This window comes from Leuconostoc lactis KCTC 3528 = DSM 20202, from assembly GCF_014651235.1.
Lineage (GTDB): Bacteria > Bacillota > Bacilli > Lactobacillales > Lactobacillaceae > Leuconostoc > Leuconostoc lactis.
In genome coordinates this window covers 1-57,671 of the sequence record NZ_BMWM01000002.1, presented here as the reverse complement: position 1 = coordinate 57,671, position 57,671 = coordinate 1, and the positions used below count along the sequence as shown (strand labels likewise).

Below are 57,671 nucleotides of genomic sequence, written 5' to 3'. Positions count from 1 at the left end.
AGGACATAAAACCATTGCCGGCTTTTACGTGTGGCTTTTCCGGTCAACACCCATGATTGTGCAATTGTTTATTGTGTTTTATGGTCTCCCCAGCGCGCATGTGACACTCTTTGCCAACGCTTGGCTATCAGCAATTACCGTTTTCTCCCTTAATACAGGGGCCTATGCTTCGGAAAGTGTCCGTGCCGCGATTTCGTCGGTCCCGCGCGTCCAAATTGAAGCGGCTGAATCATTAGGGATGAATCGCTGGCAAGTCTTTGCGGATGTCATTTTGCCACAAGCGGCGCGGATCTCAATCCCGCCGTTAAGCAATGCTTTAATTGGTTTGTTAAAAGATACCTCACTCGCCAGCGTAATTACCATTGTGGAAATGTTTTACCTCAGTCAACAAATTGCTGCTGAAAATTATCAAATTTTGACTATGTACATTTTAGCTGCATTTGTTTACGCTGTCTTCACCACCATTTTATCGCTTGCCCAACATCAGTTAGAACGCTATACCTCGAGGTTTGCTCAATGATTACTGTCAAAAATTTAGTCCAACAATATGGCGACCGCCGCGCCTTAGATCAAGTATCCACAACTTTTCCCGCTGAACAAACAACCGTCATTCTTGGCCCATCCGGCTCGGGTAAATCAACGTTACTGCGCACTTTGAATCTATTAGCGCAACCAACGTCTGGTACTTTAACCATTGACGAACAGACGCTTGATTTGAGTCAGCCACTAACCGCACCAAAATTATTAGCCGTTCGGCAGCATTTTGGCATGGTTTTCCAGGAAAAAGCTTTGTTTACTCACTTAACGGTACTTAAAAACCTCACCCAAGGGCCGATTAAAGTCAAGGGTATCCCAGCCGATCAAGCGACTGCGCAAGCCACCAATCTGTTGACCCAATTTGATATGGCCGACCTCGCTCCTCGCTATCCGTATCAACTATCTGGTGGGCAACAACAACGCGTCGCCATTCTCCGTGCCTTGGCCATGCAGCCCGATTATCTGCTCCTTGACGAACCGACCAGTGCGTTGGACCCTGAGTTAGAAGCCCAAGTCTTACGTGTCTTACGCGATCTTGCTAATCAAAAGAAATCCATGGTGATTGTCACCCATAATTTAGCATTTGCACAAGCCGTTGCCGATAAAATCATTTTCATGGAAGATGGTAAAATAGGTTATGATGGCCCATCAGCCGGTTTTTTCCAAGCACAAGATCCGCGGATTCAACGCTTCTTAAACGCCATGACTTTTTAGTGCAGTTGATGTTTGCCACACTGTTTTTCATTTTTGTCGAAAAATGATATGCTGTTATGAGCTTCAAAATGGAGAATAATCATGGCTAGAAAACGCACAACGCGACGACAAAACCCGTCCCCTAAACAACAGTTGATTGGATCAGTCATCTTATTACTGCTGATTGGTTTTTATCTCTGGCAAAATAATCAAACCCAACACCCAGCCCCCACAACCCAACAATCCAAATATGCGACAGTTTTAGCACCCGACAACCAAGCCTTGCTGAACTTGCAATGGGATGGCACGCTGGATGGTGACCTTGTCCATGTGAATCAAAATAAGGCCACTTTTACCCCCGCCGAGATGCAGGAAACCTTTCCCTCACATGGCTCTAAACTACGTCCAGTGGATGGTTTGAGTCTATCACCATTAGACGCACTGGGTCGGACCCAACAAGCCAACTTTTTGGCCAGTCGTGACGCTATTAATAAGGTAACGCCACGACCAGACACGATTGATTATCAAGTCAGGCCCTCTGGTTGGTTCATCAACGATCGTTTTGATGGCACGAAATGGGTCGGTGGCTACCACAGCAATCCAAACGTCAAACTTGGCAAAGGCAAACAAGCATTATGGAACAAGTCTCATCTTGTCGGCTACCAATTTTTTGGGATGCCAACCATGGTGACGGAAAACATGATTGCCGGTACACGTGTTCAAAATGCTTATCCAGGTCAGCTCGTACCGGAAGATGATATCCGTCAAGCCATTAATCAACACCCCAATATCACGATTCGTGGACAAGTTACCCCCTTGTATGTTGGCACTGAACGGATTGCGCGTGGTGTCCATTATATGGCCAAATCTGTGCAAGATAACGGGAAAACGTTAAACTTAAATTACTGGATTTTCAACGTCCAACCTGGGATCACGATTGATTATCAAACTGGTAAAGTTACGATCCAAAATCATGTGAAATAAAAAGCAGCCAAGTGTGGCTGCTTTTTATTTTGACGCGTGACCTCAATCATCCGTTTTTAATGTCAAAGAACTGGAATGTACGGGGCCACCACGATGGGGATCAAAGTAACGAATAGCCGCATTAACGGCGTTTGGTGCCTCACCAAACCCGACCGCAATTAAATCGGCTTTCCCGACATAGTGGTTGGCATCCCCAATTGCAAAAACGCCAGGAATACTGGTTCGCATTTCCTGATCAACCGCAAAACCGTTCCCAGCTAATGCAGGTTGTATCGTCCAACTTTCAATTGTTTGACGTTCCGAAATAAACCCATAGTTAATCATCAAATCATCAACCCGGATAACATGGGGTTTTTGGTCGTCTTTCACATGCGCTAATGTCAACTGTAATTGCCCATTTGCCAACTTCTCAATCGCCACGATTTTTTGGGGTGTTTCTTGGATAACGTCCGAGGCGTTCAACGCGTTAACACTTTGTTCCATCGCACGAAAAGTTTCTCGGCGGTGAATCAAACGCGTTGAGGCGGCGACATCATTTAACATAACCGCCATATCAACCGCTGAGTCGCCACCACCGGCAATAGCGATGTCGTGATTCTTAAATATCTGTGGATCAGTCACAAAATAATGCACCCCTTGGCCCACCAGTTCATCCACGCCATCAACTTGCATTTTCCGTGGTTCAAAGGCGCCTTTTCCGGTCGTGATAATCACCGTTTTTGCTTGAATGGTTTCCCCTTGACTCGTCGCCAAATGAAATAAATCGGTTGCCTGTTCAACATTGCTCACCGTCGTATTTAACTTCACATCGACGGGAAACATGCCTAACTGCTGGTCTAAGGCTGCAATAAAGTCTGCCCCTTTCACACCTGGAAAGCCCGCCACATCAAGAATACGTTTTTCAGGATATAAGGACATAACCTGACCGCCTAGCATAGCCAAACTTTCAATCAAAACAACCTTGGTATCACGCAAACTGGCATAAAACGCTGCAAACATGCCCACTGGGCCACCGCCAATAATGGCAATATCGTATGGTTCTTGTGTCATTTGTTTAAACTGTGCGCTTGACCCGCACATCCTTTCAACGCTAATGTATTTAAAGTTTATTATACGCAAAATACGTCATGGCACGCAAAATTTCTTCAGAGTGCGTATAATAAAGGTATCAATTTTATTGGAGGAAATGTGCTCACAGTTCACCAGCTGCCTGCGCACAACACGATTATGGCTCAAAAGAAAATGATCCTCGATTTGGATACAGGTATCGATGATGCTTTAGCACTCGCTTATGCCGTAGGCGATCCTAACGTTGACTTGATTGGTATTATTTCAAGTTACGGTAACACGTTGGTGACAACAGCCGCCCAAAATTCATTAAACTTACTACATCTCCTCGGTGCAGATGATGTCCCCGTTTTCCTCGGCGAAAGCCACTCATCAACGACTGATCATTTTGACGTCATGGAAATTTCACAACTAATTCATGGTAAAAATGGTGTCGGTGAAGTGGCCTTAGCTACGGCGCCACGCGCTGTTGAGGCTCAATCTGGCGTCGACTTTTTGATTGAAGCAGCACACCAATACGGTGATGACTTGATCTTTATCCCAACTGGCCCATTGACCAACTTAGCCACAGCTATCAAAAAAGACCCTGAAGTGGCCCAACTCATTGGCAACACGACCTTAATGGGTGGTGCCTTGACCGTGCCGGGCAATGTGACACCATTTACCGAAGCCAACATTCATCAAGACCCAGAAGACGCTGATTATGCCTTCACGCACCAAAAGAATTTGACGATGGTCGGCCTTGATGTGACATTGCGGACGTTACTCACCAAAAAAGAAACAGCCGCTTGGCGCGCTTTGGGCACGGTCGCTGCCACAAAATATGCTGATTTAATGGATTTCTATATTGATGCCTATTACAATCTTGACATCGACAAGAAAGGCGCTGCCTTACACGACCCATTGGCAGTCGCTGTTGGGATTGACCCATCTTATGTGACAACGATGCCTTTAGCCATGCACGTGACGTATGATCGTGAAAGCGGTGATTATGGTCGTACAATTGGTGATAAAGAGAAACTCTTAGAACCAACCACAACTAAAGCCGCCATTCTGGTGGATACCGATCGTTTTGTCACTGATTTCCAACAACTCATGCTCAAGGTATTAGCTTAAACAAAAAAGTGTTGCAGTCATCCTGCAACACTTTTTTTATGCCCGAATTTGGCCATCGCCAAAGACTTCGTATTTGATTGTCGTCAAAGCTGGCAACCCCATTGGTCCCCGCGCATACAACTTCTGCGTTGAAATCCCAATCTCTGCCCCAAAACCAAATTCAAACCCATCAGTGAAGCGACTAGAAGCGTTTTGATAAACCACTGCCGCATCGACTTGGTTCATAAACGCCGCAATGTTATCAGGGTCTTGGCTAATGATGGTCTCTGAATGATGCGTCGTATGCGTGTTTATCCAATCAATCGCCGCCGTGACGTCCGGCACAATCTTAATGCCCATCACCAAATCATTATATTCCGTATCCCAGTCAGCGTCACTGGCTGGGGTAAGGCGGCCATCAATCCCCAAACTGGCTTGATCACCGCGCAACGCCACCCGTGCGGCAATTAATGCATCCGCAATTTTTGGTAAAAATTCTTGAGCAATCGCTTCATGGATTAATAGTTTTTCAGCCGCGTTACAAACGGCTGGTTTTTGCGTTTTCGCATTATGAATAATCCGTAAAGCAGCGGCTTGATCAGCAGAGGGATCCACAAAAATATGCGTGTTCCCCGCACCGGTTTCAATCACAGGGACGGTCGCATTGGCCACCACATAATCAATGAAGGCGGCTGAGCCCCGTGGAATCAAAACGTCAATGGCCTCACGCATATGTAGTAGCGTGTTAACTGATTCGTGGGTCGTATCTGTGATAAGTTGGATAATATCTGGGTTTAAGTTATGATCAATCAGCACATCCCGTAAAATCGTGGCGAGCACTGTGTTACTGTGAATCGCTTCTTTACCACCACGCAAAATGACGGCATTGCCCGACTTCAAAGCTAAGGCAGCTGCATCCACGGTGACATTGGGCCGTGCTTCATAAATCATCGCCACCACGCCCAACGGCACAATTTTTTTCACAATCTTCAAACCCGCATGATTTTCCCATGTGTCATAAGGACCAGCGAGCGGATCTGGCAAGGTCGCGACAGCAGCCAACGATTCAGCAATCGCCGTTAAGGCATCTGAATCCAGTGTTAGTCGCTTTTGCATTGGCCGACTCAAACTCGCCCCATACGCGACCAAATCTTGTTGGTTAGCTGCGATAATTTCGTCTTGGCGCATCAACAAGGCGGCACCCATATTTTTAAGTAAGGTGTTTCGGGTCGCCAAAGACAACCCCGCAACTTGTGCTGTGGCCTTTTTGGCCCGTTGCCCCATTTCTTGTACACTTAATGCCATGTCATTTACTCTCCCTTAAACAATGTGCCAACTGGCTCGCCCGCTAAGACTTCTAAAATTGTGGCCGGATTTTCACCATTAATCAGTACCATTTGTCGCCCATGTTGCAACAAGTAATCGGCTGCCACTAACTTAGTAGCCATCCCACCTGTCCCAAGCGTTGACGATCCCCGTGCACCGGCGCGTAAACTATCCGTCACCGCAGTTACCAACGGAATGGGTTGTGCTGTTGGGTCAACGTGCGGATTAGCGGTATACAGCGCATCGATATCACTTAAGACAATCAGCGCATCAGCATTCGTCTCATGCGTTACCATGGCGGCAAGGCGGTCATTATCGCCAAATGAATGTTGATGATCCAATTCATCGACAGCGATCACATCATTTTCGTTAATAATTGGAATCACACGCTGCTGCAACATGGCCGCAATGGCATCGATGGTATGGCGTAACATTTGCTTGTTATGAAACACATCATAAGTCAACAGGACTTGACCCACGTGTTGCTGATAAAACGCAAAACTTTGATTATAAATCGCCATCAAATAACTTTGGCCAATCGCGGCTAAGGCCTGCTGGGCTGGAATTTCTGTTGGGCGTTTTGTTTGATGCATTTGTTTGAGCGCCACGCCAATGGCACCAGACGTAACTAAAATCACCTCATATCCGGTTTGTTCCAGTTGCGTTAAGGTCTGAGCTAACCGGTTAATAACAGGATATTTAATTTCACCGGCCGCATCGACAATACTACTCGTGCCCACTTTAACCACGACACGCCGCCACTGCTTAGCTATTGGCGCTTGATCAACCACTTCTGACATGCTGATTTTATCCTTTGTAAACTTATTTGTTGCTTTTATGATGATATCACATCATCATTATTTCCTCATTTAATCTCCATTATTATATCATGTTCATTAAGCTCTTTGATAAAAAACACCAGTCTATCGGCGATAGACTGGTGTTTTTTAAATTATTGATCATACTGAGCTAAGAAGGCTTGAATCTTATCACGATAGGCCTGTGGGTGATCGTGGAAACTTTGCACGTGCTTTGAACCAGACGTGACCCATAGTGCTTTCGGTACCTTGAGGGCCTCGTAAAATGGATAGACCATTTTAGTTGGGACAAACGTATCCGCGTCGCCATGAATCAGGAACGTCGGCGTCTTGCTTTTAGCTACTTGCTTAAGCGGACTCGCCTCTGCATAAAAGTAACCAGCTCGTAACTTAGAAATACCGGAAACCACATTCACCAGCGGGAACCACGGTAAATGATACATTTCGCCGGCTTCATGTTTGATTTCTTCAAGTAAACTCGTGTACGACGAATCAGCAATCACGGCCTTGACTTGCTTAGGCAAGTCAGCCTCACCAGAAGTGGATAGGACCGTGGCTGCACCCATGCTCATCCCATACATGACAATATCTGAATCCTGGCCATTACGGGCAATGATTTGGTTCAACCATTGAATATAATCACGCCGATCTAGCCAGCCATAGCCAATGATTTTACCTTGTGATTGCCCGTGCGCGCGGTTATCTGGAATTAACACGTTATAACCTAATTCATGGAATAACTCACCATAAATCGCCATGGTCGTTTTATTATTATGCCAACCATGTGCCAAAATGGCCGTTTTATTGGTTTTTTGCGCCGCTAGCACATACCAAGCATCAAGCTTAAGCCCATCAGCAGTCGTTTCATACCAAACTTGCTTGTCACGTGCTAAAAAATCATGTTCATAGCGATACAGTGGATCATCTTTTTGACGTAATGCATCCGGCTGATTCGATTTTGGATCTCGCACTTGGGCGACGTGGAAAAAATATTGTCCGGCGACTACCAAAATCACAATCATCACCAATACAAAGCCGAGTAGCCATTTGACTAAGTTTTGCATAGTTGTTTACCCCTTAAAACAACAATTTTACACTACCGCTGACATCCCCGCAAACAATTTTTCTATTATTTTCACGTCATTTCATGATAATTTCTTCATCATGTTGCAATGTTTAAATGATAAAATGGTATACTTGAAAGAAAATCATAAAAGAGGTATTCACATGGTGTATTCACAGACATGGGATTTAGACAGCATTTATCCCGGCGGCATTACGTCTCCAGAACTGGCAAATAAGTACCAAACTGTTGCGCAAGATATTCAAACTTTTGCACAACAAGTCGCTCAAGCCCAACCATCTGCCGAGACAATTGCTGACTTGTCTGATTTAGCACAAAAAATCGGTGCTGGTTTAGGGACGATTAGTATTTTTATTAATGGTTGGGCATCAGTTGATTACGGTAACAGCGCCTACGGCCCTCACTTTGACAAACTTGGGCAACTCTTTGTCGCTTTCGCGGCACCCATGAATCAATTTAAAAAACTGCTATTACAACTTGATGACACTGAATTTGCAGCCGCTCTCGCAACCGAACGTTTGCGTCCCATTCAATTCTACCTCACCGAGCTACGCACCGATGCCAAGCGCTTACTAGATGATCACACCGAGGCCTTAATTAATCAATTTGATTTAGATGGACAACAAGCTTGGTCCCAACATTATGATACGATTTCTGCTGGTCTATCCCTAACTTATACGGATGCCGAAGATGGCCAAAAGCGACAGATTTCTGCTGGTCAAGCTTTGAACATGTTAGATGGTGAGCCTAACAACGAAACACGTGCCAACATTATGGCGAGCTACGAAAAAATGTGGGCCAGTGCCGAAAATCTCACCGCTGATACGCTCAATCATTTAGCCGGTTTCCGTTTAACGAACCAAAAAGCTCATGGTTACCAGTCACATCTTGAACAACCACTCGAAATGAACCGCATGTCACAAGCCACTTTGGATGCGATGTGGGCCGTCGTAGATGACAACAAGGCGATGTTTAAACCCTACTTTGAACGAAAGAAGCAACTTTTGGGTCTTGAAAAGCTCGGCTGGCAAGACCAAGTTGCGCCCTTAACGCATGTTGGTGATTACCAACCAACCGATGTGTCTTATGATGATGCCGCAGCTTTCATTATTGAACAATTCGGACAATTCTCACCTAAAATGGCTGATTTTGCCAAAATGGCTTTTGAGAAGCGTTGGATTGAAGCGGAAAACCGACCAGGCAAACAGCCTGGCGGTTACATGGAATCTGTGCCGGACTTACATGAATCACGTATTTTCTTAACATATACGGGTTCTGTTAATGATGCCGCAACGATTGCCCATGAGTTGGGACATGCCTTCCACTCGGCACAACTTGTTGACCTACCACTTTGGCGTGATGCCTATGCCATGAACGTGGCCGAAACGGCATCTACGTTCGCTGAACTCATTGTCAATGATGCCAATGTTCGCGGTGCAAAGTCTGATGCTGAAAAGCTGGTACTGTTAGATGCTAAAATGACCAATCCGATTGCGATGTTTTTAAATATCCATGCCCGCTTCCTATTTGAAGATGCTTTTTATACCGAACGTCAAAACGGGGTTGTGACGCCACAACGTTTGAACGAATTGATGGATGCTGCGCAAGAGGCTGCTTTTGATGGTATGTTAGATGTCCGCCATTCTCACTTCTGGTCATCAAAACTCCACTTCTTCATTGATTCTGTGCCATTCTACAACTTCCCTTATACCTTCGGCTATCTCTTCTCAGCGGGTATTTACGCACGTGCCCAACAAGATGGGGCTAACTTTGAAGATAAATACATCGCATTGCTACGGGACACAGCTAATATGACAGCTGAAGAACTTGCCAAAAAGCATCTCGACGTTGATTTGACACAACCTGACTTCTGGCAAGCGGGTGCTGACTTAATTCAACAAGATATCGATGAATTCCTGCAACTATCAGAACAATTCGTTTAAAAAAAGAGCCTTATGGCTCTTTTTTTGTGGTGATTTGTTGCCAAAACGCCAGTGTTGCTGCAATATTTTGGCTCTGACTAATCATACTAATTACTGCCGCACCATCAACACCAGTGGCTAAGACAGCCGCTAAATTATCTGTTTGAATCCCACCAATGGCCACACTCGGCCATTGACTTGTCGCCACTAATGTCTGTAATCTCGTAACGCCAATAGCCGGTTTCGCATCAGCCTTACTAGTTGTTGGATAAACCGGCCCAACTCCGATATGATCAATACCGGCTAGGTGCGCAATTCGGGCATATTCTTGCTGATTGGATACCGAAATACCAACCACAAGATTACCGGCAGTTTGGATATTTTCGGCTGGTTCGCCATCTCCCTGACCAAAATGCACCCCATCCGCATGAACGGCATGCGCCAAAGCCACATCATCATCGATGATTAACGGCACATCGTACTGCTGGGTTAAATCACGTACCTGCTGTGCCACCCGTAATTTATCCTTCCCCGTCAAAGCAACGGGCCCTTTTTCCCGATATTGAAACAGCGTAATGCCTGACTGTAGTGCTTGGGTCAACACATCAAAAAAAACTGTCTCATTGACCACGTCTTGTGTGCCACAGACAAAATAGCGTGCTAATACTGCTGGATCAAATTTCATCGTACACCTCTGGCTGATTTTCAGGCGTCACTTTTGGAAAATGGTTCAATGGCCCATGCCCATGACCGACCGCAATACCATCGCGAATTGTGGCATCGACATACGCTTTGGCATGCATAATCGCTGTTTTCAGCGTTACGCCCAACCCTAGTTGGGCAGTAATTGCTGCTGAAATTGTATCGCCAGTACCATGGGTTCTAGGCGTATCAAATCGTGTTGTTTGTAACCAAAAATGTTCGCCATTTTCTAAGCGCACATAATCTGTCACCACGCGCGCATTGCCATGGCCACCTTTGATTAAAATATTTTTCGTCCCAAAACTGTGCAACCTGTCAGCTGCTGCCATAATATCACTCGGCGATTGAATTGTGCGACCGGTTAAGACCTCAGCTTCAGGAATATTTGGGGTAATTAACGTGGCTAACGGCATCAATGTCGTCCGTACAGATGCCACAGCTTCATCCGACAGTAACTGGGCACCACCTTTAGCCACCATCACGGGATCTAAAATTAATGGCCCAAAATTAAATTGCTGCAGTCCTTGTGCGACTGTTTTAACCGTGGCTGCATCACCGAGCATCCCTGTTTTTACCGCGCGAATTGCCAAATCGTCTGCTACCGATTGGAGTTGCGCCATCACCATGTCAGGGGGTAGCATGTGCACGTGTTGGACACCCAATGTATTTTGAGCAGTCACGGATACGACAACATTCGCACCATAAATGCCGTGGGCCGCAAATGTATTTAAATCAGCGGTCATACCCGCGCCACCGCTAGAATCAGTGCCTGCAACTGTCATGACTTGTGGGGTTTCATTAACCATTTTTTACCTCTTGTGCCATAAATGTTTCTAATGCTTCTGCTGTTAATAAATAGAGTTCATCTAAAATCTGATTGGCAAAATAACCAGGAGTCGTAACTTTTTTTGCAGCCTGTACACCAGCTAATTTCATCATCGCCATGGCCCGCACCGTATTGGTGACTGAAACTTCATCGCCGTTAAAAGCACCAATCAAAGCAGACAGCGCATCGCCCGTTCCCACATTTGTGGCCAATAACGGGACATCGACGGCAATCGTTTGCGTTGTCATCCCATCACTCACCACATCCGTGGCGCCACTCATCGCAATAATAGCACCAGTTTTCTTGGCAGCCTGCTGTGCAATCATGAGCAAATCCCCCTCACCAGTAGCATCAATGCCATGACTGGCAAAATCAATGCCGGCAAACCAGGCAATTTCCGCTGCATTACCGCGAATAATATCAATTTTGGCATCTGCCATCACCGCTTTAACAGGCACACTACGCGATGGTATCCCAACCGCCACTGGGTCCAAGACTACAACTTTTTTAGCTTGGTTAGCCAATTGCGCTAATTTAATGGTTTCCAGTAATTCCGCCCGACGCCAAGTGCCTGTATTAATCACCACGGCATCACTGACGCCCACTAAATCTGGAAATTCAGCAATTTCGCGGGCCATAATTGGTGAGCCACCAACCACATTGACAACGTTAGCCACAAATTGGGGTGTTACATAGTTAGCATAGTTAAATACTAAAGGCGATGTTGTTTTTAAAGTTTTTAAATCCATGATTAACCTCGTTCATTTTGTTTAGAAACGATCCATTAAACGACCCAACAAACCAGTTTTTTGGGTCACTTTTAAGAATAAGTAGCCTAACACAGCCCCGAAGGTTGCGGCCGGCATAAAGAAAGGGATATAGAAGAAAAGGCTTGGCACATGAGCATGGTATAGCACATTCATCAGCGGTACGGCAACTATCGCTGAAATCACCCCAGTCCCAATCACTTCACCAATCACCGCCGCGCTATACTTGCCAGTCCAGCGATATAAAAAACCGGCCAAGCCCGCACCAATCACCGCACCAACAATTGCCAAAATCGGACGTCCTGCTAAAATCATCCGCAAGCTGCCGGTCAAAAACGCCACGGCAATCGCATACCAAGGGCCTAACAACACCGCTGTGATGACATTAAAAAAATGTTGAAACGGTGCCATATTGGGGAGCACCACGACGCTAGATGTCGCAAATGATAAGGCTGTTAGCACGCCTGCTAACGCCATTTTTCGTACGGTTCGCCGAGAACCAAGCCTTGCTGTTGTCGTTGTTGCCACAATCGTCTCCTCTGCTGAACTGGGGCTGCTGATCGAGAAAAATAAAAAACCGTCACCTTTTTTCGCACAGGAAAAACAGGTGACGGTCATAAAAAGTATGGTTTAACCCACTTATTAGTCTTCATCAATGAATCTCCCTTCGCGCGCATTACCGCGATCAGGTTCAATGGGTATTTCTCAGCCAACTCGGCACCCCAGATCGTGTTATTTAGTTATGACATCATTTTAGCGTAGAAATTTAGGGATTGCAAGCAACGGTTTTAAACGCTTTGCGTTTGATTGTTGTCATCATCTTTTTTATGCATCAATGAGAGATGATCTTCTGACAGCACATGGGCATAAGTCGTCGTATAAGCATTGCGCATCAACCGTTGCATTTGCTTATAAGTATCACTTTCCAAAAATTCAACAAGTGCTTCTTGATTTGGCCAAAAAGTCCATAACATATACTCAGACTTACCATCCGCACTTTGTGCCAAAATGGCATTGGCTGACACCAATTGACCAATCAATTCATCATTATGTTCCTTACTTTGGAACGCAATTTGATGGATAAAATTACCGTGCAATTCTCCATTAATGACGCGACTGTTAAAAGGCATTGGTCGCTTAAATTGCTGAACTAATGCCGGTTCACCAACAATCAAAAGATTCGTGCCGGATAGTTGCGACACTTTCCCCAAATAAAAGAAATTTTGAGGATGCGCAGCCTGCATCTCTAATAATGTAGCTGGCGATTGTTCAGGTGCTAGAACTAAATTAATTTCCATGAGTATGGCTCCTTTAAATAACTTTTTTCGGTTCGTGGTGGCATGATCAGTTCGTACTAGTTGACCCCCATCTTTTCAACAATGATCAGTTGCACCCACCCGTCTGCTGCCAGGAGACGGGTATCCAGTATTGTCGATCAAATAGCACACTGTCATGCTGCCATTACTAATAACCATTGTACCCCTTCTGGGCGTTTCATGCTAAAATAAAATCATGACAAAACTACTAATTTTAGGGGCCAATGGCCAAATCGCAAAACTTGTGGTGCCGATGCTTGCCCATACCAATACCGACACGATCTTAACCTCACTTCACGCACGGCCGGATCATGACATTCGAGCCTTAGATGCCGTTAACGAAGATGCCCTCGTCACAGCGATGAAGGATGTGGACATCGTTTATGCCAATATTGGTGCTGAAGGCCGCCAAAAATCAGCTGCAAATAGTGTGGTTAATGCCATGCACACTGCTGGTGTGCAGCGTTTAATTTGGGTGGCCACAATCGGTGTCCATAATGAACTACCCGATGACAAGCGTGATCTTTGGGCCAATCTACTCGGCACAACCGATAACGAAAACACCTATATGGGCGATCAAGCCGCTGCCGTTGCACGGATTATGTCGTCGGCACTCGATTATACGATTATTCGGCCTAATGAGCTACTTGATGATAACATCATGCAGACCATTCACGTGCAAACTGATCCCCACGAACAAATTGTTGGTGGCCCAATTACCCGCACAAGCGTTGCCGAATTTATCACGCAACTTATTTTACACCCTGATACTTATATCGCCCAATCCGTTGCGATTTCACAGCAATAAAAAAATACCTGAAAGTTATTTTCAGGTGTTTTATTTTGCATCTGGTTTCGCTTCAACATACTGCCAATAAGCATCAATGATTTTAGCTGATATTTTACCGTTCGTACCATCCAAGTAATTGTTCATCCCCGGAATGGCCATCGCAACAGCAAAAGGCTGACCGGGCACATAAGCGACCATCGATTCAGTAAACGTATCATGGCCGTTAGTCTTAGTTTCCGCTGTTCCTGTTTTAGCATAAACTTTTGGTACTAATTTATGCATGTCGGAACCACCCGTGTTCCAAGAATCCGACCCATTGGCAACACGATTCATCCCTTCTTTGATGATTGACCACTCACTTGGTGAGAGATTAACCTGGCCTTGAACGATCGGTGACGCTGTCCAAACTGTCTTGGCACGATCACTATTGGGCTGACTTTGCAAAATTGAACCAACCACATGTGGTTGTACTAAGTAACCGCCGTTAGCAATCGTTGCGACATATCGGGCGAGTTGTAATGTCGTGTAAGTATCATATTGTCCAAATGACTCATACAAATATTTACCACGTGCTTCACCGGTAGTTGGGCCACGATAACCGGCCGTTTCCCCCGTAATGTCAATGCCAGTCTTAGTGCCTAGACCAAACTGAGCTAACCCATTACGTAACGTCTGGAAAGCGTCCGCATGTAACGCTAATGGTGAGCCAGGACTATAAGTCTGGCCACCAATCTTCATCCCCAACTGCACAAAGTACGTGTTGGATGATCGTTCTAGCGCAGTTTGTGCATCAATTGGAATGGCTTTTCCGCCACGGTTCCAGTAAGACGTAATTTCTGGGGTCCCAGCGATCTTAATGGCTTGGTCATTTAAGACCGTGTTGTTCGCTGAGATAACCCCTTTTTGGAAGGCCGTTGCAAGCACCGCTGGCTTCACTACCGATCCCATGACAATTCCACGATTAATGTTCCCCAGGGGATTGGCTGTTTTCTTACCTGTCGCGGCATCACGATCAACCCCGGCCATGGCGTAAATCCCACCAGTATAGGGATTAATTACTGTGGCGTAAGCACCTTGCACATCACCGCCTGGTAGGTTATCTTCCAAAATCTTTTGGACTTCACTTTGGAAACGTGCATTAATTGTCAGCTTAATGTTATCCCCAGCTTGCCCATTATATTTAACTTGTGACGACTTCACTTGGCCATCACTATTTGTCGTGACCAACGTCTGAGAGGCTGATCCTTTCAAGATCGATTCATAATCCATCTCAAGACTTGAATTACCTACTGGTTCATTTTGTGAATAACCTTGCGCTAGCAAAGTATGCAAGCGGTTTTCTGGCAAACCAGTTGCTTCATTCGTCACTGTCCCAACAAGCGCTTTAAAGGCATCCCCTTCTGGGTATTGACGCGTCCAACTCGTACCTAATTTAACCCCTGGGAACTCACTCAGACGTTCACCAATTTCGGCTAATTCCTGATTTGACACGTCAGATTCTTTAATGAAGGTGGTCGACAATGTGTAAGCCCCACTCATCCGTTGGAAAATCATCGCAGCGTTATCATCCACATTATCCGTCAAATGATGGGTGAGGACGTAATTAACCATCAAATTATTCACTTCAGCAGGTGTCAGGGTTGCCCCTTTTTTAGCATTTGCCTTTGTGACTTGCTTGGCAACCTTTTGACTTTGTTTGTCATCAGCCAAGTAAAATTCCGCTTTGGCACGCTCGCTCAAACGTTGCGTATCAACCGTTAAAAATCGGCTCAACTTAATAGCAGTTTGCCGCATACTCGCTGCTGTAACGGACGTCCCACGAGTAAAGGTAATCGCCGCTTGTGCTTTATTACCAACAATCACGCGGCCGGTTGAATCGTAAAACATCCCACGCGGAACGTTACCTTTTTCAATCGTTTCATCACTACGATTGACTTCGCCTTGGTAGTAGGACCCTTGTTGAATCGTTAAAAACGCTAACTGGATGACTAAGGCAATCATCAACGTTAGCGCAATGCCTAATAATATATTTAAGCGTACTGGCAAGTTAGCACTGACGCTATTTTTTTTATCCCGATCTTCTAAATACGGATTTCGTTGCATATTTATCCCCAATTTAACAATAAACTACTTAAACTAGATTACCACAAATCCAGTTTTTGCGCTAAAAATATCCCGATAATTTGGTATATTAGTAATATGACGATTAAACGATTTTTTATTTCCCCAATCGCGTTAAGTTTTTGGTTCCCGGCCGTGATCATGCTGACTTATTATGCTTATCGCGGGATGGCACCTTTTGGTACGAACTCCATCTTAACGGTTGATCTGGGACAACAATATATTGACCAATTTGCTGCCTTTAAAACGGTTTTTTTGGCCCATCCAAGCAGCTTCTTTTATTCATTTAGTAACGGCCTTGGTGGCGATATGATTAGTGAATGGGCTTATTGTTTAATGAGCCCTTTTAATCTCATTTTTTTAGTCGTCCCCAACATCAACTTACCGGCAGCCATTTTAGGCGTCACCGTTCTGAAATTTGGCGCCGCTGGCCTCACCATGGCCTACTTGCTAGCGCGCTTAAACCTACAACGAGGCTATTACGTGCCGCTTTTTGCCGTCAACTATGCCCTGTCTGGTTGGTTTGTGGCCAATGATTTAAATCTCCTTTGGCTGGACGCAGCGATTTTGTTGCCACTGGTTATTCTCCAGCTTGAACGCCTATTTGTACAAGCCACTTGGTGGCGTTATGCACTACTGTTAGGCGCCACCATTATTTGTAACTACTATATTGGTTACATGATTGCTATTTTCCTTGTCCTTTATTTTTTCTGGCGCCTCACTTGGCCACAACAAGTTCAGCCGCGCTGGCAAATTTTTAAACGCTTTGTTTACGGGAGCTTAACGGCTGGTGCCCTAAGCGCCTGGTTACTCTTACCCACGATTTATCAATTACGCATCGGTAAATCGCAGTATAACTCACCACTGACTTGGCGATTTGATAACAATCCACTACAGCTTGTTTTTAAACTCATGCCTGGCAGCTTTGATTTTGATCAAATGCAGACCGGTTTAGCAAACTTTTATGTGTCAGCCTTCGTGTTGATTACTTTTATTACCTTTTTAACAACCAACTTATGGCACTGGCGCGTGAAAGTCGGCGGTTTTATCATTATCGTCTTCTTAATCGTGGCCACAACCTGGGCGCCGTTGACGTTACTCTTTCACGGGTTCCAGTACCCTGTGTGGTATCCTTACCGGTTTAGTTTCATTATTAGTTTTTTCATTATTTATCTTGCAGCGCTCTCATGGCAACCAACTTGGCAACCGCAAGCCGTCACAGTCGTTGGATACCTCGCTGTCATGATGGCAATTGTCAGTTACGCACTGATGTCAAATCAGCACGTTTCTTATATCAACCACCGCACCATCGCCATTTTTGCCGGGCTCTTCTTAATCACGCTAGCCCTATTGCTCTTCCAATCATCTGACCGTCTGCGCTTGCCCCTCTTATTTTTGGTAACCCTTGGCAGCCTCACTGTCAATGTCTATGCAACGCTTAATCATTTTTCTTATTTAACAAATACCGAATATCAACGCGCCATTCAATCCCTACAGGGCGCCGATAAAACCCTAAAGCAAGACAAAACTTGGTATCGTGTCGCCCAAACCTTTCAACGCACGCGCGGGGATGCCATGATGTTCAACTATAATAGTGGCGCCCATTTCAGTTCATCCATCTCAAAATCAACGCCAACGTTCTTTGGCTATTTTGGTCAGCCAGATGGGGATAATTTCGTCAACTATAGTAACGGTAGCCTATTATCGGATGCTTTGTTAGGCATGAAATACGTCATTACCCCGAGTGCACAAACGCCAGGACAACCTGGTGATCCACAAAACTTGCGGATTGGCCACCGGCCAGATACTAGTTTTTACCATCTAAAAGCGCGCAATCAGACAACCGCTGTGTGGCAAAATTCCTACGCCCTGCCAGTTGCCTTTGCAGCAAACAACGCAGCGCTTTCAACAAAATTACTCACCAATAATCCAATGCAAAACCAAGCCAATTTATGGCAAAACTTGACTGGGGCAACAACATCGCCTTTGCAAGTTGCTAATTTTAATCAGGTTATTGGCCATAACATCACGACGCCACCAACGATCATTACCGACGCCGTCATTACCAAAAAAGATCCCACGCGACCTGCCAGCTTAGATTTGCAATTCACGCCAACAACCAATGACAGTTACTATCTAACAATTGGTAGCGGCCTGCAAATCAAAGATTTCGATTTGCTGCTCAATGGTCAAGTGATTAAACAATTCAGCTCCTATCGTCATACGATTGTGATTAACCTCGCCGCTAACGCTAAATCACAACCAAAAACCGTCACTATTCGATTTAAACAAACGAAGTTTTTAGTGCTCAATAACGTGACCTTATACCATATTGATCAAAACCTATTCCAGCAACAAGCTGCCACATTGGCCAAGCAACCATTACACATCACGGCATCTAGTCCACGTCAATTAACCGGTACTATCACGACAACAGCCGACCAACCCTTAATCATGACCACCATTCCAAAAGCGCCAGGTTGGCACATTACCCTTGATGGTCAACCCGTTAAACCCGCGCTAGTGGCTGATTACTTTATTGCCATTAAAACAACCCCTGGTCGGCATATCGTCACTTGGCGCTATACGCCGCCACTTTGGTGGCTAGGCGTTGCCATTTCTAGTGTCGCACTACTTGGGCTTATTTTCTCATTTGCCCGGCAAAAAAAGCTTGCAAGTTCAAAGCCTGCATGATATGCTCATTTTGCTTATTATTTGCGATAATAAGCAAAATTGAAAGGAATTATTTTTTATGTCAGAAGAAAAAGTATTTCCAATGACAGCTGAGGGTCGTGAAAAGCTACAAGCTGAATTGGAAGATCTCATCTCAAATCAACGTCCTGAAATTACCAATCGTATCCAAATCGCCCGTTCATACGGTGACTTGTCTGAAAACTCTGAATATCAATCTGCCAAAGATGAACAAGCCTTCGTTGAAGGTCGTATCTTAACTTTGAAGAAGATGATTGAAAATGCTCAAATCATCGATCCAAATGCTACGGCTTCTGATGAAGTATCACTCGGTAAGACAGTAACCTTCAAGGAATTACCCGACGAAGAACCTGAAACATATGCGATTGTTGGGTCAACAGAATCAGATCCACTTGCTGGTAAGATTTCAAACGAATCAGCTATGGCTGTGGCCTTACTTGGTAAAAAGGTTGGCGACAAAGTTGCTGTGCCATTGCCAAGTGGTGACAGTATTGAAGTTGAAATTCTAAAAGTTGAAAAGTAATCACTCAAAAGACTAACGACAACATGTCGCTAGTCTTTTTTTTTGATCAAAAAAAACCAGACGCAGCTGGTTTTTAAGTATCTTATGCAAATTGGTTGATATTGCCGATGATGATTGCACCGATGACAACAAGAATTGTACCGACAATAATCATCTTCATTTGGTAGCTTGACTTCTTTTCACCAAGCAAGTAGATACCACCGAATGTTGCAACAATGATACCAAGTTGTGAGAACGTTGTGGCAATTGTTTGCCCAACGGCTGGGTTAGCGGCTGAGATGAACATAAAGATGTTACCTGTTGCCCAAACCAAACCAGTCAAAATATTCTTCCAAGTTGGCTTTTCAAACATTTGATCTGCTTCTTTCAAAACAAAGATCACAATCAAGAAAGCACCGATAACTTGACCGATGGCTTGTGGGCCAACGATTGCTGTCATATAGTCAACACCGTTATTCTTTGCCTTGATCGCATCTGAAATGTAACCAATTTTGTTCAAGAAGTTTGGCAAAACGAAGTAGAACATATAACCAGCAGTTGAAATAACCAGATAAACCAACCCTTTGGTCATGCTCTTTGTTGCGGCTTGTTGCGCTGCAACGTCTGACTTTTGTGCCTTATCACGGGCAGAAATCAAAGTTGCCCCGATCACCACGGCAACGATTGAGATAATACCAATCGCCCACATCTTACCTGTCTTCCAGTCGCCAAGGACCACAGCGGCCATCAAAGCGTTGCTAACAATTTGACCCGCAGTTGACAACGGAATGGCAAGTGACACACCCAAATCCTTAATTGCTAAGAATTGGCCGGCAGTTCCAACTGCCCAAACCAAACCAGAAAGAATCCCAACGATCCAAATTTGTGACCCCAAGTAAGCGTGGTTTGGCATCACGTAGAAAAACATTGTGGCCAAACCAAAGATCAACGCACCAAAAGTCATTCCCAGTGTTTGTTGACCGGCTGAGCCACCCATTTTAGTATTAACAAGGCCAACTGAGCCCCATGCTAGTGCTGGCACAAGCGCCAACAAAAGTGCTGCATTCATTTTTTAAATCGCTCCTTATTTCTGATCATGCATTGATTGCATAACATATTTACTAGAACTATTTTACACGAATGAAAACGTTTACACAAGTCTTTTTGTTACTTTTTGTAAACGTTTTCATTTTTTTATTTATTTTTCAACATTTTCACACGTAATTATCATAATAACTATCCGAATATTACCGTTTTATCAAGCATCCATCAATGAATATGACGTTATTGCGATAAATCGTCATCATCTCAAAAAAAATAAAACTACCAAAATTTTGGTAGTTTTACTTATCAAAGCGTTGTAAATTCCATGTTTCAATCAAATTAATCAACAATTTTGTATAGTTGATGTCTGTCGCATAATGATCTTCATACAAGGCTTTTGCTGCTTCTTTATAATTTTTTGCTGCTAAGACGTCTTTAAACTGATCTGGATTCCAAGTATTACCGTTAACAATTGTTTCCGCATGTTCCTTCATACTGTCTTTCCAACTATCATACACTGCAAAACGTGCTTGTTCAGTTTGTGGCTTACCGTCGACATATTCAGTTGTATCCAAGACCACTGACTTGCCAGGCGTCGTATCCTGTGTCTTAACGCCGTAAAAGTTATTATACTTTGACGACAATTTTGAATTATCCCAGTTGGATTCATGGGCTGCTTGGGCAATTGAGATTGAAGCCAAAATACCATATTGCTTAGCCAATTGCTGTGCATAAGGGGCAATCTTATTAATGAAAGCTAAGCGTCGTTCGAATTCACCCTTACCTGATGTTGCAATAAGCGCCATGACGTTTGGTGTTGCCATACCATTGGCCCGTAAGGTCTTATAGTAAGGCGTCATTGTCTTATTCGATGTTTCAAGCAAAACGCCAACAATATCATCAGCTGTCTTGGCTTGTCTTAAGTCAAAGGCTTGCGGATACACATAATCTAATAACTTGGCATCCTTCGTACTTGATTGCTTCACACCGCGTAGTAAGTCAGGGTATTTTTGGTACATCTTGTTGATTAATTGCTTGTCATTAAACGCTGTCAAGATGTCTTGGACTGAAACAGATTTCACCTGATCAGCTAAATTCACCGCAACTTCATCTGGTGTTTGCCCAACACTCACATAACCATAACCCTTTGGCAATATTGGTGCTGATGATGGGCCAGCCGCCATTTGATTAAAAATGAGTTGCATCGGTTGGGCTGGTGACAAACGGTACGTCCCTGCTTGTAGCTTTTCTGCCCCTTGTGACATAGCGTACTTATAGAATACCTTGCCGTCAGTAATTACCTTTTTATCTTGTAACGTTTGTCCCATCTGCAACGCCGTCGCGCCTGCCGGAATTTTGACTGTAATAAACGTTGTATCTTTAGGATCTAAGGCCGCGTACTTATCCGTAAACAATGCTTTAAGGGCAAACGCAACGCCTAATAGAATCAAAAGCAACGCCAACATCGCTACGAATCGTTTCACTGGTCCACGCTTTTTACGGCGAGGCCCATTACCATATACGTCATTAAATGGATTTTTGGGATCATACGATGCCTTATTTTGCGCCGCATCAAGTGCTTCAGCAGCTTGAATTTCGTGCTGATGCCGTTCTTTTCTCGATTCCATAATTCACCTTCTAAAAATGTCTTCAATATTAAAGCGACTAGCGTGCTGACACACTAGTCGACTTATTTTATTCTATCATATTTCGTTTGACGAAAGATTAAAAGGAGATTACTTGAATAACTCCACATCGCGCGCAATCATTAATTCTTCGTTCGTCGGAATAACCAACGTTTTAACCCGAGCATCTTTGGCAGAAATATCAATTTCTTCGCCGCGTTTTTGGTTGGCCGCTTCATCCAAAGCCACCCCGAAATAGGCTAACTTATCGGCAATCATTTGACGAATTGGGGCTGAATTTTCACCAATACCCGCAGTAAAGACTAAGGCATCAACACCACCCATTTCGGCAATATATTGACCAACATATTTGACAATGCGATTCACGAATACTTTAATCGCTAATCGTGCGTGGTCATTGGTATCGTAAACTGCCAATAAGTCGCGCATATCAGACGAAATCGTTGATAATCCTAACAAGCCAGACTTTTTATTTAAGATGTTCAACATCTGGTCGTTTGTTAGACCTTCACGTTCTTGAATATAGTAAATCAACGACGTATCGACATCCCCAGCCCGCGTAGCCATCGCCACACCAGCTAGTGGCGTGAAGCCCATTGACGTATCCAATGCTTTCCCATCTTTCACTGCCGTAATGGAATCGCCAGCACCTAAGTGCATCGTGATGACTTTCAAATCTTTAAGCGGTTGTCGTAACATGTCAGCCGCGCGATTGGCAACATAGCGATGCGATGTGCCGTGCGCACCGTATTTACGCGCACCATAACGTGTGTAATACTGATACGGTATCGCATATAAATAATTTTCTTCAGGCATCGTTTGATAAAAAGAAGTATCAAACACAGCAACTGAAACAGCATCTGGTAATAACTTTTGAAAGGCCCGAATGCCCATAGCATTCGCCGGATTGTGCAAAGGGGCATAATCCGCTAGACGATCAATCTTTTCCAAGACCGCCTTTGTCACTTTAACAGAATGATTAAACCACTCACCACCTGCCACGACACGGTGTCCAACACCAGTAATTTCATTGAAATCAACGATAATGCCCAAATCAGTTAATTTTTGTAGCATAAAGTTGATGGCTTGTTGATGATCTTTGATTGGCAAAACAGTTTCATATTTTCGTGTTTGCCCATCTTTCGAAATTGTAATATTGCTGTCATCCACCGACTGATCGTCCAAGCGTCCGCCTTGATTCATCGCTTTGGCGTCGTACTTAATCGTCACAATGGCATCATCCATGCCAATCCGCTCGATCAATCCTTGTGCAAGTACCTGTTCTGCCGGCATTTCTAATAATTGAAATTTCAATGAAGAACTACCAGCATTTACAGCCATTGTTTTAGCCATGATTAAATTTCTACCTGTCTTTCTTAAACGTGTACTGATCCGCGACATGTTTAAAATATCAGATATGGTAGTGTTTCGTTATGTAAACACTCTAATATTTAGTGCATTGTCACAACATCAGGCTTTGTTCTGCTCTTTATCCAGTTTAACCCAAGCTTTGATATCTTGCAAAAACTTCTGTAGCGCTTCAATATCTTTTAGTGGTGGGTATTGCCCCATTAACACTTCGCCATGACTGCCTGCCCCATGTTTACGAAGTACAAGAATCGCCTTGGCAGCGCTTGGGTCTTTGAAGAAGGCTGCTGGTAATTGCAAAAATGCTTTAAGCTGTGCTTTTTGTGTCAAAAATTTCAACAGATCTTTTGCTTGGTCGCCCATCATGACATTGGCCGGTACAATCAAGTAGACCCAGCCATCATCAGTTGCAAATTCCAAGCTTTTTTCAATCAACAAATGGTGAACAAATGAGCGGTCATCTTGGTTACGTGTTTGATAACTTTCTGCTGGCTCTAATGGATAATAACCAACTGGTAAGTCAGCGATAACAGCCTTGGCCTTTGGCATTTCAGTCAATGCGACAACATCTGACTCATAAAAAGTCGTTGTCCCTTTAGTCAATAACTGATCAACCGCCGTTGCCAAGGCCAATTGTGTCTCATCGTTATCAATTCCAATACGCTTAACATCTAGGTCATTCATTTTCAAGACGTCATTGACGGTCTGCAATAAGTTCCCAGCACCAACTGTCATGTCCAGAATTGTATCCCCTGATTTAAGGTCTGCCGTTTGCAACAAAAAATCAGCCAACAAATAACCAATACCGTCAGGTGTAATTTGGAAATTAGCCTGCGTATGGTCATCCCGAGTTACTTTTAAGATTGCTAATTGCAACGTCTTTCGGAGATCAGCTGGCGACATACTGCGCCAGTCAAACGCTGCAATAAACTTTTCAATCTGTTCAGCAACTGCTGGGGTTGGCTTACCATCTTCAATGGCTACTTGCCCGTTTGCGACATCTTCTAAAAGTTCAATCAACGCATCTGTGAGACTGGTGTCGGCATCCTTGGCTAAGGCCTGTGAGTTTGTTGTTAAATCATCGAAATATTGTGCTATTTTATCTTGTGTCATAGCCCTATTTTAACGTGTTTTGATAAGGTTTTCAAGGCGCGTGCCTGAGCAACGACCGTGTATAGATTGTTTGCCCCAAGCGAATACGAAGGTTATCATCTTGAACGGTTACGCTAGCGCCTGCTAAATTAAACGTGGTTTGCTGTGTTTTAGCATACAGGATACTTGCCTTAAATTGGATCGTGTCCAACTGTGCCATCACCGTTAATTGTTGACGCGTTTGTAATTGCGCATGCCAGGCAACGTTTTGTAACACCATTAGGCTGCCAAGGAGCGCCAAAATAATCAACGCTGAGCCAAAAACCTCCCCGCGTTGACGCTTAATCACCCATCTGCGCACGCAGTAGGTAGAGAACTTCTGTTGCTTGCTGATGCTGTTGTCCTGATAATTCAAGTTGTACATATGCTGCATAATCTTTAACATGAAATGCTGTTACCTCGGAAATAAAAATAACTTGGCCGGCGCCCTCACCCGACAATTGCAGGCGATTTTTAACAATACTGAGTGTCATTTTTTTGCCATCATGACTCATCAGCTGTAATTCATGTGGCAAAATCCCCTTTAACGCGTATTTTTGTGTCGTGATTTGGTAGAAGCTGCACGTAACGCCATATCTAAAGGCGGTTCATGCGACACACGAAAACAAGGTAACAGTAATTGAATCGTGACAAATAACAAACCAGTTACGCCCAACGCAATCAATGTTTCCAATATGGTAAACGCCGGTAATTTACGGTTGATCATAGGTGTGCCATGCTTTCATCGCCGCTAAGCGTTCTTGTTGGGCCACTTGATACCGTTTTTCTAAACGTTGTACCTGTTGTTTATATTGAGTTACTTGTTCATATTCTAATAAAAGTAACCCATTTAATAAGCCAAAGGTGACTAAAGCTTCGCCAAGAATAAAGGCTGATCTACGACTGTGTAATACGATACGCCCCACCTCCTAAACTAAAAATAATTTTGATCACATGCTGACCATTACTGAGCGTCACTGTCGTCGGGGCAACATAACCTGTTGGTAAAATTTGGATTGTCTGTGTCTTGTCGTGATGATACCCTTTGGGATAGGCCAGTTGCGTATGATTAAAAACAATGCCATTTTCTCGAAAGCGAACCGTCCGCCGACATTGCTGTGTTTGCGCCGATATCCGTTCTTGTTGCCAACTTGATTTGAACGTCGCAGACCATTGTGACATATTTGGTGCTGACACTGGCATCCGGCTACTGATTAAAAATAAACCAGCCACAATCCCGAGTACAACCAGTGATTCGAGTAAGGTATAGCCTTTACTGATGTGCTTCATTATTATCAAGGCTGATATGTAGTTCTTTCGCCTTTTGAACTTGCTTAGGCGATAAATAACCTGCAGCTACTAAGTCTGAATACGTCATAATTTTATCATCCGGATGCTCGTTAATATATAAATCAATTTGCGATTGCACGGTTGATACCATTGCGGTTGCATGAGTTGCAACCGCTTTTTTACGTTGCGTATTTAAATTGGGCAAGATCAGTAACATGAGTAAACTGATGATAAAAAGAACAATTGCTGTTTCAATTAATGTAAATCCTGGATGCTTACGTTTAAAAAATGTCATTGATATAAACCGCCAATCGTTTGGTACATGGGTAACAACATCGACAAATAGACCGCAATGATAGCAATGCCGATCACGCCAAAAAAGATAGGTTGCAACATGTCAATCAACCGATTCGTCCGTTGCATCACTTGATGATACTGTAACTTGGCATAATACGCGAGATAACCTGCGAGGCGTTTGGGTTCGTGACCACGAACAAAATAGCCTGCTAATGCCCGATTAAAGTAAGGTTGTTTAAGAATATATTCAGATAACGTACAGCCTGATTGTAAGGCTATATGTGCATCTTCAGCTAATAGAATCGCCAACTGCTGATTTTTCTGACCCTGAATACCACACATTTCTGCTAAAATTTCTGGTACCGTCAAACCATTAGCCAGTAACACCGCCAGTTGTTGCGCGACTTGATAAGTCACAATTGTTTTCACAATTGGTCCAATCAACCATAATCGTGATAGCATTTTCAATCGCTGACGTGCCGGCAACCGACGCCAATGCCAGATACCAAAACACAACGCCACGACAATCATGCCGATGACATACCACATCACCTGCTGTGTTTCACCCGAATCTAACACTGCTGTATCTTGCCACTGTTGTAGAATCGGATATAAAAAAAGCTTCATACCAATCAGCATCAGTCCCAGCAATCCAATTAAAACGATTGGATATTGCAATACTTGCTTAATTTTTTGTTGCTGTTGTTGCACTTTGGCTAGATGCCGACCAATTGTGACCAACGTTTCAGACAAATTACCATGCTGATCCGCCAGCTTAATTTGTAACAAAATGGCTTGTGAAACGGTTTGATCTAACACAACGTGCAACGGCACCCCTTGATTTAAACGCGCATTGACAGTTGCTAACCAAGTTGTCCATGGTGTGTGCGCAGCAGCAAGAATATCTAAACTATGCGCAATACTATAGCCTGACTGTAATAGCTCGCCAAGCTCTTGAAAAAACAACACTTGATGCTGACGTTTAAAGTTGCGTGAAGTGGTAATAATGTGCTTTGGAAATTTTATTGGTCGCCAATGCATGTGCTAATACCTCCTGCCACTGACTTGAAAACTTTGGGACTGTTTGTCCTTGTAGTACGCGCGCAATATCATCACTGCCTAAATGATCAATAATTGCCGCCTGTTGTTGCTGCGTGGTCGTGACCAGTCGCTGGTAAACGACATCTGTTAAAGCAACCGCTAATTGTGCCGGTTCAACGCCTAAGTCGCGTAGGCGTAAAATAACGTCACGTGCCGACATGGCATGAATCGTACTCAATACCAAGTGCCCACTTAAGGCAGCTCTGACTACGGCCGCAGCTGTTAATTGATCTCTAATTTCACCAACCAATAAAATTTCCGGTCGATGCCGTAAGGCCACTTTGATGAGATCATCATAATGGATACCCGCATCGTCATTGACTTGTAGTTGCACAAATTTTGATTGCTGAATCTCAACTGGATCCTCAATGGTTAGGACTAACTTATCCTCTGCTAGCCGTTCAAGTAGCCGATAGAGTGTTGTAGTTTTGCCGGACCCAGTTGGACCAGCAATTAAAAACAAGCCGGCACTCGGCATATGCTGATAAAGCTGTTCAAATTGCGTTGCTGCTAACCAGTTCTGTCGCTGACCTTTTTGATAAATCAGTCGTAATACCAAGGTTTCGCGATTGAGAAAGTCACCGACTGTCGAGACACGAATCCAAATATCCTTGTGGCTAAACCGCCCAAGTTGCGGGCGCCGACGCTCAGAGATGTTCATCTTGGCACGATATTTCACCGCAGCAATCATCTGTTGGGCAGCAACCGTAGTCAATGTGACATGCTGTGTCGCACGGCCATCAATATGAAATTTAACGCTATAGTGCGTTTCGGAAAGTGGTAATAGATAAATATCATTGGCATGGTTTGCAATGGCTGCTTCTAAAATAGTCTCCATATTACTCCCTCTGTCACATCATTATGATACGCAGACACCGATATTTGCTCACAAAAAAAGCACTCAATCCTTGAGTGCTTAAATCATTATTCACCTAAACGCGCACGGAATGCTTGCGTTTCTGCTTCATAGCCTGGCTTACCCAGTAAGGCAAACATGGCTGTCTTATAGGCTTCAACGCCAGGTTGGTTAAATGGATTAATGCCAAATAGATAACCTGATGCGCCCACTGCTAGTTCAAAGAAGTAAATCATGTAGCCCAACGTGTAGGCGTCTTGTGCAGGTAAGTGCACAGCCAAGTTAGGCACACCACCATCGACATGCGCTAAGATAACGCCTTGTGACGCCTTTGTGTTAACGTCATCAATGGTAATGCCTTCAAGATATTGCAAGCCATCATTGTTATCTGCTTCGCGTGGCAAATCCAAATTTGAAACCGGATTATCAAGCTTAATAACTGTTTCAAACAAGTCACGACGACCTTCTTGAATATATTGACCAAGTGAATGTAAGTCAGTTGAATAATTGGCTGATGAGGGATAAATACCCTTTTGGTTCTTACCTTCTGATTCACCCATCAATTGCTTCCACCATTCAGATAGATATTGCATTGAAGGTTCCCAGTTAATTAAAAGTTCTGTTGTATAACCCTTATCATACAAAATACGACGGGCAGCGGCATACTTATAAGCCGCGTTTTTATTCAAATCAGCATCTGAGTAAGCCTCTTGCGCATCCTTGGCCCCCGCCATCAATGGATCAATGTCAGCACCGCTAGCAGCAATTGGCAATAGCCCAACAGCCGTCAAGACTGAGAAACGCCCACCGACACCATCTGGAATCGTGAAAGTTTCATAGCCAGCTGCCACAGCTTCGTCATGCAGTGCCCCACGATTGGCATCAGTCGTGGCATAAATACGTTGCTTAGCAGCCTCAGCACCATACTTCTTTTCAAGTAATTGCTTGAACACACGGAAGGCAATTGAAGGTTCTGTTGTTGTCCCAGACTTTGAAATCACATTCACTGAGAAGTCTTGGTCCCCAATAACACGTACCAAATCGTTAAGGTATGCGGCTGACGTTGAGTTACCGGCAAAGTAAATCTTGACACCTTGACGTTGGTCATCTGGTAATTCATTGTTAAACATTGGATTCAAGAAATCCACTGCCATCTTAGCCCCAAGATATGAGCCACCAATACCAATGACAACAAGAATCTTTGACTCGCTTTGAATGCGTTTTGCGGCTGCTTTAATCCGCGCAAATTCTGCCTTGTCATAATCCGTTGGCAATGTGAGCCAATCCGAATATTCAGCGCCTGCACCCGTCCGATTGCGTAGTTGTTGATCCGCCATCGTAATTAATGGTTGCATTTCAGAAAATTCGTGTTCGCCGACGAAATTTTCGATGTTTTTTGTATCAAGTGTGATGTGTGCCATAGCGTTAGCCAAGCGTCCCCATCAAAATAAGATGGCGGCGCATTTCCTCCTTAAAATTTGTTAAGCGCTTACAATTTTATTTTATCACAATTTTGATGCCGCTGCGTCATCAATGATAATGGTCACATCGGCATGTTCTTGTAGAATTGATGCCGGCAAAGCCTCAGTCACTGGACCATTAACCATTGCTGCCACGGCCGCTGCCTTAGCTTCTCCAAAGGCTAGCAAGAGAATCTTTTTAGCCGACATGACTGACGCAATGCCCATTGAAATGGCTTGCGTCGGCACTGATGCCGGATTATCAAAGAACCGCGCATTAGCAGCGATTGTGGATTCAGTTAGATTCACCACGTGCGTCGTTGAATTAAACGGCGTCCCAGGTTCATTAAAGCCAATATGGCCATTTTGCCCTAAACCTAATAATTGTAAATCAATGGGATGTTGCGCAATGATGTCATCATAAGCCTTAGCGGCTTGTTCAATATCATCACTGGCACCATCTGGGATAAAAGTTTGCTTGAACGGCTTGTATTGAAACAAGTGTTGCTGCATAAAATAATGGTAACTTTGTGGGTCTTGTGGCGTCAAGCCCACGTACTCATCAAGATTAATTGCTGTCAAATCGGAAAAGTCCAGTGAACTATCCACAAACTTTTCGTATAATTTAATAGGCGTGGCGCCGGTTGCTAAGCCAAGTACCTGCGTGCCCTTGGCAAGTGCGTCTTCATAAATTTCAAACGCACGCTGTGCGCCAACATCTGGATTGTTTACTTTAATAATCCGCATCATACTCTCCTTATTGGTCTATACCACTTTGGTCTATACCAATATAATAACACACTTTTGCCATTTTGGAAATAGTTAATCATTATTTTTAGCCAAATAAAAAAACAGGCCAATAGACCTGTTGCTATACTTCCGGTGACGCTGTGGTCATATCCGTTTGTCGTAAAGGCAATGTCACGATAAAAGTTGTGAGTTCATCATCTGATGTGGCCCGCACTTGCCCATGGTGTTGTGCAATAATGCCTTTTACAATGGCTAAGCCAAGTCCCGTTCCACCCGTTTGACTATTCCGTGAACTTTCAACACGGTAGAAACGATCAAAAATATCGGTTAGCGCCTCACTTGGAATTTTGATACCATCATTAATAACACGAATTTCCACATCAGTACCTTTAACTTGTGCCGTCAATTTGATAAATGTTGCGCCATCCCCATACTTAAAGGCGTTACTGATTAAATTCATCAATGCGCGTGCCAATTTATCGGAGTCTGCTTCTAAAACGATTAACTCCGGTTTCACAATTTGTGTTAGCGCCACGTTATGTTCTTGTGCTTCAATTTCATAACTGGCAATTAACTGCGCAAATAAGTCACTCAAGCTTAAAGTCGTCAAGTTCAACACGGCATCATGCGCCTGTGTCTTGGAAAATTCAAACAAATCTTCCACTAACACTTTCATCTGATTGGATTTGCTATAGGCGGTGTGGATGTATTTGGCGCGATCGGCTTCACTTAATTGCTTACCATTCATTTCAACTAAACCGAGATACCCGATAATGGCTGTCAGTGGTGTTCTTAAATCATGCGAAATATTCGTAATCATTTCGTCTTTAGAACGTTCACTTTCTCGTTCCTCTTCACGAATTTTTTGTGTTTGTTTGGCAATGGTATTGGTCACATCAATTAATGCTTGGGTTTTTGGCGCATACATAGCTTGCCAATCAATCAAGCGATCTGAATTTTCACTCGCAATTTGCTGCATATCATGAATCAGGCGTGTGAGACTTTCGACTTGTCGCATTCGCACATATTGCCAAATGATAATCACGACATCACCAACACCAATCAATGACCACGTCCCCCATTGCCAGATCGTTGGGGCACTTTGTAAATCACCTTGCATCAGCATTGCCGCCGCAAAAATTGACCAACTAAAAAGCAGTAGTAACAAAGTTGTCACTACCGCATAATAGAGTTTTGTGCGATTGTGCTTTAAAAACAACGCCAATTTTTTCATTAATTTACTTCAATCTTATAGCCAACGCCCCAAACGGTTTGAATAACTTGATCTCCGTTCGTTGCTTCTTCAATCTTATCACGTAAGTGGGACACGTGAACCATGACCGTTTTTGCCGACACAACTGATTCTTGTTGCCAAACGCGTTCAAAAATATCATCTGCTGAAAAGACACGATTTGGGTGTGACGCCAAAAGATACAAAATACCAAATTCTAACGCTGTTAAATTCACCAAATCGCCATCAGATGTCTTCACTTCGTGGCTATCTTTATTAATGATCAATGACCCAATATCTAAGACATCCGGTGTTTGATCTTGCACCGCATTTTCCGCACGACGCAAAAGTGATCGAACACGGGCCATCACTTCCAACGGATTAAATGGCTTCGTCACATAATCATCAGCGCCAGTAATCAAACCTTGAATCTTATCCATATCCCCTGATTTGGCAGATAACATCAAAATTGGGATTCGACTATCTTTACGGACTGTCTTGACCACTTCCAAACCATTCATATTTGGCATCATGACATCCAGAATCATCAACGCAATATCCGGATTGGTATTGAGCTTTGAAAGTGCTTCTTTACCATCAGTTGCCATGATAGGTTCATAGCCTTCATTTTTGAGATAAATTTCAAGTAATTCAGCAATTTCAATATCATCGTCGACAACTAAAATCTTCATCTTCGGCTCCTTCTACTTCTTAGTTTGGGCAGCCTCTAAACGGGCTTGCTGAGACAATAGGCTGATGGCTAAGAAGCCGCCACCCTTTAGGCCAGCTTGTTGTCGATTCCAACGGAAAACACCATAAGCCCCAGCCGCAACAACGATGTAAGCCACTGGTGGCAAAGTTGGATTAATCACTGGTGGTAACAAACCAAGGACGATGAAGCCAACAACCCAAGCCACCAACGCTAGTCCAAGATACAACCAACGTCGTGATCTTGGTTCCGCTGTTTGTGCTTTTGAATTAGGCGTTAACTTCAACACAACCGCCGTATAAAGTGAGCCACCCAAGAACGCAATCAACAAGAGTGAGACAATACCGGCACCTTGACCACCTGCTTGCTTTGAAAAGAATAATGACAATCCAAAAACACCAGCAAATAACATCAAAATTGCCATTGACGTATCAAGTGCTAATTCCCAGAACTTATACTCATGCAACTTGCGCGCTGTTTGCTTTGGATCAAGGAACTGTGCCACCGCTTGTGTAGGTGTCCCATACAATTGCGCAGCCGTTGTCCCAGTTCGTTGTGCTTCAAGTAATTTTTCAGTGACTTCATTTGTCACTGATTCAATTTTTTCAGGCGACAATTGGCCGTTTTGGGCCAATAGCTTTTTAAAGTGAAATATAAAATCTTCATTTTTTTTCGTTAGTCGCTGTTTTTCTTCTGACATTTTTGCTTCCTCCGGCAATTATGTACGCGGCATCTCACCGCTTCATCACATCAGGCCGTGATGCTTACACGTTAAATCTAAATTCGATAATGTCGCCATCATTGACAACATATTCTTTACCTTCTGAACGCAACTTACCCGCTTCTTTCACCGCTGTAACTGAACCCAAAGCATCCAGGTCATCAAAAGCGATTGTTTCGGCACGAATAAAGCCACGTTCAAAATCGGAATGGATTACACCCGCAGTTTGTGGTGCCTTCATCCCTGCTTTAAACGTCCATGCGCGTGTTTCCTTACCACCAGCAGTAAAGAATGTCCGCAAGTCCAACAAATGATAGGCAGCCCGAATCAACTTGTTCAAGCCTGGTTCTGTGACCCCAGCCATTTCTAAGAATTCAGCCTTATCTTCATCAGCTAATTGGGCAATTTCTTCTTCTGCACTAGCTGACAAACCAATCACATCTGCGCCTTCACTTGCCGCAAAGGCTTTAATGTCATTAAAGTACTTTGAACCTTCTGGATCAGCCATGTCGTCTTCTGCTAAGTTGGCAACATACAAGACAGGCTTCGTCGTTAATAGGAATAACCCTTTAACGATTTTTTGTTCATCATCATTAAACGTGATTGAGCGGACTGACTTACCGGCTTCTAACACGGGCTTGATTTTTTCCAACACGGCAAATTCCGCTTTGGCACCTTTATCTTGCCCTTTGGCGGCACGCGCAACTTTTGCGTAGCGCTTTTCCACTGTTTCCAAATCAGCCAAGATCAACTCGGTGTTAATGGTATCAATGTCGTCTAATGGATTAACTACCCCATTAACGTGAATAATATCATCGCCATCAAACGCACGCACCACGTGCACAATGGCGTTCACTTGACGAATATTTTCTAAGAACTTGTTACCCAAGCCTTCACCTTGTGAAGCCCCTTTTACAATACCAGCAATATCAGTGAATTCAAACGTTGTTGGAATGATCTTATCAGCAGGCACGAGTTCTTGAATCCGTGCTAAACGATCATCTGGGACTTCAACCATCCCCACGTTAGGTTCAATCGTGGCAAAGGGATAGTTCGCCATTTCAGCGCCCGCTTTAGTGATTGCATTAAAAAGTGTTGATTTGCCGACGTTTGGTAAGCCGACGATTCCAGCAGTAAGTGCCATATCTTAAGTATGTGACAAAGATACCCACGTCATCGTTAGCATCTTTGGAGCACGTTTCCTTTCTTAATCAAACCCATTACATCTCAGCATCTGCTGAGTGTAAAATTTTCTTTAAACGTTTATTGAAGTCAAAGCGTGACATCATAACGCCACGGCCACACTGCGTGCAGCTTAACTTAATATCCGCACCTACGCGGGTAATACGCCAAGCATTAGCACCGCAAGCGTGTGGCTTTTTCATTTCAACAATGTCATTTAACTTGTAGTCTAATGGTTGCACCATATTACTCGACCTCAATGTCTAATAAATCTAAAATGCGATTCAAATCATCGTTAGAAACATAGTTAATTTCAATTTTCCCGTTACCTTTAGCACCGGCATTGACTTTGACTTTTGTCCCAAATTTTTCTTCTAATTGTGAGGCAATGGCCACCACATAAGGTGACACAACCTTTTCTGGTTTGTCACTGGCGCCCGCATTCATTTGCTTCACGAGCGCTTCAACTTGGCGAACACTTAATTGTCGTGCCACAACAAGCGCAGCGGTTTTTTCAATTTGTGACTTCGCTTTCAAGCCCAAAATGGCCCGCGCTTGCCCCATTGATAGGTCACCAGCTTGCACCAAATCTTGAACTGACGTTGGTAAATTCAACAATCTGACGGCATTGGCCACAGTTGTCCGTTCTTTACCAACCTTTTCAGCGACTTGAGCTTGGGTTAATTGCAGTTGCGTCATTAATGCTTGGTAAGCTTGCGCTTCTTCAATCGCATCCAAATCATCGCGCTGCAAGTTTTCAATTAAAGCCACTGCCGCCATCGTCTCGTCATCAACTGTCCGAACAATGGCGCTAATTGTCGTTAGGCCGGCCAACTTTGAAGCCCGCACCCGTCGTTCACCCGCAATAATTTGGTATTCGCGTCCCGAACGGCGCACAATGATTGGTGTCAGAACCCCTGAAGCCTTAATCGACTTGGCGAGTTCGTTTAACTTAGCCGCATCAAAATGATGCCGTGGCTGAAACGGATTAGGGGTAATTTTATCTAATGCCAACCGTTCAACTTGCTCAGTATCACTCGCTTTTTTTGTCACTGACTTGGTATGTTCTAAAGCTTCTTCCGTCACATTGTTGGCATTAAACAAGCCACCAAGCCCTTTTCCCAGACCACCTTTTTTAGTTGCCATATTGCTTCAAGACCTCCTGTGCCAGTTCTGTATAGACTTGTGCACCAACTGAGCGTGGATCGAAATCAATAATTGCTTGGCCATATGATGGCGCCTCACTCAACCGCACTGTGCGTGGAATCACGGTCTCATAGACCTTATCAACAAAATAATTACGCACTTCTTCGGCAACTTGCTTGGCTAAATTCGTCCGGCCGTCATACATTGTCAATAAGATACCCGCAATATCTAAGTCCGGATTAAACTGCTGACGTACCAGTTCGATGGTGTTGAGCAATTGCCCCAAACCTTCTAAGGCATAAAATTCCGTTTGCACAGGGATCAAAATTGCATCTGCTGCCGTGAAAGCATTAACCGTCAGTAACCCTAAAGCTGGTGGATTATCAATCAAAATGAAATCATAATCATCAGCCACAGTGGCAAGTGCTGCTTTGAGGCGATATTCACGTTCTTTTGTATCAGCCAGTTCAATTTCAGCACCTGACAATTGAATCGTTGCTGGCACCAAATCATAGTTATCCGTTGGCACAATCACTTCGTGTAACGGCGCACCATCAACGATGACATCATAACTATCACGTTCAAGTTCTGATTTATCAATGCCTGAACCACTGGTTGCGTTCCCTTGCGCATCAATATCCACAAGTAAAACACGTTGTCCGGCCTGGGCAAGCGCTGCACCTAAGTTTACACTCGTCGTCGTTTTGCCGACGCCACCTTTTTGGTTGGCTAATGCGATTATTTGTGCCATTTGGTTTTGACGTCCTTTCTGTCAACACTAATTATTTGTTCCGATCGGCACGCATCGGCGCCAAGCGTTTTTAAGATTATCCAATCGGTTTTTTGCTAGGGGTACCAGCTTGTCGTGGATACTTCTTTGGTGTTTTTTTATTTTTATCAACAATTTGTACGTAGCGTGTATCGCCATTAGGCAGTGTGAATTCAAATGATTCACGTAACTGACCACCTAACGTGGCTAAGGCTTTTTGGCCATCCGCTAGTTCTTGCTCTGCAGCAGAACCCTTCATCACCAAGAATTCCCCACCAATTTTTACAAATGGCAAGGTATATTCGGCAAGCACACTCGTCCGTGCCACAGCCCGTGCCGTGGCGTAGTCAAATTGTTCACGATACTTTGGGTCTTGGCCAATATCTTCTGCACGGCCATGCACAATTGTCACGCCTGTTAAGCCCAGCGTTGTGACCACATCTTGCAAGAATTTCACACGCTTTTGCAACGCGTCAACCATGGTAATTTGCAAGTTTGGAAAGGCAATTTTAAGCGGTAGTGACGGGAAACCTGCCCCCGTACCCACATCAATCAGCGTCCCAGTTGTCTGCTGTAGGGCTTTCTCATATTGCGCCACCGTCAAAGAATCATAGAAGTGTTTTAAGTACGCATCCTTTTTCTCTGTGATCGCCGTGAGATTCACATGCGCATTCGTGGCCACCAACATATCAAAGTATTGTTCAAATTGTTGGATTTGATTTTCAGTTAACTGGATACCAGCGTTTTTCAAAGCTGAAACAAACTCATCGACTGTCAATTTCTTACTCCGTTTTCAAGTTTTTGCAGCACGAAAAGCGCCAATTACAACTAATACTAGAATACCTGAAAAAAGCCTAATTTTCAAGCTTTCCAGCATTCACAGCCGCATCATTAATTTGCGCAATTTCTAATAAATACCACGCATTAAAGGCAGCCACATCAATGTCGGTCGCCACATGGACATTCGTGGTCGTATGGGTTCTCGCATGGCTATCTGCCACTGTCGCCCCGATGGCTGGTCCGTCAGTCACCACATCAACCCAATAGTCCTTAATTGTGTACTTTTCCGGCGAAAGTAAATAAAATAACGTGTTCACATCATGCATGGGTTTTCCTGTTGCCATGGAGCCATCCCCATAAGCATTAAACAACGCCGTTAGCATTTCACCCGTTTTATTCATTGTCGCAAGTGTTGCCATTGATTCAGCCGTCAGCAGCGCCTTTAGCGTCACGTCCAAACCAATCATCGTCACATCCAACCCACTATTGAACACGATTTTAGCTGCATCTGGATCCGTGAAAACATTAAATTCAGCAACAGACGTCATATTACCACCGGACAAACTGCCCCCCATCACCACAATGCGCGCAATTTTATCAGTTACTTCTGGATAGCTGTGCAGTAACATGGCAATATTTGTATAGGCGCCAACAGCGACCAAAGTGATTTTTTCATCACTCGCCAGCAACGTTGCCCGCATCGCTTCAACCGCTGATAAGGACACGATTTTAGTTGATGGTTCGGTAAAGTGATACCCAGCTAAACCATCGACACCATGAATATTGGCGGCATCTTGATAGGCTTTCACAAGTGGCTTTTCAGCACCACGTGCAACCGCAACATCTGGCCGGTTAAAGAAATGGGTTAATTTTAGAACATTTTTGGTTGTTTTATCCACAGAGACGTTACCAGCAACGGCAGTGATTAATTTCACGTCAAAACGATCATCCGTTAACAGCACCGTGAGTGCCGCCGCATCATCAATCCCTGGATCTGTATCAAAAATTACCGGTATTTTATTTGTCATCGATCATGGGCGTGTTCGTCACGCCGCGCCTCCATTTTTTAACTTGATATCTTTCATTATAACAAACTCATCTCAAGCAAATGATTTGATTTTAGCGGCATGAACTTGTACACTGTAAACAATCTAGGAAAGGGGGTCATAACTTTTGAGTCATACAGCAATGTATCGCGCAATTGTTTTGGCCGCTTAAAGGAAAAGCGGTCATTACGATTGCAGCAGCCATGTTAACAATTGGGTTAGCATGGCTTTTCTTATCCTGAAAAAAGAACAGGTTGCATTATCGCTACCTGTTCTTTTTCATTTTTTATTGGCGCACAGCCGTCTTGAAATCAAGCGACACGCCTACCGCATGGTGGTAGAAGCCCCTGATATTTGGATTTACCAATTCTGTTTGTGCCCGATAATAAAGCGGGTTCAACAATGCTTGTTCATGGATAATTTTTTCCAATCCCAACTCATCAGCCGACCGTTGCTTATCATCAGTCGCATCAACGCCCTTAGCATTGGCTAACAAGGCATCATAGGCCGGTGTGCTATTGTGATTATAGTTATTCGGGTTGTCAGTGGCGGCCAAATCCAAGAAGGTTGTTGGTTCAGCGTAATCAGCACCCCACTGCGTCAGCATCACTTGGAAGTTCTTATTGCTACCATCTTGCAAACGTTGCTTAAATGGCACAAACTTTTGGGTCACGGTCAAACCTGGTAACGTCTTACTCCACTGGCCTTGCAAGTAGTTCACGACATCTTTGGCATTGGCCACACGGTCAGTGTCTGCTTCAATTTCCAACGTGACAGCGTTGACCCCAAGTTCAGCCAGCCCTTCCTTGAACAATTCGCGTGCCTTAGTTGGATTATATGTATAATCTTGCTTGGCATACGTTGCAAAATCTTCTCCGTTAGCTTGACTCAAACCCTTTGGTGTAAAGGAATTTGCTGCTGTTGACGTACCAGATAGCACTTGTGAGTTCAATTCAGAACGATTTGTCGCCAAATTCAACGCTTGTCGGATTTTAGCATTCGTCAAGGCTTTCACGCTGCCACTTTGGTTATAAGCTAAATAAACAGTTGTTGCTTGTGGCGTAACGCGATAGCCCTTATTGTTTTTGTTGGCCTGCGCTAACTGCGGCGTATTCACTAGCGCTGCATCTAGCTTACCAGTCTTGTACATTTGTACAGCCACTTCAGGTTTTTGAATGACCTGGAAATCAATTTCTGGTGTTTTAACGTTTTTGGCATCCCAATAATGCTCATTCTTCACAAGCTTAAACTGGTTGTTCGTCCCTTGCCAACCTTCAAACTTGTATGGGCCATTATACAAAGACTTGGCTGCGGTTGTCGCAAATTGCTTGCCCTGCTTTTCCACAAACTTTTGCTGCTGTGGGAAAAATGTTGGGAAGGTCAATAGACTTTCAAACTGCGGAAGCGGCTTTTCTAAGGTGACGGTCAAAACGTTGCCTTTAGCGCTAATGCCCAAAGTTTTCTTGTCAGCGTCACCGCTTTGGATTTTATCGGCATTTTTAATCCCACTATACAAATACGCATATTCTGACTTTGTTGCCGGGTCGTTAGCGCGTTGCCAACCATAAACAAAATCATCTGCTGTCAATGCTGAACCATCTGACCACTTCAAGTCCGGTCGCAACGTGATGGTCCAAGTTTTACCATCAGCAGACGCCTTAACCGACTTTGCTTATGCTTGTTGTGGCGTGCCGTTTTTATCAGCACGCATCAGACCTTCCCCAGCATTACCAACAATATCCATTGAATACTCATCCGTGACAGTTGCGGTATCTAATCCGTTCAGTGGTGTCGGTAGTGAAAAGTGTAATACCTGACGATCTTTTGTTTGTGATGTGCCCCAGAGACCAGCGGCACGCGTTCCTGCTAATGCAACGACGACAACTGCGCCACCCGCTGCAAATTTTTGCTAATTTTTCATACATCCTATTTCCTTATTACTTAATAAAACTAATTATAATATAACCTAAATGATATGACAAGCTCATTATTTTAAAAACAATACCACTTGTGCAACTTTTTAACGCTATGATAAAATGAAATTATTATTTGATTTAACTTGAAATATACTAACCTATTACTTTTAGGAAGCAAAAAATAGGTGTGTAAGGTTTTATATGTTATATTAGATATCTAATAAATTTTTTACACTAAAGGTATGACATTTTATGCTCGGACAAGAATACAACATTATTGCAGAGTGGAGCCGTAACGCTTATAGCCAAGCTACCGGCGACACTTTACTGGAACACGTGCCTGCGCGCGTCCAACAACTGTGGGATGACTTTCATCAGGCCTATCATCTCTCAAACGCGGCTCAAATCTTAGAATTTGATCGTATTTTAACCGATTTCCAAACCAATCAATGGTCTGCTTAAACAGCAAAAAAGGCAATATCATCAGCCAGTGCGTCGAAACGCTAGCTGATGAGATTGCCTTTTTATATTATTCAAATTGTGTATTGACCAATAACTGTTCATAATGTTGGTAAAGCACGGCATAGCGATTAATAATACTCTTCTCCCACGGCTTTGGTCGGCCACAAAAATGGAGAATGACTGTATTTTTCATCACCCACTGCATATCCACTTCGCCAAAACTCTTAGCATAATGCACAATGTTGTCACGCGTATCATAGTTCCAAACTTCCTCTGGAATTGGCAAAATATCTGCCCCGTATAGATAATTTAAGATATCTTGATCGGGTAAAATCAGTTCCCGACCGCGCGATGCAATGACATCAAAAATATCTTGCAACCGCACCCGTTGGCGCATTTTATCCAAATCCATCAACATCACACCAGAATTAAAATAGGCTTGGCGCGTCCCGAGACGCACATGATTAATTGTTTGCGTAATACCCGTCAATCCCATGTGACTGGCGGCCGCCAACATATGCCCTGCCAGCGGCATGTCAAATAACGGTTTGATCGGGTTGATCACTAAAATATCTGGATCTAAATAAATGACCCGATGTAAAGTGTCCGGTAAATAATCCCCGCACAACAGCCGGAAATACATTTCTGGTGGATATTGTTTGAATTTAGCAGTAGGTGCTTCGGCCCACGCGGCAAGCGGTACCTTAATCGCGTGCAAGTTAAACCCCAACTGGTCAACAAAATTCGCCAGCGCCTGCAAGACTGATGGCGTAATATTGGCATGCAACAACCAAACATCAAAGTGCTGCCCAGGATTGGTTTGTTTAATCGAAAATAGTAACACTTTTAACGGCTTCACATAGTGATCATCAACCGTCACGAGCAGGTCTATCGTTGCCTGCGTTGTCATCACTTCACTCATTTTTTCATCTCTCATATCTTATATTATACACATGCTAACCGGCTACTTCATGATGATCAGGCAATTATAGTATAATAGAGCGTATTGGAGCGTAATCATGAATAAAATTTTAAAAGAACAATTTCTCATTGACAATCTTTCTGATGATCAAAAACATGTCATTGCCGACATGAACACCTACATTAAGCAACATTTAGCCGGTAAAGAACATGCCGTAGCAGTTATCCAAGGTGCTGCTGGTACCGGTAAATCCGTAGTCCTCATGCAACTTGTCAAACAATACATGACAGACAAACGGTTTAAAACCGCGCTCGTTGTGAATCATCCTGAGCTGTATAAAGCCTACCAAGATATGGCCAAAGATTTTCCTGGCCTCAATCCTAAAGCGATCCGCCGACCAACGGCACTCATTAACGACGCCCAGAAAAATCACCGCCAATACGATGTGATTTTTGTCGACGAAGCCCATTTACTCTATTCAAAGTCTGAACCTTACGCACATTACCGCGGCAATAATCAGTTGACTGATTTAATGAATTTAGCCAAAGTCGTTGTCGTCGTTTACGATTTCAACCAAGTGTTCCAATCTAAAATGTATTGGTCACAAGAATTACTACGCAAAACGATTGGCCAACATCCTTATCGCCAATTCGATATGGATTTCCAGTATCGTATGGTAGCCAGCCAAGCCCAAGTGGACTGGATGGATCGCCTCACGGCACAGCAGCCACTGACACCCTTCCCCAAAGACAGCGATTTTGAATTTGAAGTGTTTGCTACGGCTGGCGAACTCTATGAAAAAATCAAGGCACAAAACAAAGCCGTTGGCCTAAGTCGCGTGGTCGCCACTTCTGGTTTCCCACGTATTGATGGGCGGCACAACGTTGAAATGGATACCTTCTCCTTGCCTTGGGATGAATGGGATCCGCAACGCACGCACTGGGCAAAACGTGAATCATCCATTACCCAGGTTGGCACAATTTATACTTTGCAAGGCTTTGATTTGAATTATGTCGGCATGATTGTTGGCCCATCCTTTGGTTATGATCCCAAAACCGATCAAATGACCATTATCCCAGAAAAATATTCCCACAAGGAAATTTTTAAGAAGCGCCAAGATATGCAATTTACGCCGGCACAATACCAAGATTTCATTGCTAATGTCTTAAACGTCCTCATCAAGCGTGGTAAGTACGGCCTTTACCTGACTGCTTACGATGACGCTTTGCGCAAGCGACTGTTAGAACTACAAAATTAATCACAACACGCCAACTTATTGGCGTGTTTTTTATGAGCTGTATTGCGACAAAAAAGCTATCTCATTAAGAGATAGCTTTTTTAAGGATGCCGTCGGTGGGAGTCGAACCCACACGGTGTTGCCACCACTGGATTTTGAGTCCAGCGCGTCTGCCAATTCCGCCACAACGGCATGTATTCTTATGCTGTTTTTTCGTATCAAACAACTATATAAGAATACCAAGAATTAACAAATTCGTCAACCCTTTTTTTCAAATTTAATCTCAGATTTTTCTTGATCGTTGTGAAATACGTGATCAACGTGCTTGAGCGCGTTATCTAACAAAATCAAAATGTGCGAATCACTCAGGCAATACAAAACTAAACGCCCTTGACGTTGCGTTGTCACCAGCTGCGCTTCACGCAACACCTTTAGTTGATGTGACACGGCGGATTGTTCCATATCAAGCTGTGCCACAATTTCCAAAACGGTATACGAGCGTTCCTGCAACAATGCCAAAATGGTCAAACGTTGGCGATTGCCTAAGACTTTAAAAATTTTTTCTAGTTCAGTAATCGATTTCTTGTTCATACTCCTATTATAACAGGCTAAGCAAATGCTGGATGGTACCGGCATCAAATAAGACATAACTACCTAACAAAACATAAATAATCAATTGAATCCAATCACCATACTTGTTCATAAGACGATGAACTGGCGCAAAATCAGTAAACTTTTTAGCCAAATAAATCACAACCGTCAAAACGATGATGAAGATCACCAAAATAGCTGGTAAGTAGGCAAAATTAGCCATCGTAAAGTAAGGAATATAAAGCGCTAAGTTATCGGCACCACAAGTGACCGCCGTGAGTCCAATGACAGTCATCACAATTTTACGCTTATCTAATCGTGCTAACTTTTCAGCGACCTCTTCCCCCTCATCCTTTGATGAGAAAAACTTTTGTAAGCCCATTGCAATTGGTACAAAGCCCAACAAACCAAGCACCCATTCTTCCGGCACGCGCTTTAGCAAGAGCGCAATCGCGACCGCCACAAACACCAGCAACGCATTCCCCAGATAAGCACCCCACATAATGGCTTGTCGTTGCGGTTGCGTACGGAATTGCGCAAATAGTAAGAGTAGTACTACGAAATAATCTGACGTGGTCCCAATATATGATGTTAAAGCTGTTAATAATGTTTCAACCATAAGGATCCCCCAATTTTTATATGAATTATTTTTCATATATTATAACATGAAATTTATTTCATGTGTTAAAAACAACGCTATTTTATACTGATTTAATCTCTCGACGTTATAGTATAGACAATCAAAAACAAGTCATCTCAAACAACGACGCGTTTAGGAAGGTAGGTATTTGCCATGTTTGGCACCAGTTGATGGGTCCCATCAACGCACGAAACCCCGTACGGGTCACACTTCTCATCGAATAATCTCTCCCAAATATTCTTTTCTCTTAAATAAATCTCTCAAAAAAGACCCCAGCAGCCGCGTTAGGCTACTGGGGTTTCGTGTGTAAAAAAAAATCGCCGATCGGCGATTTTTTTATTATATTACTTACGGGCTACCATTGATGAAATCTTGGCATGACGTGCGATATAAGCGGCTTGAGAACCTAATGATTCCCAGAACCCTTCACGCGAATGTGCGCCAACAATAATCAAGTCTGCCTGAACTTTTGGTGCCACGTCTTGCAACAGTACTTCACCAGCCTTGTCACCATCCGCAAAGATAGTTGTAACGTTTTCAGCGCCTTTTGACTTGGCATAAGCAGCATACTTGGCTAAATTAGCTTCGATCGTCGCACGACGTTCTTTAATGGCATCTAAGTGGAGGGCATCAATGGTTGATAGGTCATCCATTTCTAGTACTGAGGCAATAATCAAGTGCGCATCATCTTCACTTGCTTGATGAATAGCATTTGCCAACGCAACATACCCTTGTTCAGACTCATCAACACCAACCAAAATGCGCTTAAATTGTATTGGTTCGATGTTTAGGTTTAATTCACTCATACAGTCTCTCCTTTTTTAACACACAATTAACGACTCATTACCTTTGTCACTAAATCAATAATAATCTGAAGGTTTAAAATCGTCAAGACAGCAAAGATAATCCAACCTAAAATGGCCATCCAACGTGGGTTAGCAAACTCGCCCATGATTTTCTTTGATGACGTAAAGTAAATCAACGGTGCCATCGCAAACGGTAGGGCAAGTGATAAGAAGACTTGTGAATAAACCAGAAGTTGATCTAACTCAGCTTCGGCACCACCATACAACAACGTAAAGATAATTACTGGAATCAATGCTAAGCCACGCGTGATAACACGACGGATCCACATTGGAATACGCAACCGGATAAAGCCTTCCATGACAATTTCACCCGTTAGCGTCCCTGTGATTGTTGAGTTCTGACCAGAGGCCAGCAAGGCTACCGCAAACAACGTTGACAATACTGGTGACGCAACCGCCCCAGCAATGGCCTTATTGTCCAACGCATCATACATAGCGCCAAACGTTCCCACTTGATCGGCATGGCCAAAGAACAAGGCCGCACCTAATACCAACAACAATGAATTGATCACAAAGGCTAATGACAATTGAATGTTTGAATCCCACGTCATCAGACGGACAGCTTCTTTTAATTCACCTGGATTTTCACGATCAATTTTACGCGTTTGGGCAATTGATGAATGGAGGTATAAATTATGCGGCATAACGGTCGCACCAATAATACCAAGTGACATCAGCAATGGTGAATCGAGGCCAGCTGGCCCATGGGTTGATACTGCTTGCAATTGTGGCAAATATCCGCCAAACATCGCCACAACATCTGGCTTTGATAAAATCACAAGATAAGCGAAAATCAATAAGATTGTCAAAATCAATGTCATGACAATCGCCTCAATCTTACGGAAACCAAATTTCATCAGTAACAACAAGAGGAGGACATCAAAGGCCGTGGTCAGCACTGAGGCAATCATTGACCAGCCAAACAACAAGTGCAAGGCAATGGCCGCACCAATAACTTCAGCGATATCAGTTGCCATCAAGGCCAATTCCGTAATCACCCATAACGCATAACCACCCGCTTTATTTGTGCGAGCACGTGTGGCTTGTGCCAAGTCTTCTTGCTTAACCATCCCCAACTTACCCGCCATATATTGCAACATCATGGCAATCAGTGAGGAAATCAAAACAATCGACAACAAAACGTAGTGGTACTGAGCACCACCATTAACAGATGTCACCCAGTTACCGGGATCCATATACCCAACGGCAACTAACGCACCTGGCCCCGAAAAGGCTAAAAGTTTGCGCCAAAATGAGCCGTCCTTTGGGGCTTCGATTGAACCATTTACATCGCCTAAACTGAGTTGCTCCTCAGTTGATTCGACGAAATGTTTCTTAGTGTTTGCTTGATCTTTTGTTGAATCTTGCATTCTACTTCTCCTTTGGATTTCTCTTCAGGACAAAAACATACGAATTCCGACTAAAGTACGCATTTAGTATTCACTTTTTTTGGCGCAGCTTAACCGTGAGCTAAACGCGTATTAAAGTGCTAAATATTTTTCATAAAGGGTTTCATTCAACTCAGTTGTTGAAAGCTTATGAAAGGTATCTAACTCGGCTATTTACGCCCTAATATATATTAAATATACCACTTTTCCCCCTGTTCGTCAACACAATAAAAACGCCGGTCATGGCTCACCGACGTTTTTTTGATGTATCTTTGGCTAAAATGATAAACCTAACTTATAACAACTGGAACCGTAAGCCCTTTCATTAAATAATTACATTTGTGTAACAAAGCGTCATTAACGGCCTTTGATCCCTAAATTTTGCGTTATATCCACGCCACGACATTAAAAAAAGCCAACACTGTTGGCTATACTGTCAGTGTATCAAAAAAGGTCGTGGCATCCCCAATGATTTGCGTGACGGGATAAGATGTCTCAATTGGTGTCAGATTAATGGCTAATATCGGTGTGCCAGCGGCAGCATACTGCAATAGCCCAGCAAAGGGATACACTTGAAAACTCGTCCCGACAATCACAATCAAATCAGCTTGGTTGACCCACGTCACAGCCTGATCAACCTCAAACGGCATTTCTTCATAAAACGTGATCCGTGGTCGCAGTAGCGCCCCATCAGCACGGTGCATACTTGTCAAATACTCAGCCACCGTTGCCGGTTGTTGGTCAACTGGCGCATAAATGTCATACAATGACCCATGAAATCGAATTAAGCGTGATGCTACCGTGTTGGCTTTCACATGTAAATCATCCACATTTTGGGTGATAATGCGCGCTTGGCCTTTTTGGGTAAACTGTGCCATTTTGTCATGGATGACGTTCGGGGCAGCATCCGGGAAATACATATTCTCTTTCATAAATTGATACTGCATTTCCGGTGCCACTTGAAACGCAGTCGCTGACAATAAGTATTCCGGTTGTAATGTATTACCTTGGTATAACCCATTTTTTGAGCGATAATCCGGAATCCCCGATGGTGTGGAAATACCCGCACCAGTCATGAAAACAATGTTTTTAGCCGTATCAAATTGTGCTTGAATTTCTGGTGTGACCAACATCTTGCTCACCCCTTAGCGCCGTTGAATGTATGGCAAAGCAAGCTTATTAAAGAGGTCACCGACTTTCATTTGATAAAGTGCTTTAAAGAATGTCGCTGAATCTTGATCATCTGGCTTTGACACAACAAAGCTATTTTGTGAATCGATTTTTCCCAAGCCAACATAGGCAGACTTCTTTGTTTGGAAATCAATCATTTCTGAATGATAAATCGTAAAGACTTGGCTGACCGGCAATGATAGTTGACGTTCAGATAGGACACTCATTAACGTGACATATTCCTTAGCGTTCACTGTTGGCTTACCCCAAGCTGTTAACACCTCATCAACACCACCAAATAGCGCTGTCATTTGACGCCGGATGTGCCGTGGTTGCTTTAAGTCAGCAGCTAGAATTGGTGCGACCAACTTGGTCGCCGCTGTATACGCCAATGGGTACAGTGTTGCCAATTCGGAAAAGTCTGCCCCACTCGCGTCAGCAAATACAAGAGCGTCTAGCAAAGCCAACAAGCGCCAGAGACTTTCATCATCTAATTCGCCGTTTTCAACCGTTAATTCTGACTTCACACCAGCCAAATAAGCCCGTTGGGTCGCGTCAGTTAAAATCCCTTTTTGTTGTAATTCACGATACGTAATGGCATGTACAACCGTACGGTGCATCCGTGTGGCGATTTGAATGAGTTGCTGATCTAATGCATCATCTTGGAAGGTCAACGTAAAAAATAGTTGTGGTGTTACACCATTAAGCGTCAGTAACATTTTTAATAATTCATTACCAAATAGAAAATCGCTTTCGGTCCCTTCTGCCAATTCAATCAATAAACGATCTTCAAATAGTTCTTGTGACACACGATCAATATGCAGTTCATCGGTCACCGGACCACCGATACGCGTCATCACCGTCCCTGGATAAAGGTCATTGACCGCCGTTAATAATGTTTGAATTTTTGGATTCATTTTCTCATCTCCCTTAGTAGGTTTGTTGCGACGGCTGCATCTACTTGTTCCGCCGCCTGTAATTGTGTAACCAAAGTGGCAATTTCATCGTCACGTGCGCCAACCTGCAAAGCTAGGGCGCGATAGTGCATTTTCATGTGGCCTTTTTGAATACCCCCATCCGCAATCGCTTTGAGTGCCGCCAAATTTTGAGCCAACCCAACGGCCAAAATAATGCCGCGTAGCTCATCAGCCGTTTGCGGTGCCACAATCGCCAAAGCCCGCTGGGCTTGTGGCATTGCCGAAATGGCACCACCAACAGTCCCAACCGAAATCGGCATCGTTAACCGCCCTTCCAAAAAGTCCCCAGCAATGGTCCAGGTCGTTAAGGACTGATAGCGTCCGTTCTGACTGGCAAAAGCATGCCCAACCGCTTCAACCGCGCGCCAATCATTACCTGTTGCCAGCGTCACCGCCCCGATACCATTAAATAAACCTTTATTTTCAGTTGTGGCGCGGTAAACATCTTGATGACCGAATTGATTGAGTTGCACGAGCCGTTTTGCAACCGTGCGGCCGCCAATACTAGCAATCGGCACCCGTCCGGTCACCGTCACACATTGCGCCGTAGCGTAATTTGATAAGATCGCCCCGACAAACTGCGCCTGAAAATCTGCAAATAGCGCTTGCTCAGCTTCTAAAATTGTATTGACAATGTTAGCCCCCATGGCATCACGGGTATCAATTGTAAAATCAACACTCACACTTGTAGCCGACACCGCACGGGCGGTCACCGATAGTAACCCACCACCACGCCGATAAATAGAGGGTTTCGCTTCTTGCGCAACAGTAAAAAACGCCGTTTGTTGACGCGCAACAAACGCCGCCAATTCATCATAAGCCACCCCAGAAAATAACAATTGGCCAATGAGTGCTGTTCGCTCTGGTAAACTCACCGCAACACCGCCACCTTGGTTCAGTAGCTTGGCGCCGTGATTAGCCGCGGCAATCACACTCGGTTCTTCTGTGGCCATTGGCACCGTCACATGTCGATCAGCAACGATAATATCTTTTAGTACCCCCATCGGCACACGAAAATCACTAATATAGTTTTCCACAATTTGTGCATTGGTCGCACTTTGATTATCACGCCACGCTTGCATGGCTTGTTCATCTAAATTCAAAGACGCCAAACGTTCATCTGGCGTCAATTCGTAATATTTTTTAGGCATTATTTTTCATCATTTCTGCAATTAACCCCTCACGCACGCCACTTTCCGAAAAAATAACGCGTGGTGACTGTATCACCGTCATTAAATTTAACAATGGCAATAGGCCACTGACAATAATATCAGCCCGTGATACTTCCAAACCAGCCATACGTTCCCGTTCTGGCCGACTCATTTGCCGTAAGCGGGAAAAGATTTGTTGTACTTTCTCAATCGACATATCAAACCCTTGTAATGTCGTCGTTGCTTGATCAGGCGACAATTTTTGACCCATCCGCGCCAGTGAGCGATTAGCCCCACCTAACAAAACCACTGGTTGCCCGACATATTTTTTCAACCAAGGTAACGTCTGATACTGTGATAAGATATCATCACATGCCGCCGTGATATTGGCTTGTTCGATGTCATTTGCCAAATGAAACTTTTCTGATAGCGTCACCGCCCCAAAAGGCAAACTAATGGCCGCTTTGTCTTGACCAGCTGACACGCCAATTAGTTCAACTGAAGCGCCACCTGTATCTAATATGACGGCATCGTGGATTGGTAACGTTGACACCACACCCAAATAATCATAGTAGGCTTCTTCTTCTCCTGTCAATACGCGAAATTGGAGACCGGTTTCACGTTCAACGCGCGCTAAGAACGCAGCTTGATTTTTCGCCACGCGAACAGCAGCCGTCGTAATGGCAATCACGGTTGGCGCAAACGGTGCATAGACCGATTGAAAATGTTTGAGTGCCGCAATCGTGCGCGCTATGGGAACTTCTTTTAAAATCTGCTCTGCTCCCATCCCCTGGGCAATGCGCGTATCTTGTTTTTCACGGATAATTTCCGTATACGTCCCATCTTCGTGTAGTGCTTCCACAACCATTCTGGCTGAATTACTACCGAGATCAACAATAGCTAAATAGCTCATGTGCCTATCCTAGATATAATTTATTACTTACTAGTATAACAAATAAGCCTATCAAACGGGCATTTAAGCATATTACAATCTCGTTATGAAGACAGTTTGGCACAATATTAAAAACGACAGACCTTTATGATCTGTCGTTAGGGTAATGTTGATTGCTTATTCGTAGGATAACTGACGTAATGTTGACTGGTTTTCAACAAAATGTGCCCCGATTAAGCGACTGGCCGCAAAGATTAATAGACCGGTCAAAATGCTAGAAACTGTCAAATCACTCAACCAGTGCGCCCCAATTCGCACGCGGCTCAAGCCAGTTAAAATGCCCATCGCAATCCCAAAAATCGTCATTTTCTTTTGTGCGGAAATGTTTTCTCGGGGGACAAACAAGGCCAAATATAAGAATAACCAACCCGACATTGTATGCCCTGACGGGAATGAATTATGGCCGTTGGCGCCATTCATATGATACCAAGGCGTAAATTCGCTAAACGCGTGCCCAGAAACGGTGGTCATTTCGTAAGGTCGGAAGCGCCCCCACAACGTTTTCATTTCGCCGATCATTGTTTGCACAATGAAGACAGTTGCAATGCCGACAATAGCCACAACAATCAGATAGTTCATATCGTCATCTGACTTTTTGTTCAGCCAATTGGCAAAGATCAGTGATAATACCGCGGTCAAGATAATTGCCAACCCCCAACGTAACGCTTCGGGGTAATTTTGTACCGCTGCGGTATTGTTAGCAATCCCCATTGGGACACCTTTTTGAATATTATTTAACATTGAGAAAGTGTAACTTAGCGCATCTTGTAATAACGCTAGCATTTGGTTAAATGCCAAGATAAGCATACCGGCAGTCATGATGTACTTAATCACCACATCATCGATCCGGCGCCAAATAAACCACGCAATCACTTCAGCAGAAGTGAACGTCACGACTTGTGCCCCTTGATCCGCATAGTTTTGGAACAAATTACCAAAAATTGAGTTTTGATTCATGATCACTTGCGTCAAATTTTTATCAAAAAATGTTGCGATTACTAATGATAACGCCCCGATACCTAACAAAACGAGCACCACCCGTTTTTCCGCCGGTGTCGTATGAAAAATGTGCCGTTTGTTTCGTTCACCAAATTGAACGTCGTGGTGTTGTAAAGTATCCCCTGCTACCTGCATGAGCCATCTCCATTTCTTTTATTCAACACCTTTATTGTAACCAAGCATTATCGTTATTACGTCAGCAATATATCTAGAAGACGTAAAAAAACGATTACAGACGTAATCGTTTTTTGTTTATTGCGGATCTAGTGTTTCGTTAATCACGTTAAGATTTCGCTCAGCAATCCAGTAATCAGATGCGGGTACCGCACTTCCAAACTGCGTCCCAGTCTTTTTAGCCGGTAAGTCCAGTGATTGTCGTAATTTATTCGTCACACGTTGTTTCTCAGATTCAGGCACCATTTGGTAACTCACCCCAGCATACATGTCACCAACACCTTGCATATGTTCAGACACTTGATTTTTAGTTGCCGGCATATATTTCTTGGCCAGATTCATCAGATCATTGTAAGTCATATCCGTTTCAACGTTGGTTGCAATTGAGGCCATAAACTTGTCGTTCAACAGCGTTGATACACTAGCTGACTTTTTCAGTAATGCTTGCAAAACGAGACGTTGCCGTAACTGGCGACCATAATCGCCTTGCGGATCATCATAACGCATCCGTGAAAATGACAAAGCGGCATTACCATCCATCGTCGTATAGGACTTGAAATTTTTACCGTCCTTAGCATATTCAAACTGTGACTTGCCCTTAAAGTATTTAAAGGTTTCAGGGGTTGTATCTGCTTCCGGCGTATAAGTAAAAGTCAATGGGGAGACCACTTGAACACCGCCAACTTGATCAATCAACTTTTCTAAACCACCCATGTTCACCAACACATAAAAGTCAATCGGCACGTTTAGATAGTTTTGCAAAGTCGTGATTGTCGCACCCACGCCAGCAATTGGAAAGGCTGCGTTTAACTTTTGTGGGAAAGTTGATTCTGCCCCAGCAATGGCGACCATGATATCACGTGGAATCGACATCATCGTCGTTGTTTTCGTCTTTGGGTTCACCGTAATGATCATCATGGAGTCAGTTAAGCCCGTACGATCTCGCTTTAACGCCCCAGTATCAGTCCCTAAGACAAGCATTGAAAACGGCTTTCCCGCTTTCAAGAGATCCGTGACATTACGTGCTTTAGTGACATTAGCACTACGATACATTTTATCCACTGATTTGTGGACGTTACCCAAAATCATAGCAAAGACGATCCCACCAATAATGCCGAGTAACACCACCAGTCCCAATACCCAACGCCACCATTTACGGCGACGGCGTGGCTTTTTTGGTGGCTGCCCGCCACCATTTGGCATCTGTGGTGTTTGTTGCTGTTGTTCACGCCGTGCTGACCGGCTCATGATTTCATTGTCCATACTGGCCCCCAATTAAATATTTAATCATTATACCACTAAAAATTAAAGGGTTGACCAATAGCTGGTTTGAAGCCAACACCATCCGGTAAATCAGCAATAAAACGTGTCACATCAGCTTTAATTTTTGGAAAAGTATCATAGTGGATTGGCAGCACGTGCGCCGCCGTTAAGAAACTCGCTGCAATCAGGGCATCATCTTGTGTCATTGTATAATAGCCACCAATTGGTAAAAACGCCATATCAACCGGTTGCCGCAATGCCACCAGTTTCAAATCGTAATACAAGCCCGTATCACCTGCAAAATACAATAATTTGCCTTCAATAGTTAAGGCAAATCCTGCCGACATACTAGCATTTCCATCAGTTGTCACCGCATGCCAGGCTGGGTAGAATTTAACTTTAATGGTTGGGGTAAGTTGCACCTCACCGCCAAAATTCGGGGCAATAACCGGTAAATCATTAGTCGCCAAAAACTCATAGTGCGTATCTGCTAAGACAACAATTGTGGCCCCTGTACGTTGTGCAATCGCCAACGTGTCGCCGACATGATCTGCATGCGGATGGGTCACGATAATAAAATCAGCCGCCAGTGTCTCAACTAGTTCATCAGCGTGATTTAAAAAAGGATTTTGCGTGATAAACGGATCCACTAAGATAGTTGTGCCATCCGACACAATTCGTAATGCGGCATGTCCAAAATGTGTCAATTCCATAAAATTGCCTCCTCATACAGATAAAACCAATGATGTCATCGCGACTAATCTCAAAGCACTGTTTAACCGCGTCCTGTTAAACGCTTTAATAACCGATAAAGCCGGTATTTTGTGCCATTCACCGGTAAAATAAAGTCACCGACTAACTGACGCGCATGTCCAGCAAATGCTGTTTTAAAGCCTAACACACCATCAGAACCATCAAACCGACCTGAAATACCATAAAAATTATAAAGCGGTATCCCCTGTGCCACTGCCCGTTGGATCATCGCATCTTGAATCTGATACGGCGCATAATAATCCATATAAGCCTCATACGTGCCAGAATACAAGTAAGTCATTTCCTGTGGTTGCGCAATAAACAGTGCCCCAGCAACAACAACCGTTGCTTGACCAGCGGCTGCAAATTGTTGGTTGGCCTTTTCAACACGCTTAATGTGATGTTGCTTTTGATCATCAAATTCGGCAAATTGGCGCTTAAACTTATCTTGATGCGGGTATTTATCAATTTTTTCTTGAATTTTAGCTAACTTTTGATCCAACGCTGCAATCTTGGCGCTTTCTTCTGCTATGTAACGTTCAAAGTTCAATTCTGCAAAAATAAAAGTGGCGTCGTCACCATAATTATCATAAATCGCTTCATAAAACGATAAGTCCTTATCGTGATAATGTAGCCGATCCGCCGTCGTTTGGGTTAACTGCTTAAACGCTGGTAACTCTTCCCGTGATAGTTCGCGCAATTGGATGCCAAACTGCTGATTTTTCTTTAAATAATATTGCGCGTTCTTCGTGTAAGATTGGCGAATCGCCCGTTCATTATCTAAGCCAGCTAATGGTTTCACATATTCCCAAGTTGGCGACCCCGTTGTTGACATACCAAATTGGAATGGTTCGTGCGTGAAGCACGCAGTCGTCATCATCGTTAAGAATTGATCATTTGTACTACCAATTAATTGCCCCTTATCATCCGTATTGGCATAAGTAACATTCGGACGCCAAATGATATAGAGCGCCCCTTGCTTTTTAGCAAAATGACGCACTGACCGGGCGAAAAATACCAGCAACTCACGATCACTAAAGTCCATCAATGGCCCACGATCAAATAGATAGACCTGTCCAAAACGTGTCATTTCGGTGGTGACTAATGCCGCCGCAACGATTGTGTCGTCATCTTTAACACCCAACAAAAATGCGTCACGCTGGCGTTGACGCAAAAGGTGATATTGTAAAACAGATTGCGTATAGCTACCTAATGGTTGCTGTAATTCAAATTGGTTATATTCTTCTGGTGTTAGTGTTGTAAAAACTAATGTCATAAGACTATGATCCTCTACCTACTATTATACAAAAAAAAGACGCCGGCAAGGGCGTCTTTAAGGATTTTATTAGTATTGACCAACGTTAGATACGGCAACAATTGTGCCACCAACAACACCAAAACCAACTGATGTTGCGCGTGGGTTAGTGACCCACATACGGTGACCTGGTGTACCATTTGTCATCATGCCTGTTTCGTTATACCAAGCACTAATTACTTGGTTGAAACCAAAGCCAATGGCAACGACTTCACCATTTGTGCGGAAGTGGTTTGTTGGCAAGCCACCATTTGCAACAGCGTTGTAAGCACGTGATTGTGCTTGCGCTGACAAACCAGCATCCAAAGTTACTGGACGTAGTCCCAATGACGCACGAAAGGCGTTCAATGAATTCAACATCGTTGCTGCAGCTGAGTTACCAGCTGTTGAAACTTGTGTCACTTGTGGTGCTGCGGCTGCAGGAGCTGCTGGGGCAGTTGTGCCACCATTAGCTTGATAAGCCAAGTATTCAGCAGCTGTCATAAAGCCATCACGGTTTGTATCAGCCGCTGCAATGTACTTCACGTCATCAGGGACACTACCAGAAGCAGCTGGTTGGGCTGGCGCAGCTGGTTGAGCCGGCGCTGGTGTTGCTGCTGGGGCAGTTGTATCAGCAGACAACTTCAATACTTGACCAACCGCGATCAAGTTAATGTTTTGAATCCCGTTAGCAGCAGCAAGTGCGGCAACTGATGTGCCGTTAGCAGCAGCGATACGGTTCAACGTGTCGCCAGCCTTCACTGTATAAGTCCCATTAGCGGATGATGCTGGGGCTGAAGCTGCAGGTTGCGTTGCAGCCGGTTGGGCTGGCGCTGCAGCGTTAGCAGTCCCTTCAGTTTGTAATTGTTGCCCAACAAAAATCAAGTTAGGATTTGAAATACCGTTGGCCTTTGCTAAGGCATCAACAGTTGTACCATTGGCACGCGCTAACTTTGATAAAGTATCACCAGCTTGAACAGTAATTGTATCAGCATTGGCAGTTGCCACACCAGCAACAGCAAATGCGCCGGCAGCAACAGCAGATTTAAGCATAGTAGATGTTTTCATAATATAGGTAACTCCTTAAAAGTTAAAGACTTGATTAAGTATCATTGTTTGAGGTCTTCTCGACAATGATAAGTGTACCAAATTAGCATAACGTAGATGTTGTGCATTCTTTTCACTTCGTTATCAAGAATACAAACATGTCACAAAAAAGGATTTTAAATGTCTTTTGTGACAATTACATTTCTTTTTGGTTTCAAACCAAATCTAAAGCACTGTGCCAGCAAATGTCGGACACCAACTCTGATTCAGCGTCTGAATCTTAACCTGGGCGTCATTTTCATCAACAGCAACATAATGGCTGCCACCGACATAGATGCCAACACTATAAGGCTGTTCAGGAATCCCCCAAAACAACAAATCTCCCGGCCGCGTATTTTCAACAGTATTGAGTTCATACACATCATAAAGTAAATCAATCAGGTCTTGTGACCAATGACCCGTTTGACCATCAGCTTTGATGTTGGACGTGTTCATGACAAAAGCAACAAACGCACCTGAGGACTGGTATGTTTTCCCCAACTGCGTTAGTGCGATATCTAGCCAATTATTAGCCATGCGTCATGTATTAATATTGACCGGCGTCAGATACACCGACAATTGTGTTACCCACAATACCAAAGCCAACAGCTGAGGCACGTGCGTTAGCAACCCACATTTGGTGTCCTGGTGTGCCATTTGTCATCATGTTGGTTTCGTTGTACCAAGCGTTGATCACGGTACCAGCACTCCAACCAATGGCAACAACTTCACCATTTGTACTGAAGTGATTTGATGGTAATCCGCCATTATTCACAGCGTTATAGGCACGCGCTTGGGCACGCGCTGACAAACCAGCATCCAAACGAACAGGCGCCAAACCAAGCGCTGCACGCTTTGCGTTCAATGAGTTCAAAATCGTTTGAACAGCTGAAGAAGCGACTGGTGCCGCTGCTTGTGTTGAAACATTTGTAACACGGGCAGCTGGTTGTGCAGGTGTAGCCGTTGCGCCACCATTAGCCTTATAAGCTTGGTATTCAGCAGCTGACATGAAGCCATCTTTGTTTGTGTCAGCAGCAGCGATGTAAGTCACATTCTCAGGCACACTAGCTGCTGCTGGCGCTGCTTGTTGTGGTTGTGCAGCAGCTGCTGCTGCGCCACCATTAGCTTGGTAAGCTTGGTATTCAGCAGTTGACATAAAGCCATCCTTGTTTGTATCACCGGCGGCGATGTAAGTCACGTTTTCAGGGACACTAACTGTTGCTTGTTGTGATTGTGCAGCAACCGCTGCTGCGCCACCGTTAGCTTGATAAGCTTGGTATTCAGCAGCTGACATGAAGCCATCCTTGTTTGTATCAGCGGCAGCGATGTAAGCTACGTTTTCAGGAACTGTCACTGTTTCGGCTGGCTTGGCAGCTGTTTGATTCACATCACCACCATTTGCCTTAAATGTGTTGTATTCGTCAAGTGACATGAAGCCGTCTTTGTTAGCGTCGGCAGCAGCGATGTATGTCAAATCTTGCGCTTGTTCAGCTGCCGTTACTGTTGGTGCAGTTGCTGCTGGCGCTGCTTTCAATGCCAATGTTTGACCAGTCACGATCAAATCAGTTGCTGACAAACCGTTCAATGCCTTAAGTGTCGCCACATTCACACCTGTGTGTTCGGCAACCTTTGACAATGAATCACCAGCTTGCACAGTATAAGTTGTGCCATCAGCTGAAATCGCTGCTGGCTTTGTGTCAGCAACTGTCAATGTTTGTCCGGCAATGATCAAGTTTTGCTCACTAATATTGTTTGTCTTAGCTAATTCATCTGTTGTTGTGTTATTTGCTTGAGCAATACCACTCAAAGTGTCGCCTGCCTTAACTTCCACTGTATCAGCTGAAGCAGCAGCGTGACCGCCAACAAGTGCTGCAACACCTGCAGCTGTTGCCAACATTGTTTTCTTTAATTTGTTAACCATTGCGATATTTACTCCAAAGATTTAGATTTCATTATAATTATTAATTTTTGGCAGATTGTAAAATTTAAGTTGAACATTTAAGTGGACAGAAAAACCCATCAAGGTCTTTAATGGTGTTA

59 protein-coding genes, 1 tRNA gene, 1 pseudogene and 1 riboswitch (1 of these 62 running past the window's edge) are annotated in these 57,671 nt (G+C 43.9%); of the genes and pseudogenes, 10 read left to right on the top strand and 51 right to left on the bottom strand.

Annotation, left to right across the window (positions count from 1 at the left end; translation table 11 throughout):
• From IE039_RS01475 to IE039_RS01465, 3 genes are all read left to right on the top strand, one after another.
• Positions 1-520: the 3' portion of an amino acid ABC transporter permease gene (locus tag IE039_RS01475; protein ID WP_010005210.1), read on the top strand. It extends 179 nt beyond the left edge of the window; 520 of the gene's 699 nt are visible here — the last part of the coding sequence; its start codon lies off the left edge, out of view; it ends in the stop codon at positions 518-520.
• Positions 517-1,251 (top strand): amino acid ABC transporter ATP-binding protein, encoded by a 735-nt coding sequence (locus tag IE039_RS01470; protein WP_010005209.1) that lies wholly within the window; start codon positions 517-519, stop codon positions 1,249-1,251. The genes IE039_RS01475 and IE039_RS01470 overlap by 4 nt, the downstream gene beginning before the upstream one ends.
• An 81-nt stretch (positions 1,252-1,332) precedes the next feature.
• Positions 1,333-2,214, top strand: a complete 882-nt coding sequence (locus tag IE039_RS01465) for a DNA/RNA non-specific endonuclease (protein ID WP_189428604.1) — start codon at positions 1,333-1,335, stop codon at positions 2,212-2,214.
• Positions 2,215-2,256: 42 nt separating this feature from the next.
• On the opposite strand, the gene IE039_RS01460 is transcribed toward IE039_RS01465, so the two are convergent.
• A complete protein-coding gene (locus tag IE039_RS01460; RefSeq protein WP_189428603.1) occupies positions 2,257-3,264 on the bottom strand; it encodes an NAD(P)/FAD-dependent oxidoreductase in 1,008 nt (335 codons plus the stop codon).
• Between the two features lie 177 nt (positions 3,265-3,441).
• Between IE039_RS01460 and IE039_RS01455 the strand changes: the two genes are divergently transcribed.
• On the top strand, positions 3,442-4,398 hold the full coding sequence (locus IE039_RS01455; RefSeq protein WP_029510234.1) for a nucleoside hydrolase: 957 nt from the start codon (positions 3,442-3,444) through the stop codon (positions 4,396-4,398).
• 36 nt (positions 4,399-4,434) lie between these two features.
• On the opposite strand, the gene IE039_RS01450 is transcribed toward IE039_RS01455, so the two are convergent.
• The 3 genes from IE039_RS01450 to IE039_RS01440 form a co-directional block, all read right to left on the bottom strand.
• A complete protein-coding gene (locus IE039_RS01450; RefSeq protein ID WP_189428602.1) occupies positions 4,435-5,682 on the bottom strand; it encodes a glutamate-5-semialdehyde dehydrogenase in 1,248 nt (415 codons plus the stop codon).
• Positions 5,683-5,687: 5 nt separating this feature from the next.
• The gene (proB, locus tag IE039_RS01445; protein ID WP_010004836.1) at positions 5,688-6,503 is read right to left on the bottom strand and encodes a glutamate 5-kinase; all 816 of its coding nucleotides are present in this window, start codon (positions 6,501-6,503) and stop codon (positions 5,688-5,690) included.
• Positions 6,504-6,655: 152 nt separating this feature from the next.
• Positions 6,656-7,585 (bottom strand): alpha/beta hydrolase, encoded by a 930-nt coding sequence (locus tag IE039_RS01440; protein WP_189428601.1) that lies wholly within the window; start codon positions 7,583-7,585, stop codon positions 6,656-6,658.
• 163 nt (positions 7,586-7,748) lie between these two features.
• Between IE039_RS01440 and IE039_RS01435 the strand changes: the two genes are divergently transcribed.
• On the top strand, positions 7,749-9,548 hold the full coding sequence (locus IE039_RS01435) for a M3 family oligoendopeptidase (protein ID WP_189428600.1): 1,800 nt from the start codon (positions 7,749-7,751) through the stop codon (positions 9,546-9,548).
• 10 nt (positions 9,549-9,558) lie between these two features.
• On the opposite strand, the gene thiE is transcribed toward IE039_RS01435, so the two are convergent.
• The 5 genes from thiE to IE039_RS01410 all read right to left on the bottom strand — a co-directional run bounded on the left by thiE (position 9,559) and on the right by IE039_RS01410 (position 13,120).
• Positions 9,559-10,212, bottom strand: a complete 654-nt coding sequence (gene thiE / locus IE039_RS01430; RefSeq protein ID WP_189428599.1) for a thiamine phosphate synthase — start codon at positions 10,210-10,212, stop codon at positions 9,559-9,561.
• Positions 10,202-11,035, bottom strand: a complete 834-nt coding sequence (gene thiD, locus IE039_RS01425; protein ID WP_010003417.1) for a bifunctional hydroxymethylpyrimidine kinase/phosphomethylpyrimidine kinase — start codon at positions 11,033-11,035, stop codon at positions 10,202-10,204. Before thiD ends, thiE begins: the two co-directional genes overlap by 11 nt.
• Entirely contained in the window at positions 11,028-11,804 is a 777-nt protein-coding gene (gene thiM, locus IE039_RS01420; protein WP_189428598.1) for a hydroxyethylthiazole kinase, read from the bottom strand. The genes thiD and thiM overlap by 8 nt, the downstream gene beginning before the upstream one ends.
• Before the next feature lie 21 nt (positions 11,805-11,825).
• On the bottom strand, positions 11,826-12,350 hold the full coding sequence (gene thiW, locus IE039_RS01415; protein WP_229782821.1) for an energy coupling factor transporter S component ThiW: 525 nt from the start codon (positions 12,348-12,350) through the stop codon (positions 11,826-11,828).
• A 117-nt stretch (positions 12,351-12,467) separates the two neighbouring features.
• Positions 12,468-12,557, bottom strand: a riboswitch (TPP riboswitch).
• Positions 12,558-12,610: 53 nt separating this feature from the next.
• Positions 12,611-13,120: a hypothetical protein gene (locus IE039_RS01410; RefSeq protein WP_010003256.1), complete on the bottom strand. Its 510-nt coding sequence runs from the start codon at positions 13,118-13,120 to the stop codon at positions 12,611-12,613.
• Positions 13,121-13,334: 214 nt separating this feature from the next.
• Between IE039_RS01410 and IE039_RS01405 the strand changes: the two genes are divergently transcribed.
• On the top strand, positions 13,335-13,946 hold the full coding sequence (locus tag IE039_RS01405) for an NAD(P)H-binding protein (RefSeq protein WP_010003258.1): 612 nt from the start codon (positions 13,335-13,337) through the stop codon (positions 13,944-13,946).
• 30 nt (positions 13,947-13,976) lie between these two features.
• Here IE039_RS01405 and IE039_RS01400 read toward each other — a convergent pair whose 3' ends face one another.
• Complete coding sequence (locus IE039_RS01400) at positions 13,977-16,031, bottom strand: peptidoglycan D,D-transpeptidase FtsI family protein (protein WP_029510251.1); 2,055 nt, start codon at positions 16,029-16,031, stop codon at positions 13,977-13,979.
• Between the two features lie 96 nt (positions 16,032-16,127).
• Between IE039_RS01400 and IE039_RS01395 the strand changes: the two genes are divergently transcribed.
• Positions 16,128-18,743: a YfhO family protein gene (locus tag IE039_RS01395; RefSeq protein WP_189428597.1), complete on the top strand. Its 2,616-nt coding sequence runs from the start codon at positions 16,128-16,130 to the stop codon at positions 18,741-18,743.
• 58 nt (positions 18,744-18,801) lie between these two features.
• Entirely contained in the window at positions 18,802-19,284 is a 483-nt protein-coding gene (gene greA, locus IE039_RS01390) for a transcription elongation factor GreA (protein ID WP_010003959.1), read from the top strand.
• Positions 19,285-19,366: 82 nt separating this feature from the next.
• On the opposite strand, the gene IE039_RS01385 is transcribed toward greA, so the two are convergent.
• From IE039_RS01385 to IE039_RS01270, 24 genes and pseudogenes are all read right to left on the bottom strand, one after another.
• Complete coding sequence (locus IE039_RS01385; protein ID WP_189428596.1) at positions 19,367-20,332, bottom strand: GRP family sugar transporter; 966 nt, start codon at positions 20,330-20,332, stop codon at positions 19,367-19,369.
• Positions 20,333-20,606: 274 nt separating this feature from the next.
• Complete coding sequence (locus tag IE039_RS01380) at positions 20,607-21,935, bottom strand: endolytic transglycosylase MltG (protein WP_077281928.1); 1,329 nt, start codon at positions 21,933-21,935, stop codon at positions 20,607-20,609.
• Positions 21,936-22,043: 108 nt separating this feature from the next.
• Positions 22,044-23,306, bottom strand: coding sequence for an acetate/propionate family kinase (locus IE039_RS01375; protein ID WP_189428595.1), 1,263 nt, complete (start codon positions 23,304-23,306; stop codon positions 22,044-22,046).
• Between the two features lie 117 nt (positions 23,307-23,423).
• Positions 23,424-24,434 carry a class I SAM-dependent methyltransferase gene (locus IE039_RS01370; RefSeq protein WP_010003994.1) on the bottom strand — a complete coding sequence of 337 codons (1,011 nt, stop codon included), beginning with the start codon at positions 24,432-24,434 and terminating at the stop codon, positions 23,424-23,426.
• 31 nt (positions 24,435-24,465) lie between these two features.
• Positions 24,466-24,762: a hypothetical protein gene (locus tag IE039_RS01365; protein WP_010003996.1), complete on the bottom strand. Its 297-nt coding sequence runs from the start codon at positions 24,760-24,762 to the stop codon at positions 24,466-24,468.
• The gene (locus IE039_RS01360) at positions 24,755-24,946 is read right to left on the bottom strand and encodes a hypothetical protein (protein WP_189428594.1); all 192 of its coding nucleotides are present in this window, start codon (positions 24,944-24,946) and stop codon (positions 24,755-24,757) included. Before IE039_RS01360 ends, IE039_RS01365 begins: the two co-directional genes overlap by 8 nt.
• A 50-nt stretch (positions 24,947-24,996) precedes the next feature.
• A complete protein-coding gene (locus IE039_RS01355; RefSeq protein WP_010003998.1) occupies positions 24,997-25,179 on the bottom strand; it encodes a hypothetical protein in 183 nt (60 codons plus the stop codon).
• Positions 25,166-25,378, bottom strand: a complete 213-nt coding sequence (locus IE039_RS01350; RefSeq protein WP_010003999.1) for a hypothetical protein — start codon at positions 25,376-25,378, stop codon at positions 25,166-25,168. The genes IE039_RS01355 and IE039_RS01350 overlap by 14 nt, the downstream gene beginning before the upstream one ends.
• Complete coding sequence (locus IE039_RS01345; protein WP_010004000.1) at positions 25,350-25,742, bottom strand: pilus assembly FimT family protein; 393 nt, start codon at positions 25,740-25,742, stop codon at positions 25,350-25,352. Before IE039_RS01345 ends, IE039_RS01350 begins: the two co-directional genes overlap by 29 nt.
• Complete coding sequence (locus IE039_RS01340) at positions 25,726-26,037, bottom strand: prepilin-type N-terminal cleavage/methylation domain-containing protein (RefSeq protein WP_010004001.1); 312 nt, start codon at positions 26,035-26,037, stop codon at positions 25,726-25,728. Before IE039_RS01340 ends, IE039_RS01345 begins: the two co-directional genes overlap by 17 nt.
• Positions 26,034-27,080, bottom strand: a complete 1,047-nt coding sequence (locus tag IE039_RS01335; protein ID WP_189428593.1) for a type II secretion system F family protein — start codon at positions 27,078-27,080, stop codon at positions 26,034-26,036. The genes IE039_RS01340 and IE039_RS01335 overlap by 4 nt, the downstream gene beginning before the upstream one ends.
• Positions 27,022-27,978, bottom strand: coding sequence for a competence type IV pilus ATPase ComGA (gene comGA, locus IE039_RS01330; RefSeq protein WP_189428592.1), 957 nt, complete (start codon positions 27,976-27,978; stop codon positions 27,022-27,024). Before comGA ends, IE039_RS01335 begins: the two co-directional genes overlap by 59 nt.
• A gap of 86 nt (positions 27,979-28,064) precedes the next feature.
• Complete coding sequence (locus tag IE039_RS01325; RefSeq protein ID WP_189428591.1) at positions 28,065-29,417, bottom strand: glucose-6-phosphate isomerase; 1,353 nt, start codon at positions 29,415-29,417, stop codon at positions 28,065-28,067.
• Positions 29,418-29,501: 84 nt separating this feature from the next.
• Positions 29,502-30,203 carry a glucosamine-6-phosphate deaminase gene (gene nagB / locus IE039_RS01320; protein ID WP_029510272.1) on the bottom strand — a complete coding sequence of 234 codons (702 nt, stop codon included), beginning with the start codon at positions 30,201-30,203 and terminating at the stop codon, positions 29,502-29,504.
• A 124-nt stretch (positions 30,204-30,327) separates the two neighbouring features.
• The gene (locus IE039_RS01315; RefSeq protein WP_010002643.1) at positions 30,328-31,440 is read right to left on the bottom strand and encodes a sensor histidine kinase; all 1,113 of its coding nucleotides are present in this window, start codon (positions 31,438-31,440) and stop codon (positions 30,328-30,330) included.
• Entirely contained in the window at positions 31,440-32,129 is a 690-nt protein-coding gene (locus tag IE039_RS01310) for a response regulator (protein ID WP_009999749.1), read from the bottom strand. The genes IE039_RS01315 and IE039_RS01310 overlap by 1 nt, the downstream gene beginning before the upstream one ends.
• 12 nt (positions 32,130-32,141) lie before the next feature.
• Positions 32,142-32,846, bottom strand: a complete 705-nt coding sequence (locus IE039_RS01305) for a DUF1129 domain-containing protein (RefSeq protein ID WP_010002642.1) — start codon at positions 32,844-32,846, stop codon at positions 32,142-32,144.
• A gap of 64 nt (positions 32,847-32,910) precedes the next feature.
• A complete protein-coding gene (gene ychF / locus IE039_RS01300; RefSeq protein WP_019041564.1) occupies positions 32,911-34,011 on the bottom strand; it encodes a redox-regulated ATPase YchF in 1,101 nt (366 codons plus the stop codon).
• A gap of 76 nt (positions 34,012-34,087) precedes the next feature.
• On the bottom strand, positions 34,088-34,294 hold the full coding sequence (locus tag IE039_RS01295) for a DUF951 domain-containing protein (RefSeq protein ID WP_010006397.1): 207 nt from the start codon (positions 34,292-34,294) through the stop codon (positions 34,088-34,090).
• A gap of 1 nt (position 34,295) precedes the next feature.
• A complete protein-coding gene (locus IE039_RS01290; protein WP_010006394.1) occupies positions 34,296-35,195 on the bottom strand; it encodes a ParB/RepB/Spo0J family partition protein in 900 nt (299 codons plus the stop codon).
• Positions 35,185-35,946, bottom strand: a complete 762-nt coding sequence (locus tag IE039_RS01285) for a ParA family protein (protein ID WP_010006393.1) — start codon at positions 35,944-35,946, stop codon at positions 35,185-35,187. The genes IE039_RS01290 and IE039_RS01285 overlap by 11 nt, the downstream gene beginning before the upstream one ends.
• Positions 35,947-36,022: 76 nt before the next feature.
• Positions 36,023-36,742, bottom strand: coding sequence for a 16S rRNA (guanine(527)-N(7))-methyltransferase RsmG (gene rsmG / locus IE039_RS01280; protein WP_189428590.1), 720 nt, complete (start codon positions 36,740-36,742; stop codon positions 36,023-36,025).
• Positions 36,743-36,818: 76 nt separating this feature from the next.
• Entirely contained in the window at positions 36,819-37,772 is a 954-nt protein-coding gene (rihC, locus tag IE039_RS01275; RefSeq protein ID WP_189428589.1) for a ribonucleoside hydrolase RihC, read from the bottom strand.
• Positions 37,773-38,076: 304 nt separating this feature from the next.
• Positions 38,077-39,576 (bottom strand): annotated as a pseudogene (locus IE039_RS01270) (peptide ABC transporter substrate-binding protein).
• Between the two features lie 382 nt (positions 39,577-39,958).
• On the opposite strand from IE039_RS01270, the gene IE039_RS01265 reads away from it, so the two are divergent.
• Entirely contained in the window at positions 39,959-40,168 is a 210-nt protein-coding gene (locus IE039_RS01265) for a hypothetical protein (protein ID WP_029510285.1), read from the top strand.
• 67 nt (positions 40,169-40,235) lie between these two features.
• On the opposite strand, the gene IE039_RS01260 is transcribed toward IE039_RS01265, so the two are convergent.
• Positions 40,236-41,105, bottom strand: a complete 870-nt coding sequence (locus IE039_RS01260) for a glycosyltransferase family 8 protein (RefSeq protein WP_229782820.1) — start codon at positions 41,103-41,105, stop codon at positions 40,236-40,238.
• Between the two features lie 82 nt (positions 41,106-41,187).
• On the opposite strand from IE039_RS01260, the gene IE039_RS01255 reads away from it, so the two are divergent.
• Positions 41,188-42,348, top strand: a complete 1,161-nt coding sequence (locus IE039_RS01255; protein ID WP_189428588.1) for a DUF2075 domain-containing protein — start codon at positions 41,188-41,190, stop codon at positions 42,346-42,348.
• 87 nt (positions 42,349-42,435) lie between these two features.
• Here IE039_RS01255 and IE039_RS01250 read toward each other — a convergent pair.
• The 16 genes from IE039_RS01250 to IE039_RS01175 form a co-directional block, all read right to left on the bottom strand.
• Positions 42,436-42,519: transfer RNA gene (locus IE039_RS01250), tRNA-Leu, on the bottom strand.
• Between the two features lie 66 nt (positions 42,520-42,585).
• Positions 42,586-42,918, bottom strand: a complete 333-nt coding sequence (locus IE039_RS01245; protein ID WP_019040865.1) for an ArsR/SmtB family transcription factor — start codon at positions 42,916-42,918, stop codon at positions 42,586-42,588.
• A gap of 7 nt (positions 42,919-42,925) precedes the next feature.
• Entirely contained in the window at positions 42,926-43,537 is a 612-nt protein-coding gene (locus tag IE039_RS01240; protein WP_048700622.1) for a cadmium resistance transporter, read from the bottom strand.
• A gap of 365 nt (positions 43,538-43,902) precedes the next feature.
• Positions 43,903-44,364: a universal stress protein gene (locus IE039_RS01235; protein ID WP_009999766.1), complete on the bottom strand. Its 462-nt coding sequence runs from the start codon at positions 44,362-44,364 to the stop codon at positions 43,903-43,905.
• Positions 44,365-44,390: 26 nt separating this feature from the next.
• Entirely contained in the window at positions 44,391-45,794 is a 1,404-nt protein-coding gene (locus IE039_RS01230) for an Nramp family divalent metal transporter (RefSeq protein WP_010003601.1), read from the bottom strand.
• 446 nt (positions 45,795-46,240) lie between these two features.
• Positions 46,241-46,945, bottom strand: a complete 705-nt coding sequence (locus IE039_RS01225; RefSeq protein WP_029510291.1) for an NAD-dependent protein deacylase — start codon at positions 46,943-46,945, stop codon at positions 46,241-46,243.
• Between the two features lie 12 nt (positions 46,946-46,957).
• Entirely contained in the window at positions 46,958-47,899 is a 942-nt protein-coding gene (locus IE039_RS01220) for a hypothetical protein (protein ID WP_010003599.1), read from the bottom strand.
• On the bottom strand, positions 47,896-49,110 hold the full coding sequence (locus IE039_RS01215) for a hydroxymethylglutaryl-CoA reductase (RefSeq protein WP_010003598.1): 1,215 nt from the start codon (positions 49,108-49,110) through the stop codon (positions 47,896-47,898). The genes IE039_RS01220 and IE039_RS01215 overlap by 4 nt, the downstream gene beginning before the upstream one ends.
• Entirely contained in the window at positions 49,103-50,023 is a 921-nt protein-coding gene (locus tag IE039_RS01210) for a Ppx/GppA phosphatase family protein (protein ID WP_010003596.1), read from the bottom strand. Before IE039_RS01210 ends, IE039_RS01215 begins: the two co-directional genes overlap by 8 nt.
• Before the next feature lie 156 nt (positions 50,024-50,179).
• Positions 50,180-51,196, bottom strand: a complete 1,017-nt coding sequence (locus IE039_RS01205; RefSeq protein WP_189428587.1) for a phosphatase PAP2 family protein — start codon at positions 51,194-51,196, stop codon at positions 50,180-50,182.
• A gap of 117 nt (positions 51,197-51,313) precedes the next feature.
• Positions 51,314-52,498 carry an LCP family glycopolymer transferase gene (locus tag IE039_RS01200; RefSeq protein WP_189428586.1) on the bottom strand — a complete coding sequence of 395 codons (1,185 nt, stop codon included), beginning with the start codon at positions 52,496-52,498 and terminating at the stop codon, positions 51,314-51,316.
• 35 nt (positions 52,499-52,533) lie between these two features.
• Entirely contained in the window at positions 52,534-53,211 is a 678-nt protein-coding gene (locus IE039_RS01195) for a metal-dependent hydrolase (RefSeq protein WP_189428585.1), read from the bottom strand.
• 62 nt (positions 53,212-53,273) lie between these two features.
• Positions 53,274-54,527, bottom strand: a complete 1,254-nt coding sequence (locus tag IE039_RS01190) for an aminoacyltransferase (protein ID WP_019041454.1) — start codon at positions 54,525-54,527, stop codon at positions 53,274-53,276.
• A gap of 69 nt (positions 54,528-54,596) precedes the next feature.
• Positions 54,597-55,613 (bottom strand): LysM peptidoglycan-binding domain-containing protein, encoded by a 1,017-nt coding sequence (locus IE039_RS01185; protein ID WP_010005590.1) that lies wholly within the window; start codon positions 55,611-55,613, stop codon positions 54,597-54,599.
• Positions 55,614-55,817: 204 nt separating this feature from the next.
• Positions 55,818-56,168: an NlpC/P60 family protein gene (locus IE039_RS01180; protein WP_010005591.1), complete on the bottom strand. Its 351-nt coding sequence runs from the start codon at positions 56,166-56,168 to the stop codon at positions 55,818-55,820.
• A 10-nt stretch (positions 56,169-56,178) separates the two neighbouring features.
• Positions 56,179-57,552, bottom strand: coding sequence for a LysM peptidoglycan-binding domain-containing protein (locus IE039_RS01175; RefSeq protein WP_189428584.1), 1,374 nt, complete (start codon positions 57,550-57,552; stop codon positions 56,179-56,181).
• Between the last annotated feature and the right edge of the window lie 119 nt (positions 57,553-57,671).

Bases quoted from the DNA above. Each gene is read 5' to 3' on its own strand.
- IE039_RS01385 (WP_189428596.1), bottom strand. From the start codon at position 20,332: ATGAATGCAGCACTTTTGTTGGCGCTTGTGCCAGCACTAGCATGGGGC.
- IE039_RS01355 (WP_010003998.1), bottom strand. From the start codon at position 25,179: ATGATCAACCGTAAATTACCGGCGTTTACCATATTGGAAACATTGATT.
- IE039_RS01375 (WP_189428595.1), bottom strand. From the start codon at position 23,306: ATGGCTAAAACAATGGCTGTAAATGCTGGTAGTTCTTCATTGAAATTT.
- IE039_RS01435 (WP_189428600.1), top strand. From the start codon at position 7,749: ATGGTGTATTCACAGACATGGGATTTAGACAGCATTTATCCCGGCGGC.
- IE039_RS01360 (WP_189428594.1), bottom strand. From the start codon at position 24,946: ATGACACTCAGTATTGTTAAAAATCGCCTGCAATTGTCGGGTGAGGGC.
- IE039_RS01305 (WP_010002642.1), bottom strand. From the start codon at position 32,846: ATGTCAGAAGAAAAACAGCGACTAACGAAAAAAAATGAAGATTTTATA.
- rihC (WP_189428589.1), bottom strand. From the start codon at position 37,772: ATGACAAATAAAATACCGGTAATTTTTGATACAGATCCAGGGATTGAT.
- comGA (WP_189428592.1), bottom strand. From the start codon at position 27,978: ATGGAGACTATTTTAGAAGCAGCCATTGCAAACCATGCCAATGATATT.
- IE039_RS01325 (WP_189428591.1), bottom strand. From the start codon at position 29,417: ATGGCACACATCACACTTGATACAAAAAACATCGAAAATTTCGTCGGC.
- IE039_RS01295 (WP_010006397.1), bottom strand. From the start codon at position 34,294: ATGGTGCAACCATTAGACTACAAGTTAAATGACATTGTTGAAATGAAA.
- IE039_RS01455 (WP_029510234.1), top strand. From the start codon at position 3,442: ATGGCTCAAAAGAAAATGATCCTCGATTTGGATACAGGTATCGATGAT.
- IE039_RS01205 (WP_189428587.1), bottom strand. From the start codon at position 51,196: ATGCAGGTAGCAGGGGATACTTTACAACACCACGACGTTCAATTTGGT.
- IE039_RS01195 (WP_189428585.1), bottom strand. From the start codon at position 53,211: ATGGAATTGACACATTTTGGACATGCCGCATTACGAATTGTGTCGGAT.
- IE039_RS01450 (WP_189428602.1), bottom strand. From the start codon at position 5,682: ATGGCATTAAGTGTACAAGAAATGGGGCAACGGGCCAAAAAGGCCACA.
- IE039_RS01405 (WP_010003258.1), top strand. From the start codon at position 13,335: ATGACAAAACTACTAATTTTAGGGGCCAATGGCCAAATCGCAAAACTT.
- IE039_RS01335 (WP_189428593.1), bottom strand. From the start codon at position 27,080: ATGCATTGGCGACCAATAAAATTTCCAAAGCACATTATTACCACTTCA.
- IE039_RS01395 (WP_189428597.1), top strand. From the start codon at position 16,128: ATGACGATTAAACGATTTTTTATTTCCCCAATCGCGTTAAGTTTTTGG.
- IE039_RS01470 (WP_010005209.1), top strand. From the start codon at position 517: ATGATTACTGTCAAAAATTTAGTCCAACAATATGGCGACCGCCGCGCC.
- nagB (WP_029510272.1), bottom strand. From the start codon at position 30,203: ATGCGGATTATTAAAGTAAACAATCCAGATGTTGGCGCACAGCGTGCG.
- IE039_RS01400 (WP_029510251.1), bottom strand. From the start codon at position 16,031: ATGCAACGAAATCCGTATTTAGAAGATCGGGATAAAAAAAATAGCGTC.
- IE039_RS01255 (WP_189428588.1), top strand. From the start codon at position 41,188: ATGAATAAAATTTTAAAAGAACAATTTCTCATTGACAATCTTTCTGAT.
- thiE (WP_189428599.1), bottom strand. From the start codon at position 10,212: ATGAAATTTGATCCAGCAGTATTAGCACGCTATTTTGTCTGTGGCACA.
- IE039_RS01260 (WP_229782820.1), bottom strand. From the start codon at position 41,105: ATGAGAGATGAAAAAATGAGTGAAGTGATGACAACGCAGGCAACGATA.
- greA (WP_010003959.1), top strand. From the start codon at position 18,802: ATGTCAGAAGAAAAAGTATTTCCAATGACAGCTGAGGGTCGTGAAAAG.
- IE039_RS01210 (WP_010003596.1), bottom strand. From the start codon at position 50,023: ATGAGCTATTTAGCTATTGTTGATCTCGGTAGTAATTCAGCCAGAATG.
- IE039_RS01370 (WP_010003994.1), bottom strand. From the start codon at position 24,434: ATGACACAAGATAAAATAGCACAATATTTCGATGATTTAACAACAAAC.
- IE039_RS01465 (WP_189428604.1), top strand. From the start codon at position 1,333: ATGGCTAGAAAACGCACAACGCGACGACAAAACCCGTCCCCTAAACAA.
- thiD (WP_010003417.1), bottom strand. From the start codon at position 11,035: ATGGTTAATGAAACCCCACAAGTCATGACAGTTGCAGGCACTGATTCT.
- ychF (WP_019041564.1), bottom strand. From the start codon at position 34,011: ATGGCACTTACTGCTGGAATCGTCGGCTTACCAAACGTCGGCAAATCA.
- IE039_RS01310 (WP_009999749.1), bottom strand. From the start codon at position 32,129: ATGAAGATTTTAGTTGTCGACGATGATATTGAAATTGCTGAATTACTT.
- IE039_RS01380 (WP_077281928.1), bottom strand. From the start codon at position 21,935: ATGGAATCGAGAAAAGAACGGCATCAGCACGAAATTCAAGCTGCTGAA.
- IE039_RS01345 (WP_010004000.1), bottom strand. From the start codon at position 25,742: ATGAAGCACATCAGTAAAGGCTATACCTTACTCGAATCACTGGTTGTA.
- IE039_RS01265 (WP_029510285.1), top strand. From the start codon at position 39,959: ATGCTCGGACAAGAATACAACATTATTGCAGAGTGGAGCCGTAACGCT.
- IE039_RS01340 (WP_010004001.1), bottom strand. From the start codon at position 26,037: ATGACATTTTTTAAACGTAAGCATCCAGGATTTACATTAATTGAAACA.
- IE039_RS01230 (WP_010003601.1), bottom strand. From the start codon at position 45,794: ATGCAAGATTCAACAAAAGATCAAGCAAACACTAAGAAACATTTCGTC.
- IE039_RS01180 (WP_010005591.1), bottom strand. From the start codon at position 56,168: ATGGCTAATAATTGGCTAGATATCGCACTAACGCAGTTGGGGAAAACA.
- IE039_RS01215 (WP_010003598.1), bottom strand. From the start codon at position 49,110: ATGCCTAAAAAATATTACGAATTGACGCCAGATGAACGTTTGGCGTCT.
- IE039_RS01200 (WP_189428586.1), bottom strand. From the start codon at position 52,498: ATGGACAATGAAATCATGAGCCGGTCAGCACGGCGTGAACAACAGCAA.
- IE039_RS01460 (WP_189428603.1), bottom strand. From the start codon at position 3,264: ATGACACAAGAACCATACGATATTGCCATTATTGGCGGTGGCCCAGTG.
- IE039_RS01440 (WP_189428601.1), bottom strand. From the start codon at position 7,585: ATGCAAAACTTAGTCAAATGGCTACTCGGCTTTGTATTGGTGATGATT.
- IE039_RS01410 (WP_010003256.1), bottom strand. From the start codon at position 13,120: ATGGAAATTAATTTAGTTCTAGCACCTGAACAATCGCCAGCTACATTA.
- IE039_RS01240 (WP_048700622.1), bottom strand. From the start codon at position 43,537: ATGGTTGAAACATTATTAACAGCTTTAACATCATATATTGGGACCACG.
- IE039_RS01315 (WP_010002643.1), bottom strand. From the start codon at position 31,440: ATGAAAAAATTGGCGTTGTTTTTAAAGCACAATCGCACAAAACTCTAT.
- IE039_RS01185 (WP_010005590.1), bottom strand. From the start codon at position 55,613: ATGAAAACATCTACTATGCTTAAATCTGCTGTTGCTGCCGGCGCATTT.
- thiM (WP_189428598.1), bottom strand. From the start codon at position 11,804: ATGGATTTAAAAACTTTAAAAACAACATCGCCTTTAGTATTTAACTAT.
- IE039_RS01175 (WP_189428584.1), bottom strand. From the start codon at position 57,552: ATGGTTAACAAATTAAAGAAAACAATGTTGGCAACAGCTGCAGGTGTT.
- IE039_RS01225 (WP_029510291.1), bottom strand. From the start codon at position 46,945: ATGTTGGTCACACCAGAAATTCAAGCACAATTTGATACGGCTAAAAAC.
- IE039_RS01220 (WP_010003599.1), bottom strand. From the start codon at position 47,899: ATGAATCCAAAAATTCAAACATTATTAACGGCGGTCAATGACCTTTAT.
- IE039_RS01190 (WP_019041454.1), bottom strand. From the start codon at position 54,527: ATGACATTAGTTTTTACAACACTAACACCAGAAGAATATAACCAATTT.
- IE039_RS01235 (WP_009999766.1), bottom strand. From the start codon at position 44,364: ATGAGTGAATTAAACCTAAACATCGAACCAATACAATTTAAGCGCATT.
- IE039_RS01245 (WP_019040865.1), bottom strand. From the start codon at position 42,918: ATGAACAAGAAATCGATTACTGAACTAGAAAAAATTTTTAAAGTCTTA.
- proB (WP_010004836.1), bottom strand. From the start codon at position 6,503: ATGTCAGAAGTGGTTGATCAAGCGCCAATAGCTAAGCAGTGGCGGCGT.
- IE039_RS01290 (WP_010006394.1), bottom strand. From the start codon at position 35,195: ATGGCAACTAAAAAAGGTGGTCTGGGAAAAGGGCTTGGTGGCTTGTTT.
- IE039_RS01285 (WP_010006393.1), bottom strand. From the start codon at position 35,946: ATGGCACAAATAATCGCATTAGCCAACCAAAAAGGTGGCGTCGGCAAA.